This window comes from Pseudomonas sp. NUPR-002 (assembly GCF_056322725.1).
Genome location: NZ_CM150476.1, coordinates 4534934 through 4591432 on the forward strand (window position 1 = coordinate 4534934; position 56499 = coordinate 4591432).

Annotated in this window: 54 protein-coding genes, 5 tRNA genes and 1 riboswitch (1 of these 60 running past the window's edge); of the genes, 13 read left to right on the forward strand and 46 right to left on the reverse strand. The window is 59.7% G+C overall.

What is annotated here, in order from left to right:
- The 27 genes from fliH to ACVWSC_RS20860 all read right to left on the reverse strand — a co-directional run.
- Positions 1-395, reverse strand: the 5' portion of a protein-coding gene (gene fliH / locus ACVWSC_RS20730; RefSeq protein ID WP_442108956.1) for a flagellar assembly protein FliH. 379 nt of this gene lie to the left of the window's left edge; the window shows 395 of its 774 coding nt (coding positions 1-395); the start codon lies at positions 393-395; its stop codon lies off the left edge, out of view.
- A gap of 73 nt (positions 396-468) precedes the next feature.
- A complete protein-coding gene (fliG, locus tag ACVWSC_RS20735; protein ID WP_038613367.1) occupies positions 469-1488 on the reverse strand; it encodes a flagellar motor switch protein FliG in 1020 nt (339 codons plus the stop codon).
- On the reverse strand, positions 1481-3262 hold the full coding sequence (fliF, locus tag ACVWSC_RS20740; protein ID WP_442108957.1) for a flagellar basal-body MS-ring/collar protein FliF: 1782 nt from the start codon (positions 3260-3262) through the stop codon (positions 1481-1483). The genes fliG and fliF overlap by 8 nt, the downstream gene beginning before the upstream one ends.
- A gap of 15 nt (positions 3263-3277) precedes the next feature.
- A complete protein-coding gene (gene fliE, locus ACVWSC_RS20745; RefSeq protein ID WP_442108958.1) occupies positions 3278-3604 on the reverse strand; it encodes a flagellar hook-basal body complex protein FliE in 327 nt (108 codons plus the stop codon).
- A gap of 120 nt (positions 3605-3724) precedes the next feature.
- Complete coding sequence (locus ACVWSC_RS20750; RefSeq protein ID WP_442108959.1) at positions 3725-5101, reverse strand: sigma-54-dependent transcriptional regulator; 1377 nt, start codon at positions 5099-5101, stop codon at positions 3725-3727.
- 14 nt (positions 5102-5115) lie between these two features.
- The gene (locus tag ACVWSC_RS20755; RefSeq protein WP_442108960.1) at positions 5116-6294 is read right to left on the reverse strand and encodes a sensor histidine kinase; all 1179 of its coding nucleotides are present in this window, start codon (positions 6292-6294) and stop codon (positions 5116-5118) included.
- A gap of 204 nt (positions 6295-6498) precedes the next feature.
- Entirely contained in the window at positions 6499-7974 is a 1476-nt protein-coding gene (gene fleQ, locus ACVWSC_RS20760; RefSeq protein ID WP_442108961.1) for a transcriptional regulator FleQ, read from the reverse strand.
- Positions 7975-8144: 170 nt separating this feature from the next.
- Positions 8145-8441, reverse strand: a complete 297-nt coding sequence (locus tag ACVWSC_RS20765; protein WP_442108962.1) for a flagellar protein FliT — start codon at positions 8439-8441, stop codon at positions 8145-8147.
- Between the two features lie 24 nt (positions 8442-8465).
- Entirely contained in the window at positions 8466-8855 is a 390-nt protein-coding gene (gene fliS, locus ACVWSC_RS20770) for a flagellar export chaperone FliS (RefSeq protein WP_133217310.1), read from the reverse strand.
- Between the two features lie 121 nt (positions 8856-8976).
- On the reverse strand, positions 8977-10341 hold the full coding sequence (gene fliD, locus ACVWSC_RS20775) for a flagellar filament capping protein FliD (RefSeq protein ID WP_442108963.1): 1365 nt from the start codon (positions 10339-10341) through the stop codon (positions 8977-8979).
- Between the two features lie 77 nt (positions 10342-10418).
- Positions 10419-10763: a flagellar protein FlaG gene (locus ACVWSC_RS20780; RefSeq protein WP_442108964.1), complete on the reverse strand. Its 345-nt coding sequence runs from the start codon at positions 10761-10763 to the stop codon at positions 10419-10421.
- Between the two features lie 74 nt (positions 10764-10837).
- On the reverse strand, positions 10838-12562 hold the full coding sequence (locus tag ACVWSC_RS20785; protein WP_442108965.1) for a flagellin N-terminal helical domain-containing protein: 1725 nt from the start codon (positions 12560-12562) through the stop codon (positions 10838-10840).
- 327 nt (positions 12563-12889) lie between these two features.
- Complete coding sequence (locus ACVWSC_RS20790; protein ID WP_442108966.1) at positions 12890-13831, reverse strand: ketoacyl-ACP synthase III; 942 nt, start codon at positions 13829-13831, stop codon at positions 12890-12892.
- A gap of 404 nt (positions 13832-14235) precedes the next feature.
- On the reverse strand, positions 14236-15801 hold the full coding sequence (locus tag ACVWSC_RS20795) for a flagellar hook-associated protein 3 (RefSeq protein WP_442108967.1): 1566 nt from the start codon (positions 15799-15801) through the stop codon (positions 14236-14238).
- Positions 15802-15814: 13 nt separating this feature from the next.
- Positions 15815-17857 carry a flagellar hook-associated protein FlgK gene (gene flgK / locus ACVWSC_RS20800; RefSeq protein WP_442108968.1) on the reverse strand — a complete coding sequence of 681 codons (2043 nt, stop codon included), beginning with the start codon at positions 17855-17857 and terminating at the stop codon, positions 15815-15817.
- A gap of 10 nt (positions 17858-17867) precedes the next feature.
- Positions 17868-19058 carry a flagellar assembly peptidoglycan hydrolase FlgJ gene (gene flgJ / locus ACVWSC_RS20805; protein ID WP_442108969.1) on the reverse strand — a complete coding sequence of 397 codons (1191 nt, stop codon included), beginning with the start codon at positions 19056-19058 and terminating at the stop codon, positions 17868-17870.
- 10 nt (positions 19059-19068) lie between these two features.
- Positions 19069-20178, reverse strand: coding sequence for a flagellar basal body P-ring protein FlgI (locus tag ACVWSC_RS20810; RefSeq protein WP_442108970.1), 1110 nt, complete (start codon positions 20176-20178; stop codon positions 19069-19071).
- A gap of 12 nt (positions 20179-20190) precedes the next feature.
- Positions 20191-20886: a flagellar basal body L-ring protein FlgH gene (flgH, locus tag ACVWSC_RS20815; RefSeq protein ID WP_133217319.1), complete on the reverse strand. Its 696-nt coding sequence runs from the start codon at positions 20884-20886 to the stop codon at positions 20191-20193.
- Positions 20887-20940: 54 nt separating this feature from the next.
- Complete coding sequence (flgG, locus tag ACVWSC_RS20820; protein ID WP_442108971.1) at positions 20941-21726, reverse strand: flagellar basal-body rod protein FlgG; 786 nt, start codon at positions 21724-21726, stop codon at positions 20941-20943.
- Between the two features lie 45 nt (positions 21727-21771).
- On the reverse strand, positions 21772-22512 hold the full coding sequence (locus ACVWSC_RS20825; RefSeq protein WP_442108972.1) for a flagellar basal body rod protein FlgF: 741 nt from the start codon (positions 22510-22512) through the stop codon (positions 21772-21774).
- A 166-nt stretch (positions 22513-22678) separates the two neighbouring features.
- Complete coding sequence (locus ACVWSC_RS20830) at positions 22679-22861, reverse strand: hypothetical protein (protein WP_442108973.1); 183 nt, start codon at positions 22859-22861, stop codon at positions 22679-22681.
- A gap of 154 nt (positions 22862-23015) precedes the next feature.
- Positions 23016-24335, reverse strand: a complete 1320-nt coding sequence (gene flgE, locus ACVWSC_RS20835; protein ID WP_442108974.1) for a flagellar hook protein FlgE — start codon at positions 24333-24335, stop codon at positions 23016-23018.
- Between the two features lie 27 nt (positions 24336-24362).
- Positions 24363-25067, reverse strand: coding sequence for a flagellar hook assembly protein FlgD (locus ACVWSC_RS20840; RefSeq protein WP_442108975.1), 705 nt, complete (start codon positions 25065-25067; stop codon positions 24363-24365).
- Positions 25068-25080: 13 nt separating this feature from the next.
- Complete coding sequence (gene flgC / locus ACVWSC_RS20845) at positions 25081-25524, reverse strand: flagellar basal body rod protein FlgC (protein ID WP_045189108.1); 444 nt, start codon at positions 25522-25524, stop codon at positions 25081-25083.
- Between the two features lie 3 nt (positions 25525-25527).
- The gene (gene flgB, locus ACVWSC_RS20850; RefSeq protein ID WP_038996408.1) at positions 25528-25935 is read right to left on the reverse strand and encodes a flagellar basal body rod protein FlgB; all 408 of its coding nucleotides are present in this window, start codon (positions 25933-25935) and stop codon (positions 25528-25530) included.
- A gap of 243 nt (positions 25936-26178) precedes the next feature.
- Complete coding sequence (gene cheR, locus ACVWSC_RS20855; RefSeq protein ID WP_442108976.1) at positions 26179-27006, reverse strand: protein-glutamate O-methyltransferase CheR; 828 nt, start codon at positions 27004-27006, stop codon at positions 26179-26181.
- 50 nt (positions 27007-27056) lie between these two features.
- The gene (locus ACVWSC_RS20860) at positions 27057-27986 is read right to left on the reverse strand and encodes a chemotaxis protein CheV (RefSeq protein WP_038613417.1); all 930 of its coding nucleotides are present in this window, start codon (positions 27984-27986) and stop codon (positions 27057-27059) included.
- Between the two features lie 71 nt (positions 27987-28057).
- Here ACVWSC_RS20860 and flgA point away from each other — a divergent pair, with 71 nt between their 5' ends.
- The 4 genes from flgA (at position 28058) to ACVWSC_RS20880 (ending at position 30628) form a co-directional block, all read left to right on the forward strand.
- Entirely contained in the window at positions 28058-28810 is a 753-nt protein-coding gene (flgA, locus tag ACVWSC_RS20865) for a flagellar basal body P-ring formation chaperone FlgA (RefSeq protein ID WP_442108977.1), read from the forward strand.
- Positions 28811-28976: 166 nt separating this feature from the next.
- Complete coding sequence (gene flgM, locus ACVWSC_RS20870; protein ID WP_442108978.1) at positions 28977-29291, forward strand: flagellar biosynthesis anti-sigma factor FlgM; 315 nt, start codon at positions 28977-28979, stop codon at positions 29289-29291.
- A 45-nt stretch (positions 29292-29336) separates the two neighbouring features.
- Complete coding sequence (locus ACVWSC_RS20875) at positions 29337-29804, forward strand: flagella synthesis protein FlgN (protein WP_442108979.1); 468 nt, start codon at positions 29337-29339, stop codon at positions 29802-29804.
- A gap of 80 nt (positions 29805-29884) precedes the next feature.
- Positions 29885-30628, forward strand: a complete 744-nt coding sequence (locus tag ACVWSC_RS20880; protein ID WP_442108980.1) for a flagellar brake protein — start codon at positions 29885-29887, stop codon at positions 30626-30628.
- A gap of 87 nt (positions 30629-30715) precedes the next feature.
- Here ACVWSC_RS20880 and ACVWSC_RS20885 read toward each other — a convergent pair whose 3' ends face one another.
- From ACVWSC_RS20885 to bkdR, 3 genes are all read right to left on the reverse strand, one after another.
- Positions 30716-32038: an MFS transporter gene (locus ACVWSC_RS20885; protein WP_442108981.1), complete on the reverse strand. Its 1323-nt coding sequence runs from the start codon at positions 32036-32038 to the stop codon at positions 30716-30718.
- A 93-nt stretch (positions 32039-32131) separates the two neighbouring features.
- Positions 32132-33373, reverse strand: a complete 1242-nt coding sequence (locus ACVWSC_RS20890) for a glutamine synthetase family protein (RefSeq protein ID WP_442114346.1) — start codon at positions 33371-33373, stop codon at positions 32132-32134.
- Positions 33374-33578: 205 nt separating this feature from the next.
- On the reverse strand, positions 33579-34067 hold the full coding sequence (gene bkdR / locus ACVWSC_RS20895; protein ID WP_133217334.1) for a Bkd operon transcriptional regulator BkdR: 489 nt from the start codon (positions 34065-34067) through the stop codon (positions 33579-33581).
- A 202-nt stretch (positions 34068-34269) separates the two neighbouring features.
- Here bkdR and ACVWSC_RS20900 point away from each other — a divergent pair, with 202 nt between their 5' ends.
- The 4 genes from ACVWSC_RS20900 to lpdA are packed head-to-tail and all read left to right on the forward strand — an operon-like array spanning position 34270 to position 39231.
- A complete protein-coding gene (locus tag ACVWSC_RS20900) occupies positions 34270-35502 on the forward strand; it encodes a 3-methyl-2-oxobutanoate dehydrogenase (2-methylpropanoyl-transferring) subunit alpha (protein WP_442108982.1) in 1233 nt (410 codons plus the stop codon).
- A 1-nt stretch (position 35503) separates the two neighbouring features.
- Positions 35504-36562 carry an alpha-ketoacid dehydrogenase subunit beta gene (locus ACVWSC_RS20905; RefSeq protein WP_442108983.1) on the forward strand — a complete coding sequence of 353 codons (1059 nt, stop codon included), beginning with the start codon at positions 35504-35506 and terminating at the stop codon, positions 36560-36562.
- A complete protein-coding gene (locus ACVWSC_RS20910) occupies positions 36563-37843 on the forward strand; it encodes a dihydrolipoamide acetyltransferase family protein (RefSeq protein ID WP_442108984.1) in 1281 nt (426 codons plus the stop codon).
- 2 nt (positions 37844-37845) lie between these two features.
- Complete coding sequence (gene lpdA, locus ACVWSC_RS20915; protein ID WP_442108985.1) at positions 37846-39231, forward strand: dihydrolipoyl dehydrogenase; 1386 nt, start codon at positions 37846-37848, stop codon at positions 39229-39231.
- A gap of 108 nt (positions 39232-39339) precedes the next feature.
- Here lpdA and ACVWSC_RS20920 read toward each other — a convergent pair whose 3' ends face one another.
- Entirely contained in the window at positions 39340-40251 is a 912-nt protein-coding gene (locus tag ACVWSC_RS20920) for a LysR substrate-binding domain-containing protein (RefSeq protein ID WP_442108986.1), read from the reverse strand.
- 192 nt (positions 40252-40443) lie between these two features.
- Here ACVWSC_RS20920 and ACVWSC_RS20925 point away from each other — a divergent pair, with 192 nt between their 5' ends.
- Positions 40444-41481 (forward strand): LLM class oxidoreductase, encoded by a 1038-nt coding sequence (locus tag ACVWSC_RS20925; RefSeq protein ID WP_442108987.1) that lies wholly within the window; start codon positions 40444-40446, stop codon positions 41479-41481.
- Positions 41482-41513: 32 nt separating this feature from the next.
- Here the strand turns inward: ACVWSC_RS20925 and ACVWSC_RS20930 are convergent, their stop codons facing one another.
- A complete protein-coding gene (locus tag ACVWSC_RS20930) occupies positions 41514-42527 on the reverse strand; it encodes a sensor domain-containing diguanylate cyclase (protein WP_442108988.1) in 1014 nt (337 codons plus the stop codon).
- Between the two features lie 237 nt (positions 42528-42764).
- Here ACVWSC_RS20930 and ACVWSC_RS20935 point away from each other — a divergent pair, with 237 nt between their 5' ends.
- Entirely contained in the window at positions 42765-43331 is a 567-nt protein-coding gene (locus ACVWSC_RS20935; protein WP_442108989.1) for a hypothetical protein, read from the forward strand.
- 200 nt (positions 43332-43531) lie between these two features.
- The gene (locus tag ACVWSC_RS20940) at positions 43532-44956 is read left to right on the forward strand and encodes a phospholipase effector Tle1 domain-containing protein (RefSeq protein WP_442108990.1); all 1425 of its coding nucleotides are present in this window, start codon (positions 43532-43534) and stop codon (positions 44954-44956) included.
- Between the two features lie 37 nt (positions 44957-44993).
- On the opposite strand, the gene ACVWSC_RS20945 is transcribed toward ACVWSC_RS20940, so the two are convergent.
- The 5 genes from ACVWSC_RS20945 to ACVWSC_RS20965 all read right to left on the reverse strand — a co-directional run bounded on the left by ACVWSC_RS20945 (position 44994) and on the right by ACVWSC_RS20965 (position 47376).
- The gene (locus ACVWSC_RS20945; protein ID WP_442108991.1) at positions 44994-45461 is read right to left on the reverse strand and encodes a hypothetical protein; all 468 of its coding nucleotides are present in this window, start codon (positions 45459-45461) and stop codon (positions 44994-44996) included.
- A gap of 116 nt (positions 45462-45577) precedes the next feature.
- Positions 45578-46279 (reverse strand): arsenical resistance protein ArsH, encoded by a 702-nt coding sequence (arsH, locus tag ACVWSC_RS20950; protein ID WP_442108992.1) that lies wholly within the window; start codon positions 46277-46279, stop codon positions 45578-45580.
- Positions 46280-46291: 12 nt separating this feature from the next.
- Entirely contained in the window at positions 46292-46762 is a 471-nt protein-coding gene (locus tag ACVWSC_RS20955) for an arsenate reductase ArsC (protein WP_442108993.1), read from the reverse strand.
- Positions 46763-46815: 53 nt separating this feature from the next.
- Positions 46816-47160 (reverse strand): metalloregulator ArsR/SmtB family transcription factor, encoded by a 345-nt coding sequence (locus tag ACVWSC_RS20960; protein ID WP_442108994.1) that lies wholly within the window; start codon positions 47158-47160, stop codon positions 46816-46818.
- Between the two features lie 139 nt (positions 47161-47299).
- A tRNA-Arg gene (locus tag ACVWSC_RS20965) sits at positions 47300-47376 on the reverse strand.
- A 42-nt stretch (positions 47377-47418) separates the two neighbouring features.
- On the opposite strand from ACVWSC_RS20965, the gene ACVWSC_RS20970 reads away from it, so the two are divergent.
- Positions 47419-47892 carry a hypothetical protein gene (locus tag ACVWSC_RS20970; protein WP_442108995.1) on the forward strand — a complete coding sequence of 158 codons (474 nt, stop codon included), beginning with the start codon at positions 47419-47421 and terminating at the stop codon, positions 47890-47892.
- 3 nt (positions 47893-47895) lie between these two features.
- On the opposite strand, the gene phnN is transcribed toward ACVWSC_RS20970, so the two are convergent.
- Positions 47896-48492: a phosphonate metabolism protein/1,5-bisphosphokinase (PRPP-forming) PhnN gene (gene phnN, locus ACVWSC_RS20975; protein ID WP_442108996.1), complete on the reverse strand. Its 597-nt coding sequence runs from the start codon at positions 48490-48492 to the stop codon at positions 47896-47898.
- A gap of 342 nt (positions 48493-48834) precedes the next feature.
- On the opposite strand from phnN, the gene ACVWSC_RS20980 reads away from it, so the two are divergent.
- Positions 48835-49161 carry an Arc family DNA-binding protein gene (locus tag ACVWSC_RS20980; RefSeq protein ID WP_038616878.1) on the forward strand — a complete coding sequence of 109 codons (327 nt, stop codon included), beginning with the start codon at positions 48835-48837 and terminating at the stop codon, positions 49159-49161.
- 63 nt (positions 49162-49224) lie between these two features.
- Here ACVWSC_RS20980 and mgtE read toward each other — a convergent pair whose 3' ends face one another.
- The 8 genes from mgtE to alaS all read right to left on the reverse strand — a co-directional run bounded on the left by mgtE (position 49225) and on the right by alaS (position 55970).
- Positions 49225-50667 carry a magnesium transporter gene (gene mgtE, locus ACVWSC_RS20985; RefSeq protein ID WP_442108997.1) on the reverse strand — a complete coding sequence of 481 codons (1443 nt, stop codon included), beginning with the start codon at positions 50665-50667 and terminating at the stop codon, positions 49225-49227.
- 332 nt (positions 50668-50999) lie between these two features.
- Positions 51000-51076, reverse strand: a tRNA-Arg gene (locus ACVWSC_RS20990).
- Between the two features lie 77 nt (positions 51077-51153).
- Positions 51154-51230 (reverse strand) — tRNA-Arg (locus ACVWSC_RS20995).
- A gap of 77 nt (positions 51231-51307) precedes the next feature.
- Positions 51308-51384: transfer RNA gene (locus tag ACVWSC_RS21000), tRNA-Arg, on the reverse strand.
- A gap of 108 nt (positions 51385-51492) precedes the next feature.
- A tRNA-Ser gene (locus ACVWSC_RS21005) sits at positions 51493-51583 on the reverse strand.
- 72 nt (positions 51584-51655) lie between these two features.
- The gene (gene csrA, locus ACVWSC_RS21010; RefSeq protein WP_002554426.1) at positions 51656-51844 is read right to left on the reverse strand and encodes a carbon storage regulator CsrA; all 189 of its coding nucleotides are present in this window, start codon (positions 51842-51844) and stop codon (positions 51656-51658) included.
- A 183-nt stretch (positions 51845-52027) separates the two neighbouring features.
- Positions 52028-53263 (reverse strand): aspartate kinase, encoded by a 1236-nt coding sequence (locus ACVWSC_RS21015; RefSeq protein ID WP_442108998.1) that lies wholly within the window; start codon positions 53261-53263, stop codon positions 52028-52030.
- 88 nt (positions 53264-53351) lie between these two features.
- The gene (alaS, locus tag ACVWSC_RS21020; protein WP_442108999.1) at positions 53352-55970 is read right to left on the reverse strand and encodes an alanine--tRNA ligase; all 2619 of its coding nucleotides are present in this window, start codon (positions 55968-55970) and stop codon (positions 53352-53354) included.
- A 294-nt stretch (positions 55971-56264) separates the two neighbouring features.
- A riboswitch (FMN riboswitch) is annotated at positions 56265-56415 on the forward strand.
- The last annotated feature ends 84 nt before the right edge of the window (positions 56416-56499 follow it).

Below are 56499 nucleotides of genomic sequence, written 5' to 3' on the forward strand. Positions count from 1 at the left end.
CTGACCAGCGCGCGCTCGATCTGGCTGTCCTGCTCGGCTATCGGCTCGAGCAAATGACCCATGAGCCGTTCAAGGCTGGCGAGCTTTGCTTTCAGGGCCGTTTCGGCTTCCTGGCGCACTTTGAGCTGGGTGCTGTGAAAACCTTCGCGCTCACCGGTGGCAAAGCCTTCGTTGTAGGCTTCCTGACGGATGCTTTCGAGCTCTTCGAGGGTCAGTGGCTGGACTTCTTCGAGCGGTACTTCCTCGACTTCTTCCTGCACCACTTCAGGCTCAGGCTCAGGTTCCGGCTCGGGTACGAATTCAGGCTCCGGATCGAAGCTGGGCAGCGCCCAGCGATCGAAAGCCTCGACGTCGTCGGCGCGAATCAGCTCACTGAGGTGCTCGTTGGTTGACATGGCTGTACGCACTCAAAAAATCGCGGGGCAAGCCCGCTCCTACCGTAGGAGCGGGCTTGCCCCGCGATAGACGTTAGATCATCTCTTCGCCGCCCTTGCCACCGAGCACGATCTCTCCGGCTTCGGCCATACGGCGGGCGATGGTGAGGATTTCCTTCTGCGCGGTCTCGACATCGCTGACCCGCACCGGCCCTTTGGCCTCGAGGTCGTCGCGCAGCAGTTCCGAGGCACGTTTGGACATGTTCTTGAAGATCTTGTCTTTGACCTTCTCGTCGGCGCCTTTGAGCGACACCACCAGAACGTCGGAAGACACTTCGCGCAACAGTGCCTGAATACCACGGTCGTCGACATCGGCGAGGTTGTTGAAGACGAACATCAAGTCTTCGATCTGCTCGGACAGGTCGCCGTCGATGTCGCGAATCGCGTCCATCAGCTGACCTTCCACGGAGCTGTCGAGGAAATTCATGATGTCGGCTGCACGCTTGATACCGCCCAGGGTGGTACGGGCCGCGTTGGAGTTACCGGAGAACTGCTTCTCGAGAATCTGGTTGAGCTCCTTGAGCGCCGCCGGTTGTACGGTGTTCAGCGAGGAAACACGCAGGATGATGTCCAGGCGCACCTTGTGGTCGAAGTTACCCAGTACTTCACCAGCCTGGTCAGGGTCCAGGTAAGCGACCACGATGGCCTGGATCTGCGGGTGCTCATAGCGGATAACGTCGGCCACGGCACGCGGCTCCATCCACTTGAGGCTGTCCAGGCCACTGGTGTTGCCACCGAGCAGGATGCGGTCGATCAAGCCGTTGGCTTTGTCCTCACCCAGCGCCTGGGTGAGCATCTTGCGAATGTAGCCATCGGAACCGACACCCAGGCTGGTCTGGTCGCCGACGATCTCGACGAACTCGCTCATCACCTGCTCGACCTGCTCACGATGGACGTTGCCCATCTGCGCCATGGCCACGCCAACGCGCTGCACTTCTTTAGGCCCCATGTGCCGCAGCACTTGAGCAGCGTCGGTTTCACCCAGGGACAAGAGCAGGATCGCAGCCTTGTCGACCCGGGTCAGTTTCGCGGTAAGGGCGCGGTTATCACTCATCGGCGTTGATCCACTCTTTCACGACCTGGGCCACACGACCCGGGTCTTCGGCCACCAGGCTCTTGATTGCATTGAGCTGCGCGTCGTAACCCTCGCTCGGGCTCGGCAGCAGAATGCTTTGCGGACCACCCAGGCTTACGCGGTCGTTGGCCAGATCGCCATCCAGACCGAGCATACCGCCCAGTTCCATGTCGCCATCGGCACCGGCCGGTTGCTTCCCGTGGCCGGTGATGTTGTTGAGTACCGGACGCAGCACGCCGAACACCAGCACGAGGATGAACAGTACGCCCATGACCTGCTTGATGATGTCCCAGAACCACGGCTGCGAGTAGAACGGAATTTCCGCGATCACTTCACCACGGTCGGCGGCGAACGGCACGTTGATCACGCTGACGCTATCGCCACGGCTGGCATCGAAGCCCACCGCGTCCTGCACCAGGCGGGTGAAACGCGCCAGGTCTTCAGCGGCCCACGGTGCACGCGTTGTGTCGCCGGTGGCCGGGTCGATCTTGACCTGGTCATCGACCACCACCGCCACCGACAGACGATTCAGACGACCCTGCTGCTGGCGGGTATGGCTGATCGAGCGATCCAGCTCGAAGTTCTTGGTCGACTGCGAACGCTTGTCGGCAGGGTACGGTGCAAGCATCGGCTGGCCGGTGGCCGGGTCCATGATCTGTTGACCGTTGGCATCGAGCAATGGCTGGCCGGGCTGGATAGCAGCGGCCGCTGGCTGCGCGCCGCCAGTGGTTTGCGGTGCCGACGCCGGGCCTGGTGGCTGATTACTCAAGGCCCCCGGCACCCCTTGCGGGCCGCCACTGCTGGAACGCTGCTCGTTGACCGACTGCTCGCTGCGCAGCGCCGGTTGATCAGGGTTGAACTGCTCGGAGGTCGATTCGACCGCACTGAAATCCACATCCGCCGACACTTCCGCCTTGTAGCGGTCGTTGCCCAGCACCGGCTGCAGAATGTTATGCACACGCTGGGTGAGCATGCCTTCCATGCGACGGCTGTAGTCGAACTGCTTACCGGCCATGGTCAGCTCGGAGTTGCCGACCTGATCGGACAACAGGTTGCCCTTCTGGTCGACCACGGTGACCTGCGACTTGTCCAGCTCCGGCACACTGGTTGCCACCAGATTGACAATGGCCATGACCTGACCGGCTTCCAGGCCACGGCCCGGATACAGCTCAACCAGAACCGAAGCGCTTGGCCGACGCTCGTCACGCACGAATACCGAACTCTTCGGAATCGCCAGGTGGACGCGGGCCGCCTTGACGTTGTTCAGGCTGGAAACGGTGCGCGCCAGCTCACCTTCAAGGCCACGACGATAACGCGTGGCTTCCATGAACTGGCTGGTACCCAGGCCTTGTTCCTTGTCGAGAATTTCAAAGCCGACATTGCCATCGCCAGGTGCTACACCGGCTGCGGCCAGTTTCAGGCGCGCACGGGAAAGGTCTTCGGCCTTGACCAGCAAGGCGCCGGAATTGGGTTCGACGTTGTAAGGAATATCGGCAGCGGCCAGGGTATCCATGACCTGCTTGGTGTCCATGCCGGCCAGGCTGCCATACAGCGGCCGGTAGTCGGGCTGCTGCGACCACAGCACCACAGCAAAACCGATCGCCACGCTGGCCGCCAGACCGACCAACAGGCCAACCTGACGCAGCATGGGCATCTGCGAGATGTTTTCCAGAAACGACATGCCGAACAACGGCGGCTTGGGCGCTGGCGCACCACCCTTGGCGGGCACGTTATCGACGACTGCTTCGGCCATGACTCAATCTCGCCCTTATACCGGCATCTGCATGATGTCTTGATAGGCCTGGACCAGCTTGTTACGCACTTGGGTCAAGGCTTGAAACGATACGGAGGCTTTCTGCGAAGCGATCATCACGTCGGTCAGATCGACACCGCTTTTACCAATTTCGAACGCGTTAGCCAGCTGCGTGGACGCCTGTTGGGTGTCACTGACCTTATTGATGGCCTGCCCCAGCATGTCGGCAAAATTGCTCGAACCCAGCTCAGGTGCGGCTGCCGCCTTGGGCATCGACATAGCGTCCATTTGCATGGACCGCATGTCTAACATCAATCGATTAAACTCAACACCTTGGCTCATGGACTTCTCTCTCCGACGGCCCGCATTTTTTTGACACTCACGCAGCGGATACGCAGGACATAGCAACAAAAGTGCCAGCTCTGCGCACTAGCCGTACAAACCCGCGATTATTCACAGCCTTCAGCTGGCGTACAAGCTCGCCTCAACATCCATGCCGGCATCGCGCATCTGCGCCAGCTTGTAGCGCAGCGTGCGCGGGCTGATACCCAGGCGCTCGGCAGCCTCTTTACGGCGGCCACGCTCGGCGCGCAGGGTGTCGATGATCATCTGGAACTCGTGACGGCGCATATCGTCGCCCAGCGCCGCTGGCGCCTCAGCCTCGAGTTGCACCGGTGCAACCTTGGGCGCCGCCGCGAACATCGGCATGGCCCCGGCCAGACAGAAATCCGCCGCCTCGATCACACCACCTTGCTGCAAGATCAACGCCCGCTGCAGGGCGTTGTCCAGCTCGCGCACGTTACCCGGCCAGGCATAGCCCTGCAGGCACGCCTTGGCAGCGGCTGACAGACGCACCGGCGCATGCTTCATTTTATTGACGTGACGCGCCAGCAATCGTTCAGCCAGCGGCAGAATATCGGCGCTTCGTTCACGCAGCGGCTTCCAGGCCAGCGGAAACACCGACAGGCGATAGAACAGATCCTCACGAAAGCGCCCCGCCGCCACTTCATCGGCCAGGTCACGGTTGGTGGTGGCCACCACGCGGATGTCCAGGGCAATCGGCTTACGCCCACCGACACGCTCCACTTCGCGCTCCTGCAGCACGCGCAGCAGCTTGGCCTGCAAGCCCAGGGGCATTTCGGAAATTTCGTCGAGCAGCAAGGTGCCGCCGTCGGCCTGCTCGAACTTGCCAGCCTGCGCGGCGATGGCGCCGGTGAACGAACCCTTCTCATGGCCGAACAGCGTCGCTTCCAGCATGTTGTCGGGAATCGCCGCGCAGTTGATCGCCACAAACGGCTGATCGGCACGACTCGACTGTTGATGGATAAAACGCGCCAGCACTTCTTTACCCGTGCCCGACTCACCGGAAATCAACACCGTGGAATCACTGCGCGCCACCCGTGCGGCCAGCTCCAGCAATTGCGCACTAGCCGGCTCACAAGCCACCGGCCCTTCATCGGCGGCACCGGCGACCACACCGAGGGCGTGACGCGTCACCAGCTCGAGCAGAGCGCGTGGTTCAAACGGTTTGACCAGGTAATCCACCGCGCCTTGGCGCATGGCTTCGACAGCACGCTCCACCGCAGCATGGGCGGTCATCAACAACACCGGCAACTGCGGCTGGCGCGCTCGCAGCAACGCCAGCAACTGGTGCCCGTCCATTCCCGGCATGTTGACGTCGCTGACCACCAGGCTGAAGGCCTGCTCGGCCACCGCCTGCAGCGCTTCTTCGGCCGAACCGACCGCACAATAGTGAAAACCGCCGAGCTCCAGGGTATCGCCCAAGGCCTGACGCAGTGCCCGATCGTCCTCGACCAGTAGCACCTTGATTGCCTTCATTGCTCTTTCTCCCTTTACAGCGCGCCTATCAACGGCAAAGTAACCAACGCACAGGTGCCACGACCTGGCCGCGAACGTAAGTGCAAGGCGCCCTGATGCGCCCGCGCCACCGCCTTGACCACCGCAAGGCCCAGACCGGTGCCGGTCGCCTTGGTGGTCAGGAACGGCTCACCCAGGCGCGCCAGCAAGGCGCTGTCGATGCCAGCACCGGCGTCACTGACGCACAGGCGCAACATCTGCCCACGGCGGTACAGGTGCACCTTCAGGCGCACCGGCTCACTGCCGGCCTGCAGGGCGTTTTCAATCAGGTTGAGCAAGGCGCCGACCAGGGTGTCGCGATTGCACAGCAACTCCCCCAGATGACTGTCGCACTGCCAGCGCACCGCATGCCCCTGGACATGCACCTGAGCCGCTTGCTGCAGCGCCTGAAACAGCGCCTTGGGGGTAATGCGATCAGTCAGCGGCAGCTCGCCACGGGCGAACACCAGCATGTCGCGCACCTGATGCTCCAGCTCATGCAGGCGCTCCTTGAGGCTGCCGGCAAAACGCTGCTGGGTTTCCAGCGGCAACTGTTGTTCAGCCAGATGACTGGCATAGAGCAAGGCCGCCGACAATGGCGTGCGGATCTGATGCGCCAGCGAAGCAACCATCCGCCCCAATGACGACAAGCGCTCGTGACGGGCCAGCTCACCCTGCAGGTGACGGGTCTCGGTCAAGTCATTGAGCAATACCAACTGACCCGGCTCGGCATCCAGCGAGCGAGTGGCGATCGACAGGCGCCGGCCATCGCGCAGCGACACTTCGTGACCGTCATCGACACGCGGCGCGAAGCTGCGGGCGATCACCTGGCGCCACAACTCTCCCACCAACGGCTCACCCAGCAACTCGCACGCTGCAGGATTGGCTTCACGCACCCGCCCCTGCGCATCGATGACGATAACGCCGCCCGGCAACAGGTCGAGCAGGTTCTGCAAACGATTGGCAAGGCGCTCTTTTTCAGCCAGCTCAGCCATGCGCTGGGCACTGACCACCGCCAGCTCACCCTTGAGCTCGGTGACCCGCGCTTCAAGCAGGTTGAACGACTCGCTGAGCTGACTGGACACCTGATCGAACAGACCCAGGCGAGTTTCCTGCTCGGCGGCGTTCTGCCCCTGAACATTGGGGACACTGCGGATGGGGGCGGCGTGGGGCATCGTGCTCTCTCGCGTGGCTGACCGTCATAAAACGGTGTGTTGCCTGCGATATAGCAATAGACGTGCCGGATAGTTGACTGAAGACGGCGACGGGTTGCCTTGCATGCCGCGTAAGGCCGGTAGGACGGGGATTACAGCCCTGCAAATCATAGGGATATAAAACACAACGGGGCGCCTGAGCGCCCCGTTGTCGTCAATCAAGCGTCAATCCTCCGCCTGATCTTCACCGTCGCGACGGCTCATGCCGTACTTGCGCATTTTCTCCACCAGGGTGGTGCGGCGAATACGCAGACGCTCCGCAGCACGCGCAACGATACCGTTGGCGTCATCCAGCGCCTGCTGGATCAGGCCCTGCTCCAGACCACCGAGGTAGTCCTTCAGGTCCAGGCCTTCCGGCGGCAGCATGGCGTGCGTCGAGAAGGTCGGCATACCGCCATTGATCGCTACGCGCTCTTCCATGTCGGAACGCAGGCTGTCGACCAGATGCTCGTCTTCGTCATCGACGTAGCGGAATTTCTTCGGCAGCTCCGAGACGCCAATCACCCCGTACGGGTGCATGATCGCCATGCGCTCGACCAGGTTGGCCAGCTCACGGACGTTGCCCGGCCAACCATGCCGGCACAGCGACATGATGGCTGCCGAATTGAAACGGATCGAACCGCGCTTCTCGTGCTCCATGCGCGAGATCAGTTCGTTCATCAACAGCGGAATGTCCTCGACGCGCTCACGCAGCGGGGCCATCTCGATGGGGAAAACGTTGAGGCGGTAATACAGGTCTTCGCGGAAGGTGCCCGCTTCGATCATGCTTTCCAGGTTCTTGTGGGTCGCGGCGATGATGCGCACATCGATACCCTGGGTCTTGTTGCTGCCAACCCGCTCGAAGGTCCGCTCTTGCAGCACACGCAACAGCTTGACCTGCATCGGCAACGGCATGTCGCCGATTTCATCGAGGAACAGCGTGCCGCCATTGGCCAGTTCGAAACGTCCGGCGCGGCTGGTGATTGCACCGGTGAAGGCGCCCTTCTCATGGCCGAACAGTTCGCTTTCCAGCAGCTCGGCCGGAATCGCGCCGCAGTTGACCGGCACGAACGGCGCTTCGCGGCGCTTGGAATGGTAGTGCAGGTTGCGCGCCACCACTTCCTTACCGGTGCCCGACTCGCCGAGGATCAGCACGCTGGCATCGGTGTCGGCCACTTGCTGCATCATCTGCCGTACATGTTGGATGGCACGGCTGGTACCCACCAGGCTGCGGAACAGGTTCGGCTCGCGCTGACGACCGCGCTCGCGCGCCTGGTCGTACATCTCGCGGTAAACCTGGGCACGGTGCAGCGAATCGAGCAACTTGCTGTAGCTCGGCGGCATTTCAATGCTCGACAGCACGCGACGGCGCAGCTCTTCTGGCAGCTCGGCAGAAGAAATTTCACCAATTAACAGAACCGGAAGGAACTCATCCCACGCTGCCACTGTCTTAAGCAAGCCCAAAAGACTTGCCGGAGCGTTTACGGTCCCGATCAGGACGCACAGTACTTCACGACTGGATGACAACGACTCAACCGCCTGCTGCCAATCATGGCTTGAGCAGGTTAAATTTTCTTCGCCAAGAAAATTTAGAACCACCGCCAAATCGCGGCGGCGGGCGCTATCGTCATCGATCAGCAGAATTTTGGTTTCACGCCACATGCAATAGCAACTTCCCTAGTCATCTCGGCGCCCTATTGAGGGCAAGCTCGACATCATTCCGACTGAACGGTCAGTGTTCGGACGTCTGAAATTTGAAAACAGCTACTAGTTAAGTCAAAAAACCGCACAGAGTCAAATTTATGGCGCCCTGTTTATGGTTTTGCCCAGCTTCAGCTGAACAAATGGTATACCTTCGCCGCGTTTTTGGCATGCCGGATCTGCGTCATCTCATCCACTATTGATTGACGCTCGTCACTTGCAACCTCAATTAGTTGCCGGTAAACCCCGAGCAACTCCTCCAGACTGCTGCGCAATACCTCTTCATTGACCGATGCCTCGGCCAGCACTTGGTCGACGCACGACCGACAGCTAACGTCGAGCTCGCTGATCGCTTCCCAGTCACGACTGTTCAGCGCACCCAGCAAGGCTTCGCGCGTTTCCTCAATCCTTTGCAGTGCTTGGCTCATGCTATGTACCTCAGGCCAGCGGCCTTATTGGGGAGCGATGGCATCCCAGCCGGATTTGACCGTGATCAGCAGGCGGGCCACTTCGTCGATCATCTCGACGTTGTTGGTGCTGTTGGCTTCCACCAGGCGGTTGGCCATGTAGCCATACAGGGCATCGAGTTGATGCACAGCAGCAGGATCTTCAGCTTTTTCAGCGTCCAGGCCGTCGCGCAGGCCGGTGATGATGTCGATCGCCTTGCCCAGCATCAGGCCCTTCTGCGCAATGTCATCACGGGCAATCGCGCCTTTGGCCTGAGCCATGCGATCCAGGCCGCCTTCCATCAGCATTTGCACCAGGCGGTGCGGGCTGGCTTCAGAGACTTGAGCGTGGGAATTGACCTTCTGGTATTGGCGAAGGGCTCTCATTGGGTTCATGTTGCTACCTCGTTACAGGCCACAGGCGAATAGGTGTGCTCTAACCAAGGTTTCGACTGTGTGACAGAAAACTTTAATCCAGCGCCCGCGCCCCTCGAGAGGAGCGCGGGTGCGGCACCGATCAATCAGACTTCGGATTGTTCAGCGAGTTGAGGGTGGTCATCATGCTCGAAGCACTGGCATTGAGCTGGGCGATCATGGTGTCCATCGCCGTGTACTTCTTGGTCAGCGAGTCGGTCAATGCTTCCATGCGCCGATCCAGATCCGCCTGCTCGGTGGTCAGGTCGGTCAACTTGTTGTTGAGGTCGGTCGCACGGGTGGCCAGGCTGCCGGTGGTACCCACATAACTGGCAGTAGCCTTGTTCATGCGGGTGATCAGGCCGGTGTCACCGGTGAACAGCTTGGCGATATCGCCAGCGCCCTTGACCACTGCCTTGTCCCAGGCCTTGTCATCGAGGCTCAGCAGGCCGGTTTTCTGGTCGGTGGTGATCCCCATCGCCGCCAGGCTGGTGATGCTGCCGGCGCCTTTGCCATTGACCAGCTCGCCACGCAGGCTGGAGACCAATTGACGCATCGAAGCATCACCGGTCAGGGCGCCTGCCGTGGTGGTGGACGCATCGCCAGTGGAAGTCACCTTGGTCTGGGTGTTGATCGACGTCATCAGCGCGTTGTAGGCAGTGATGAACGACTGCACCGAAGTCTTCAAGGTGTCGGTGTTGCTGGCCACGGTGATGGTGATCGGCTTTTTCTCTTCAGCAGCGATCAGATCGAGGGTTACACCACTGATGGCGGAGTCTACCTTGTTGGTTTTCGACTCCATGGCAATGCCGTCGATGGTGTACTTGGCGTTCTGCGCCGGATCGCCAGCAGTAAAGGCGGTGGCCAACTCGGAATTACCGCTCAGGGTAATATCCGTGCCTTCGCCGGTGGTGGTCGAGCCGATCACCAGGCGCGCACCGTTGGCGTCACTGAGGATGTTGGCGGTGATGCCCTGGGCCGAGAGCTGAGTATTGATCTGCTCACGGGTTTCCTGCAGGGTCGCACCGCCAGGAATGATCACGTCATAGCTTTTACCCGACTGGGTAATGGTCAGCGTCTGCGCTTCGTCGGTGCTGTTGGCCTTGCTGGTAGGGCCGTCAGCATAGACCTTACTGGTCAGTTTCGACGAGGTCGCCAGGCTGTCGACGACCACGGTGTATTTACCGCTGGAAGCCCCGTCACCCAGGGTGACCTTGACGTTCTTTTCTTCAGAGGTAGTAGCAGCCAGGCCATTGAAGGCGGCGGCGTTGTTCAACTTGGTGATTGCCGCCTGGAACGCTTCGAGCGCCGTCTTTACCGAGCCGACTGCCGACAGTTTGATGGTCGCGTCTTTTTGCTGAGCGGTGATCTGCGCCTGTTTGGGTGCCTTTTCAGCCCCTACCAGCGCCTTGACGATGCCTTGCGTGTCGTAGCCCGAGCCTGGGCCGGAAATCGTTGAACTAGCCATTTGCTACTCTCCTTGCGGCTGCCGCTTTCTTGGCGCAAAACGCCTAAGCGGCAATCTGAAACAGGTTTCGTGCCAACTCAAGCCTTGGTGTTGAACAACAGGCTGCTGGCATCGCTCAGATTCTGCGCGAGCTTCAGCGCGGTCTCTGATGGAAGCTGGCGAATCACTTCACCACTGTCGGTGGCGATCACTTTGACCACCACAATGCCGGTGGTTTCATCGATGGAAAAGTCCAGGTTACGGTGGGTAGCCTGCACAAATTCACGCATGTCGGTTACCGCTTTTTCCAGCGCCGCGCGCTGCGACTCTTCGGCTGCTGCGGGCTCAGTCTTTTCTGCCGGCTTGGCCTGGGCAGCCGGAGCGCCTTGGGCCTGGGTGACAGCGGCCGGGTACGACGCGTTCAGCTTGATACTCATGTCCATGTCATCACCTCGAAACTGAAAAAAACGAAAGGGCACGTATACGCGCCCTTCCGTTAACTAACCGCTAAAGGCTATTACTGAAGCAGCTTCAGAACAGACGATGGCAGTTGGTTGGCCTGGGACAGGATCGCGGTGGAAGCCTGTTGCAGGGTTTGTTGCTTGGTCAGCTCGGCAGCTTCAGAAGCGAAGTCAGCGTCTTCTACACGGCCTTTGGCAGCCGAGGAGTTCTGCGAAATGCTCTGCAGGTTGGCGACGGTGCTGGCGAAACGGTTTTGCACCGCACCCAGCTGCGAACGCTGGCTGTCGATCTGCTGCATAGCGTCGTCCAGAGCCTGGATAGCCTGCTGCGAAGCAGCGGCAGTCAGGATGTTCAGGTCGGAAACGCTGGTTTCCATGGTGGTGGCTTTCTTGGTGCCAGCCGCAGAAACGGCGGTCAGACCCAGAGCAGCCAGACCGGTACCGGCGGCGCCGTCCTTGACAGTGATGTCTTTGTCAGCGAACAGGTTCAGGGTGCCGTCGGTGTTTTTGCTGGCGATAACGCCGGTGCTGGCGCTGTTGATCGAAGCAACGACGGCATCGATGGTGTCGCCCTTCTTGAACTTGACTTCAACGCCGTTCAGATCGATAGAGGTGTCAGCAGTCAGTTTGGCTTGAGTAGTACCAGCCGACAGACCCAGCTGCGACAGCGAACCGGCAGAAGTGTTAGCCAGTTTGATGTCAGCACCGTTGCCCGAAGTCAGCTTGACACGGCCGTCGACGAGTTCGGCTTTAGCACCATTGGCAGCGGTGCCAGCAGCGTTTTCCATGGCGGTCAGTACAGTGGCCATGGTGCTGGCTGCGGTCCAGCTAACAGCGGTGCCATTGACAGTAATGGAACCTGCAGTATCCATGGTGCTAGCAGTGGTAATAGGTGCGGCTGCAGTAGTACCTGCTGCGCCCAAACCAAGCGAGGTCAGACCGTTGGTTGCTGGACCTGGGTTGGTACCCAGCGTGATGTCACTGCTCGACTTCAGGGTCACGATGCCAGTAGCGTCGGCACTTGCAGTAACGCCGGTTTCAGCGGTCTTTTTGTTGATTTCGGTTACCGCAGCGTTAGCTGCAGCGGTACCAGCGGCAGCAGCGGTCAGCTTGACCGTTACACCGTTGATGACCAGTTCATCAGTAGCCAGGGTGGCACCAGCGGCCGCACCGCCTACCTTTTTAGCGACATCGCCGAATGCCGAACCGGTAGTGGTAGCAGCCAGGCCTTTGGGTGCATCGCCATTAACCGAAGCTTCGCTGTAAGTACCTTTCAGCGCAGTGGCGCTGATGTCGGTCATGCCGAACGAAATGGTTTCGTTGGCGTTGGCGCCGATCTGGAAAGCAACGTTGCTGAACGAGCCGTCCAGCAGGTTACGACCACCGAAGGTGGTGGTGCTGGCGATACGGTTCAGTTCGCCGACTTTAGCGGTGAATTCTTGTTGCAGGGAAACACGGTCAGCGTCGGATTTATCACCGTTCGCTGCTTGCAGGGCGAGTTCACGCAGACGCTGCAGGGTGTTGGTGGATTCCTGCATGGCGCCTTCAGCGGTCTGGGCGATCGAAACACCGTTGTTGGCGTTAGCGATGGCAACGTTCAGGCCTTTGACCTGGTTGTTCAGACGGTTGGCGATCTGCATGCCAGCGGCGTCGTCTTTGGCGCTGTTGATTTTCAGGCCGGAGGACAGACGGTTCATCGACTGGCTCAGGGCGTCGGAAGCTTTGTTCAGGTTCTTCTGGACACCCAGGGAAGTGATGTTGGTGTTTACGGATAATGCCATTACGAAATCCTCGTTGGATGGATACTGCGGCTTCCGGCCCTGGCAACCGCCGGGTGTGGCCTAGAGAACCTTCGTAATGGTTATCGTCGTGAAAACAGGTTGCTTGAGGGTTTTTTTGAAAATTTTTACTAGCACCGTGCCACCCCTTGTATTTCAAGGGCTTTGGCGCCAGTAAAACGGGTGGGAGCGGGCTTGCCCCGCGATGCGATGTGACTGCCAGATCGCGATCGCGGGGCAAGCCCGCTCCCACCGGATAAGTAAGGCACCATAAAAAACGCCCGCCACCTTTCGGTGACGGGCGTTTGCTGTGCAGCTCTAGATCAAGGCTTACGAGCGATAGAGAATCGCCGAACCCCACGACAGGCCCACGCCAAAACCACTGATGGCCACGCGTTTCCAACTGCCGTCGAGCATGTGCTTCTCCAGCAGCAGCGGTACGCTGGACGACACGGTGTTGCCGGTTTCGAGCATGTCCTTGACGAACTTGTCCTTGACCGTCGAGTCCGGATCCTCGTCAAAACGGCGAGCCACCGCATCAACAATCGCCGCACTGCCCTGGTGGATACAGAACGCATCGACATCCGCCGCAGTCAGCCCCGAGGCATCGAGCAGCTCGTTGAGGTGCGCTGGCACCTTGAGCAAGGCGAAGTTGAACACCTGACGGCCGTTCATGAAGAAATTGCCGTCGGTGACTTTCAGGTGCGCGGCACCAGAGCCGTCGGTACCGAAACGCGCCTGCCCCAGCTGCCAGGTGGCGTCTTCGCCCATCCAGGTGGCAGTGGCGGCATCGCCGAACAGCATGGTGGTGTTGCGGTCTTCCGGATCGACGATCTTCGAATACGGGTCGGCAGTGATCAGCAGGCCGTTCTTCAGGCCAGCGGCTTCCATGAAGCCCTTGATCGCATACAAGCCGTAAACGTAGCCAGAGCAGCCCAGCGACACGTCAAACGCTGCCACGCGGGTCGAGAGGCCGAGCTTGTCCTGGACGATGGCAGCGGTGTGCGGCAGGCCTTCTTCGTCACCGTTCTGGGTGACCACGATCAGCGCGTCAATCGACTGCGGGTCCAGGCTTGGATTGCTGGCAAACAACGCCTTGGCGGCCTCTACGCAGAGGTCGGAGGTTTCTTGCTCATCGTCCTTGCGCGGCAGAAAGGTCGAACCGATCTTGCCAAAGATGAAGGTTTCATCCTTGCCGAACTTCGCACCCTGGGCATAGTTGTCCAGGCCAGCGGGGGGCACGTAACTCGCGATACTTTTAATGCCAATCATTCTGGCTTCCCAATCAAAACAGCCAAAGACCGCCGCTCGCTAAACTGAGGGCGCCAAAAACCGGGCCTGCACCGCCCTGAACCTACACACTAAAAATCGGCAACAAATTCTTGCAAATGCCACCAACAGGATACAGGGAAGATGCCCGATCCGACTCATTGGTCACACTCAATTACCATAAGTCGAGGGCTGCGGGCATCCGAACAGACAAAAAACACCTGGATGGGGACGGGCTTGCCCCCGCGATTTCGGTGTGTCTGTTGTATCGCGATCGCGGGGCAAGCCCGCTCCTACACGCAGGCAAAAAAAACCGGTGGGAGCGGGCTTGCTCCGCGATTGCGGTGTGTCAGTCACATTGCAATCGCGGGGCAAGCCCGCTCCCACCGGAGGGGTTTTGGGCTGGCTTAGAGCTTGTTGAACAGGCTCAGCTGCGACAGGCGGGCAAAGGCCAACTGCGAGGCTTCCAGCATTGCCTGCTGCAAGGTCAGGGCAATCGCCGCCGTCGACATATCGGTGTTACCGATTGCCGCCTGGGTGCTCTTGTTGGCCAGGTCCAGGCTGATGTTTTCCTGTTTCTGGATTTCCAGCGAGTTACCCCGCGCACCAATCGAACCACGGGTGATGTCCATGCGTTCACGGGCGCTGGCAATGTTGGAAATCGCCGAATCCACCGCCTGCTTGAGGGCAATCGACGACTCGCCGTCGGTCACCGGCTTGTCCAGCGCGGTTCGCAACTGTGCCAGGGTGTCGAGCACGTTCTGGGTCTTGTGGGTATTGGCGGTCACCCCAAATTGATCACCGGCCTTTGGCGGGCCGTCAAACTGATAGGTGACACCAGCCACGGTCAACGCATTGCCTGCACCAATGGTGCCATTAGCCACTGGTTTGCTGTCAGCGGTGTAGGGCTGGGCATACAGTTCGTAATCGGTATCGCTGGTGAACTTGATCAGCGCCCCACCACTGGGGAAGGTGCTGCGATAGGCATCGGCATCGCTGATGCTGGTACCGGTCACCTGTGCCGTAGACGCATTACCAGCACCGCGCGAAGCGTTGATGGTGTCGGGGCGCGCACCGAAGGTGAACTCATGCCCGGCAATGACCGCATCAGGATCATCGCCATCCTTGAGCGCGATGTTGATCTCCAGATCAACACCACGGAACGAGATCATGTTGCCGCCTTCAGCATTGCGGTCGAAGGTGCCGTTGGTGGCGGTTTCGCTGGTGACGTCGTTACCGTTGACGTCCTTGATGCTGTACTGCGTCGCGCTGGTGAAGGTGATGGTGTACGGCTGACCTTTGCCAAACGAACTGTTGTAGGTGTTGACCGAGGTCATCAGGCCCTGAGACAAGCCAACGCGACCATCATTAGGCAAAGGTGCCTGCAGGCTGGTCTGGGTGCGACTGTTGTTGATGGCCTGGTCGAACACGCTGTAACCGCTGTCGTTGGTGGCCAGGAACAAGGTGTCGGAAACCTGCAGGCTGAGCTGGGTCTGGTCACCCTGATAGCTGTAGGTACCGTCGCTGTTGCGTACGTAGGGCGGCTCGGAGGTCTTGGAGCCGCCGAACAGGTAGTTACCGTTGGCATCGCGGGAATTGAGCAGGCCGAAGACGTTGGCTTCGATCTCCTTGATCTCGGCGCTGATCGAGGCCCGGTCAGAGTTGCTCAGGCCACCGTCACCCGCCTTCAAGGTCAGCTCGGTGGCGCGCTGCAGTGCGTCGTTGATGGTCGAGAGTACGCTCTCTTCCTGCAGCAAAGCGTTGTTTACCGTGGTCATGTTGGCGTCGTACTGGCCAAGCAAGGCGCTTTGCTGTTGCAGCAGCAACAGGCGCGCAGCACCGACCGGATCATCCGCCGCGGTCTGGATACGAATACCGGACGACACTTGCTCCGAGGTTTTGGCCGTGTCGGAGAAGTTCTTCGAGTAGCTGCTGGCGCTGGTCTCATAGAACTGAGCAGTGGAAATACGCACGTTCGGCTACTCCTTACAGGGCGTTGATCAAGGTGCTGAAGGTTTCTTGCGCGGTCTTGATGATCTGCGACGACGCGGTGTAGTAGTGCTGGAACTTGACCAGGCTGGCGGCTTCGTCATCGAGGTTGACCCCGGACACCGCAGCGCGGCCGGCCTTGGCCGAATCCAGCACGGCACCGCTGGCGGTGCTGTCGATCTTGGCCTGGTTGGCCTTGGCACCCACGCGCTCGACCAGCGAGGCGTATGCCGAGGTAAAGCTGGTGCCGCCGCCGGCACCGGTGCCGACGGTGGACTTGGTCTGCAGCTCGAGCAGCGACTTGGCGTTGCGGTTGTCGGATTTGCCGTCGGCGTTGAACGACAGGGTAAAGCTGTCGTTGGCTGACGGACTGCCAGCGACGGTGGTTTCAACGCTGAAGGTGCGTGGATTGCCACTGCCATCGAGGATCGGCGCACCCGAGGCATCACGCATCGGTACGTTGATCGACAGCTTGTTGTCCTGGCCCGGGACGATGGTGCCGGAGCCAATGTCTTTGCCGTTGGCGTCGAACAGTTTGTAGCCCTGAGTGCCACCCGCCGCCTCATCGAACACCACGCGCACCGGCATGGAATGCTTGATGGCTTCCTGCATTTGCGCCTGCCCGGCACCGCCGTAAATATCCAGAGGCACGCCCAGGTTTGGCTGGGCGATGGTGCCGGTACCGCCATTGCCGCCACCGGCCGTGGCGCTGATCGGCCCGGCGAATGCCAGCTTGTTGGCATCGGTCAGTACGGTATTGATGCTGCCTGCGGCGGAACGGGTCGGAATTACCTTGAAGCTGTCACCGGCCGCCAGGGCACCACCATTGAGCGACAGGGTGAAGCCGTCAATCTCTGGCGCCGGGGTCTGATCGAGGGCGAAGGTGCCCATTTCAGTGCCATCGGAGCGGCGCACGGTGTAGTTCTTGTCGCTGGTGAACTTCACCTCATAGTCGTAGGTGCTCAGAGCACCGCTGTCGGTGATGGTTACGTTGAGGTTGCCGGAGCCGGCACTGTTGCCCGAAGACGCCAGACTACGCTGGCTGATCGCCGCCGCGCTGTTGATGCTGGAGAACAAGGCGCTGCCGAACTGCGCATTGGCGTCCAGGCCCTGCCCCAGCTGGCTGTTGATGCTGTCGGAAACCACCAGCGCCACACGCCCCAGCTCGTTCATCGACGGGGTGAGCACCTCGCTGCGATAACGCAGCAAACCACCGATCTGCCCGCCGCTGACCACCGAGGTGACGTCGGAGCTGAAGCCCTGGTAGTTGACGCTCAAGCTGTACTGGCTCTTGTCGGTGGCGCTGGGCCCGACCGACAGGGTGTTGGCCTGGTTGCCGGTCACCAGCGACTGGCCGGTGCCGAGGTAAACATCGAGGTTACCGTCGCGCTCCTGCACGGTGACGCCGACCAGCTCGTTGAGCTGGCGCACCGCTTCGTTACGCGCGTCGATCAGGTTGTTCGGGGTGTTGCCCGAGGCCGACATCTGCACAATTTGCTTGTTGTATTCAGCAATGTTGGCGGTCAGCTTGTTGACCTGGCCGGTCATGGTTTCGAGCTGGGAATTGATGTTGTCGTTCTGCTGGCTCATCTGCGTCGAGATGGCGTTGAAACGATTGCTCAGGGTTTGCGCCTGGGTCAGCAACAACTGACGTGCGGCCGGATCGCTGGGCGATGCCGAGGCAGTCTGCAAGGCCGAGAAAAACGAGGTCAGCACTGAGCTGATGCCGGTGTCGCGGTCGGCCAGCAGCTTGTCGACGCTGGTGATCTGATCCTGGAACGCCAACGCATCGTTATTCAACGAGGTGGCGGTCTGCAACTGGTTATCCAGGTAGCTGTTGTAGATGCGGCGAACGTCCGACAGCGTGGTACCGGTGCCGATAAAGCCGACGCCGATGTTCTGCATACCTCCGGCGACCTGCACGGTCTGCTGGCGCGAATAGCCCGAGGTCGCGGCGTTGGCGATGTTGTTCGAGGTAACCGCTAGCGCTGCCTGGCTGGCATTCAGGCCGCTCAGCCCGATCGAGATCAGATTCGACATACTTCAATCCTTATAGATTCGTGGTACCGCCAGCCATGGCGTATTGCGGGGTTGGCTGCAGTTGCCGGGCAATGCTGATGATCTTGCGGGCGTAATCAGGGTCGGTGGCATAACCGGCCTTTTGCAGCTCTTTGGCAAACTGTTCCGGGTTATCGGCCGAGCTCACCGCATCTTTATAGCGACTGTTGTTCTGCAACAGGCTGACCAGGTCATGGAAGCTGTCCTGGTAGGAATCGTAGGAGCGGAACGCCGCCGTCTCCTTGACGAACTGACCATCACGAAATTCGCTGGTGATCGCGCGCGCCTGGTCACCCTGCCAGTTACCGGTGGCCTTGATGCCGAACAGGTTATGGCTGCTGCTGCCATCGGCCTGGCGCATGACCGACTTGCCCCAACCGGTTTCCAGCGCGGCTTGCGCCACCAGGTAGCGTGGGTCGATACCAATACGCTTGGCGGCCTGCTCGGCCATCGGCAGCATGGTGGCCACAAAGTCATCCGAAGAACTGAAAGCACGCTTGGCCGGGGCCAGCGGCGGCTGCGCCACGGCACGGCCGTAGATGCGCATCTCGCTCGGCGCAGCAAAGGCTTGTGCCGGCTGCCAGTCACCCTTGGCCACGTTATCGACCAGGGCGCGGCCCGGAATCGGCGCCGTGTTGGTGGTAGCGGCAACGCCACCGGCAGACGGCACCAGGCCAGCCAACAGGCGATCGGTGAGTTTGCCCGGCAAGGCCAGACGCCGCGAGTTGAGCGCCGCGACGTCGTTGCGGGTACTCGCGTCGCCAGTACGCTCTGCCACACCCACTGCAGTGGCACCAAGGGCACGCGGCTGCACATCGAAGCGCGGGAACGGGCTGTTGTTGACTGCGGCGGCCTTCTGCTTGGCCAGCTGACGCATCAACACATCCTGCAGGCCGATACCGCCACCTTCACGCGACATGCTCACCGCCAGCTGCTGGTCGTACATCTGCTGGTACTGCTTGGTGGTTTCGGTGTTGAGCGGATTGTCCTTGGCCAGCACATCGCTGGCCGAACGCATCGACTTGAGCATCTCGTTGAGAAACAGCGATTCGAATTCCTGCGCCACCTTGCGCAGGTTGGCTTCGCTGTCGCGATCACCGACCTTCAACGAACTGAGTCGATTGAGGTCGGTGTAAGCACCGCTGTCAGACATCGACGCCATCGGGGTTTTCGGCATTTCCATGTGCCAGTCCTCAGATCACGATCAGGTCGGCTTGCAACGCGCCAGCCTGTTTCAACGCTTCAAGGATCGCCATCAAGTCGCTGGGCGCCGCCCCGACCTGATTCACAGCGCGGACGATTTCATCCAGCGTGGTGCCCGGGCCGAACTTGAACATCGGCTTGGCTTCCTGCTCGGCATTCACCCGCGAACGCGGCACGACCGCCGTCTGGCCATTGGAGAACGGCCCCGGCTGGCTGACGATCGGGTCTTCGGTAATGGTCACGGTCAGACTGCCGTGGGTGACCGCCGCTGGCGAGACTTTGACGTTCTGGCCAATGACGATGGTGCCGGTACGCGAGTTGATGATGACTTTGGCCACCGCCTGCCCCGGATCGATTTCCAGGTTCTCGAGGATCGACAGGTAATCGACACGCTGGCTCGGATCGAGCGGCGCACTGACCCGTACCGAACCACCGTCCACTGCCTGCGCCACACCCGGGCCGAGCAGTTCGTTGACCTTGTCGACAATGCGCTTGGCGGTGGTGAAGTCCGGGCGATTGAGGTTCAGGGTCAGGCTGTTGCCCTGGTTGAAACCGCTCGGTACCGCTCGCTCAACTGACGCGCCACCCGGGATACGTCCGGCCGACGGTACGTTGACGGTGATCTTCGAGCCGTCACGGCCTTCGGCGTCAAAACCGCCGACCACCAGGTTGCCCTGGGCAATCGCGTAGACGTTGCCGTCGATACCTTTCAATGGCGTCATCAACAGGCTGCCACCGCGCAGGCTCTTGGAGTTACCGATCGACGACACGGTGATGTCCACCACCTGCCCCGGCTTGGCGAAGGCCGGCAGGTCAGCATGCACCGACACTGCGGCGACGTTCTTGAGCTGAACGTTACCCGAACCGGCCGGCACCTTGATGCCGAACTGCGACAGCATGTTGTTGAAGGTCTGCAGGGTGAACGGCGTTTGCGTGGTCTGGTCACCAGTACCGTTGAGCCCCACCACCAGGCCATAGCCGATCAACTGGTTGCTACGCACACCGGAAATGCTGGCGATGTCCTTCAGGCGTTCGGCCTGAACGGCAAAGGCAGCAGACATCAGAAGCGCTGCAGTGATCAGCTGCTTGAAGTTGAACATGGTCATCCGAACCTAGAAAGGCCAAAGCGGGCTGATGAAGAAACGGTCGAGCCAACCGGGCTGGCTGGCATCGGCAAAAGAGCCGGTACCCGAATAGGTGATACGCGCATCGGCCACCCGGGTCGAAGGCACGGTGTTGTCGGTGGCAATGTCGTCGGCACGTACCATGCCGGCGATGCGCACCAGCTCGTCGCCGGTGTTGAGGGTCAGCCACTTCTCGCCGCGTACGGCAATGATGCCGTTGGGCAGCACATCGGCAACGGTCACAGTGATCGAACCGGTCAGGCTGTTGCCCTGCCCGGCTTTACTGTCGCCCTTGGTCGCACGGTCGCCGCTGTAGCCGGCACTCAGGCTCAAGTCGCCATCACTGAACGGGTTGTTGGTGGTCATCGACGAGCCGAACAACGAGGTCAGGCCGATGTCGGCCTTACTGTTCTTGGCGATTTGCGAGTTGGCGTTCTTGCTCGCCTGAGTACGTTCATTCAGGGTGATGGTGATGATGTCACCGACCCGGAACGCCTTGCGGTCGCTGTACAGGTTCTGATCGAAACCGGCCTGGTAGATCGAGCCGTTGTTGGCCGCCGCCGGTAATGGCGTGCGTGGCAATACCGGCGCGTAGTACGGATCATTGGGCTTGGGCGTCGGCGCAACGCAACCGGCCAGCACGGCGATCCCACTCAGGGCTAGTACAGAAAACAAACGACTCATGACTCTGACCTCACGGTGTAACAGGCGCCGATCAAGCGACCCTCAAGACTTCACTTACAGGTTCTGGGTAACGAACGAGAGCATCTGGTCGGCGGTGGAAATGACCTTGGAGTTCATTTCGTAGGCACGCTGGGTGGTGATCATGTTGACCAGTTCTTCCACAGTGCTGACGTTGGAGTTTTCCAGGGTCTGCTGTTGCACCACACCAAAACCGTTGAGGCCCGGGGTACCGACCTGGGGCGCGCCACTGGCGGCGGTTTCCAGGAACAGGTTGCCACCCACGGCCTGCAGGCCGGCCGGGTTGATGAAGTCGGCGGTCTGGATGTTGCCGATCACCTGGGCGGCCGGGTTGCCAGCGGTGGTGATCGAAACGGTGCCGTCACGGCCCACGGTGAAGGTTTGCGCTTCTGGCGGAACCACCACGGCAGGCTCCAGGGCAAAGCCACTGGCGGTGACGATCTGGCCGTCGGAGTTCAGGTGGAAGGTACCGTCACGGGTGTAAGAGACGGTGCCATCAGGCTGCAGGATCTGGAAGAAACCACGACCATCAACCGCCATGTCCAGCGGGTTTTCGGTGGTTTGCAGGCTGCCGGCGATAAAGCTCTTCTGGGTGCCGACGATGCGCACACCGGTACCGGTTTGCAGGCCCGAAGGCAGCTCGCTGTCCTGGGTCGATTGCGCGCCCGGCTGACGCTGGGTCTGGTAGAGCAAGTCCTGGAACTCGGCACGATCACGTTTGAAGCCCGTGGTCGAAACGTTGGCCAGGTTGTTGGAAATGACAGTCAGGTTTTTGTCCTGTGCGGACAGACCGGTTTTACTGACATAAAGTGCTGGAAGCATGCCGTTCTCCTCGCGCGCCTGTATTCCGGCGCTACGCCTGTGTGATTAGCCGATCTGCAAAACCCGAGCCATGGCTTCATCGCCTTCTTTGGCCGTGGTCATCATCTTGACGTGCAGTTCGAATTGCCGAGACAGCGCCAGCACCGAGGTCATTTCCTCGACGGCATTGACGTTACTGTTCTCAAGGAAGCCCGACACCAGCTTGACGTTGGCATCGGCCGGCGCCGGTTGGCCGGTGGTGGTATGAATCAGACCGTCCGGGCCTTTGGTCATGGTCTTGAGATCAGGATTGACCATCTTGATCCGGTCAACTTCAGCCATCACCCGCGGGCCTTCGCCCATGGCGCGAATGGAGATGGTGCCGTCTTCACCGACCTCGATCTTCTGCTCTGGCGGTACGGCAATCGGCCCGCCGTTGCCCATCACCGGCATACCGTTGCCGGCACGCAGCACGCCCAAGGCGTCGATGTTCATGCTCGCGGTACGCACGTAGGCTTCGCTGCCGTCGGGTGCTTGCACAGCGATAAAGCCGTCGCCACCGATGGCCACGTCGAGGTCACGGCCGGTTTCCATCAAGGAGCCCGGGGTGAAATCGGTCGCTGGGCGCTCGGTCATGGCATAGGCGCGCGCCGGAAAGCTGTCACCGAACACCGGCATCGAACGCGCCTGCTCCAGGTCACGCTGAAAACCGCTGGTAGAAATGTTCGCCAGGTTGTTGGCATGAGCCTTTTGCGCCAGCGCGTTCTGGCTGGCGCCGGTCATGGCCACGTAAAGCATCTTGTCCACAGGATCTCCTCTGCACGAACCCTTGTCGCGCTGCCACCTTGACAAGCATTAAGCAATTATCGAACCAGAGCGGGCAAAGCCCCGTAATCCGGGGCCTTGAGGAAGGACGCCAGGCATCTGCCGTCAGTTTGTCGGCGAACTGTTGCCGCCAGCGGCAATGGCCGCCTTACCAGGTGCGGCAACCGGCGTTGTTATACGGCCCCGAATGGCGCACCCAGCCCTCGCCGGGATCGATCTGCGAACACATGAAGCGCCCGGTTGCCACGCTTTGCCACTGATACCAGGGCGCAGGCGCCGCGTGCGCGGCGAACACCAGCAATAGCCCCGCCAAAATGACCCAAGCCTTCACCCCAACCTCCCGACATCCTCCCCCGGTAGGAGCGGGCTTGCCCCGCGATGCGATGTGACTGACCGCTCGCTATCGCGGGGCAAGCCCGCTCCTACCAGGGGTGAAGCAAAACAAAAAAGCCCCTGCAGGCAGGGGCTTGGTAGCGTGCAACCTATCAAGTCATCTGAATGATGGTTTGCATGATGGTGCTTTCGGTGGAGATGGTTTTGGCGTTGGCCTGGTAGTTACTCTGCGCCTTGATCAGGTTGACCAGCTCACCGGTCAGATCAACGTTGGAGTCTTCCAGCGCGCCGCCATAGATCTTGCCCATTGTGCCGGTGGCCGGCTCACCAACGATTGGCACACCCGAGGCATACGACTCAGCCCAGGCAGTGCCACCCACAGGCGTCAGGCCCTGAACGTTGGCAAAGTTGGCAATCGCCACCTGACCAATCACTTTGTCCTGGCCGTTGGTGAAGTTGGCAAACAGGTTACCGCTCTGGTCGACGGTCAAGCCGCTGAGCTCACCGGTGGCATAGCCGTCCTGGTTTTTCGCAGTGGTGGCCGAGGCGGCGTTGTACTGAGTGGTCGCCAGCATATCCAGGGTCACGCCGCCCACTTTGGCGGTGGCGCCATTTTCAACCCAGTTGCCTGCCGCGTTTTTCTCGGCCGGCTTCCAGCCCGCGAGCTGGAAGGTCTTGGTATCGGTAATGGTCAGGCCACCGGTAACCGGGCCGGCAGTCATGGCGGCGGTATCGAGGCTGCCATCGGTCTTGAACGGCAGTTTGTTCACCAGCGGCGTGGTCAGCGACGGATCAGCCGGGTTGCGACCGTCAATGGTGGTGTACATGGTCCAGGAGTTGGTACCGGCATCTTTGACGAAATACTGGTTCATCTGGTGGGCATTGCCCTGACTGTCATAGACGTCGGTGTTGAAGGTGTAGTTGTAGCTACCGACTTCACCTGGGTTGAACGGCGAAATCTTTGGCTCGACGGCACTGGAGTTCAGGTTCAGGGTTTCACTGATCCGCCCGGTTGGGTTCGGCGCGAGGTTGGAGGTGTCGATCTGCAGATCGGTGAGCACACCCTTGACGACCTTGCCGTCGCCATCAACACCATAACCCTGCAGCTTGGCTCCTTGAGCGTTAACGATGTTGCCTGCTTTGTCGCTATAGAACGCACCGGCACGGGTGTAGACCTTGGTGCCGTTGTCGCTCATGGCGAAGAAGCCGTTGCCATCGATCGCCAGGTCCAGGCTCTGACCGGTGCCGCTGAAGTTACCCTGGGTGAACATCTGCGACACGGCGGCGGTGGTCACGCCGCTGCCGATAGTCGTGCGACCGCTGGTACCGCGAATCGACGAGGCATACTGGTCGGCAAATTCGGTGCGCGACGATTTGAAGCCAGTGGTGGCAACGTTGGCAATGTTGTTGCCGGTTACGCCCAGGGCTTTGTTTGCTGCGTAAAGTCCGCTCAGACCGATATTGAAAGACATGTGCTCACTCCTGCCGCTGTATCGGCCCTAGATTCCAATGGATTGAATTTTCGACAGCCCGATGCTGCCGAGCCCAGCCAGGTTCAGCATCATCTCCGAACCGTTGCTGCCCATGGTTACGCTGCTGACCGAAGCCGGCAGGTTGGTGGTCATCGTTTTCGCTACACCATCGATGGTGCCCGAGGCCTTGAAGGTGTAGGTGCCGGCCGGTGCTACTTCGCCGTCACTGTCCTTGCCGTCCCAGGTGAAGTCGACCTTGCCGCCCTTCTGGCTACCCAGTTCGAGCGTACGCACCAGGTCGCCGTCACTGTTATAGATACCGACGGTGGTCAGGGTGCTGGACGAAGTCAGGTTCATCGACCCCTTCATCTCTTTGCTGGTATCGACCACTGCTTTGTCGGTTTCTACCACCACATTGCGACCCACCAGCGAAGACGCCTGCAGGGCAATCGACGACAAGAATGCACCACCGATAGTGGCGACCGATTCATTGAGGGTCTGCATGCTTTCCAGGCTGCTGAACTGCGCCAACTGCGCAACGAACTCGCCGTTCTCCTGAGGATCGAGCGGGTTCTGGTTCTTCATCTGCGTTACCAGCAGTTGCAGAAACGCATCTTTACCCAAGGCGCTGCCGGCGTTACCGGTATTGGGGTTATTACCCGTGGTCTCAGGCTTTTGCAGCGACTGCAACACCGCATTGCTGACACCTGCGGTCGTGTTGGTTGTGGTCATACGCCTACTCCTGTTACTGACCCAGGGTCAGGACCTTCTGCATCATGGTCTTGGCCGTGTTCATCAACTCGGCGTTGGTCTGGAACGAGCGGCTGGCCGAGATCATGTCGGCCATTTCTTCGACCACGTTGACGTTCGGGTAGTAGACATAGCCGTCTTTGTTCGCAGCAGGATGGTTAGGCTCGTAGCGCGCCTCAAGGTTGCTTTGATCCTCGACCACACCCAGCACCTGAACGCCCTGCCCGGCTGCGTCCTGATCCTGGAACAACGACTGACTGACACCGCCCTGGGCTTGCTGGAAGGTGGTGGCAAATACCGGGTGACGTGCGCGGTAGGTCTGATCGATGCTCGAGGACACCGTCTCGGCGTTGGCAATGTTCGAAGCGACGGTGTTCAGACGCGTGGTCTGGGCGCTCATGCCGCTACCGGCAATGTTGAAGACACTGGCGAGGGACATGACTTACTCTCCGCGCAGGGCCGATACCAGCCCTTTGAATTTACTGTTGAGCAGCGTAAAGCTGGCCTGGAAACCCACGGCGTTTTCCGCATAGCTCGATTGCTCAAGCTGGGCATCAACGGTGTTCTGGTCGATCGACGGCTGCATCGGCGTGCGGTACTGCAGGGTCTCATCACCCATGCTCAGCCCTTCGGCTTCGATGTGCCGGGCGTTGGTCCGGTCCAGCGCGAAATGGCCCTTGCTGGTCTGCTCGGCCTGGGCGGCCAGCACCGAAGCGAAGTCCATGTCACGCGCCTTGTAGTTCGGCGTGTCGGCGTTAGCGATGTTGTTGGCCAGCACCTCGGCGCGCTGAGCGCGAAAGCCCAGTGCCTTTTCGTGAATGCCAAGCGCTTTGTCGAAGCTGATGCTCATGTCGGGGAAACCTTCGAAGGTTTTTCGTTGACTGAGCTAGAGCAAGAGCCATGCCAAAAAACAAAACCCCGTAAATACGGGGTTTTAAGGGGATTGCCGGTGGCGGCAATGCCAGAAAAGCGGCAAAGGCTTTCCGCCGGGCGCCAGCAAAGCGGCAATTGCCGCCTACTGTGGGAGCGGGCTTGCCCCGCGAAGCGATGTGTCAGGTCAATCGCTATCGCGGGGCAAGCCCGCTCCTACAGGTTATTTGGCTTGGTAGATGATGCCTGGGCTGCACTGAACCATCTGGTAATGATCCGGCAAACCGTTGAGCGCCTCGGAAGCGCCAAGAAACAGATAACCACCCGGTTTCAGCGTGCTATGAATGCGCAGCAAAATGTCTTTCTTGACCTGAGCCGAGAAGTAGATCAGCACGTTGCGGCAGAACACGATGTCGAACTTGCCCAGGCTGGCGTAGCTATCAAGCAGGTTGAACGAGCGAAATTCCACCCGGCTGCGAATCGGCGCCTTGACCGCCCAACGCCCTGGCGCTTTCACATCGAAGTAACGCTGCAGGCGCTCCTGCGATAAGCCACGGGCAATCGCCAGGCTGTCGTACTCACCGGTTTTGCAGTTGGTCAGCATGGCCCCCGACAGGTCGGTGGCAACAATCTGCGCGCCCATCTTCAACTGGCCAATGTTGCTGCGCTCGAACTCGTCGATCGCCATGGAAATCGAATACGGCTCCTGCCCCGACGAACAAGCCGCCGACCAGATGCGCAAGCGCTGGCCAGGGTTGGCTTTGATCTGCTCAGGCAAGACCTTGTTCTTCAGCACTTCAAACGGGTAGGTGTCGCGAAACCATAGGGTTTCGTTGGTGGTCATGGCGTCCACCACCTGCTCGCGCAAACCGCTGCGCGGCTGGCTTTGAATGCGCTGTACCAGTTCGGTCAGGGTTTTGATGCCCTGCTGCTCCATCAGCTTGTTGAGACGGCTGGAGACCAGGTACTGCTTATTTTCGCCCAGCAGGATGCCACAGGCTTTTTCCAGGAAGACCCGGAACTGTTCGAAATCCAAATTACCCGTAGACAATGGTGCCGCCTCTTAAATCATGTGAACCGCCAGGGGTTACCCCCTGGCCGTTAGTGCGTGGCCTTGATGCGATCGACGACGCGCTGAGCGAGGTCGTCGGGCTTGAACTTGGCCAGGAAATCATCCGCCCCGACCTTCTTGACCATCGCCTGGTTGAACACTCCGGAGAGCGAAGTATGCAGGATGATGTGCAATTTTTGCATGCGCGGGTCGCTGCGGATCTCGGCCGTCAGGGTGTAGCCGTCCATCTCCGGCATCTCGATATCGGAGATCATCATCAGGAATTCTTCTTCCGGACGCTTGCCCTCATCGACCAGCTTGCGCAGGTATTCGAGCGCCTGGCGGCCATCGTTGAGCGCCACCACTTCCACCCCGACCGTCTGCAGGCAACGACTGACTTGCTTGCGCGCCACCGACGAATCATCGACCGTCAGCACCCGCAGCAGTACCGCCTTGTCCTGCACTTCGGCATCCACCACACCCGCAGAGATCGACTCGGAGGTTGGCGCGACTTCGGCGAGGATCTTCTCCACGTCGATGATCTCGACCATCTTGTTGTCGACCCGGGTCACGGCGGTCAGGTAGTGATCGCGGCCAGTCCCCTTGGGTGGCGGATGGATCTCTTCCCAGTTCATGTTGACGATGCGTTCCACCGAGTGCACCAGAAAACCCTGGGTCTTGGTGTTGTACTCGGTGATGATCACGAAGCTCTTGCTGACATCTTCACTCAGACCGGGCATACCGGTCGCCATCGCCAGATCGAGGATCGGGATGGTTGCCCCACGAATATTCGCGACACCGCGCACTACCGGGTTGGACTTGGGCATCACCGTCAAGGGTGGGCACTGCAGCACCTCCCGCACCTTGAACACGTTAATCCCGTAGAGCTGCTCGCCATTGAGGCGGAACAACAACAGCTCCAGACGATTCTGTCCAACCAGTTGCGTGCGCTGGTTCACCGAATCCATTACACCCGCCATGCCAGACTCCTTCACCAAACGCTTCAAGCTTTGTACCCAGTGTCGGCACGCGCTTTGCTTTTTTTAATCGTATGAACACGAAAACGACATTTTTCCGACGCCTGACCTGCCCGCTGCCCGGCCTCCTTGCTGCGCTGTGCTTGCTGGTCCCTGGCGTTCGCCCTCTGGCTGACACTTTTACCTTGCCTGAACAGCTTATCGGTGTCACCCAAGGGTTTCTTGAATTCACCGTGGAAGACTACCTGGCCAGCAGCCAGACCGAAGGCCGCTACGAGATTCAGGTCAACACCCTCGACCCGCGCCTGCGCATGCCGCTGTGCGACCGGCAACTGGATGCCTCGCTGGAAAGCCCGGCACAACCGTTGGGCCGTGTGACGGTGCGAGTACGCTGTGAAGGCACGTCGCCCTGGACAGTTTTTGTTCCCGCCCAGGTACGCCTGTTTCGCAATGTCGTTACCGTGGCGCGCCCACTCAAGCGCGAAAGCATTGTTGGTGAGCAAGACGTCATCCTGCGCGAACGCGATGTCGGCCTGCTCAACCAGGGGTTTCTCAGCAGCCTTGATCAGGCCGTCGGACTCAAAGTCGTCCGACCGACGGTCATGGATCAGGTGCTGACCCCGCAACATCTGGAGCAGGCTGAAGTGATCCGCAAGGGCGACCAGGTGGTGATTACCGCGCGCAGCGGCACCCTCAGCGTGCGCATGCCTGGCGAAGCCTTGAGCAAAGGCGGCCAGAGCGAGCAGATCCGGGTACGCAACCTCAATTCCAAACGGGTGGTCAAGGCCAGGGTAACCGGGCCGGGACAGGTCGAAGTGGCCATGTAAACGAGGAAACCGAGAAGAACGCTAGCGGTCAGGAACTGCTTTTCCTAAACTGTGTCCATTGGGTGCCCCGAACGTAGTGCGCAGTTTGTAGATATTTGCGCCTAAAGTTTCTTTCGGTTTGGCCGAAAACAAGGCAAGCGTCCCTATACCCAGAGGTTTTCTGATCATGGTCATCGACTTTAGTCGTTTGAATAACTCTCCGTCGGTTGCCGGCGTGCGCACTGGCAACAGCCAGGAAAGCACCGCCAGCAACACCGCAGCCAAGGCCGACAGCGTCAGCCAGGCCGGCACCAGCGGGGAAACCGTACACCTGAGCCACGAGGCCCAGCAGTTGCAAAAGGTCAGCGATAAGCTGCGCGACCAGCCCGTTGTCAACAGCGCCCGCGTGGCGGAGTTGAAACAAGCTATCGCCGACGGCAGCTACCAGGTCGACAGCAGTCGTGTCGCCAGCAAACTGCTTAATTTCGAAGCCCAGCGCTAGCCCCTGGCGCGCTGACTTCAGGACGCTTGAACCAAAGAGCCAGCTATGCACGACACTACCTTGCTGCAATTGATCGAAGACGATTTTGCGCCAGCGCAACAAATGCTTGAATTGCTGCAGACCGAAGCAATCGCCCTGCTCGGTCGCGACATGCCACTGCTGGAAACCCTGCTGGCACGCAAGCAATCGCTGGTTATTCTTCTCGAACAGCAAGGTCGGCGCCGCAGTCAACTGCTCGCCAGTCTCGGCTTGAGCCAGGACCGCGAAGGCGTACAGCAGTTGGCCAGCCAGTCGCCAGTGGGCGAACGCCTCCTGCAGCAACTCGATGCGCTGAGCAAAATGCTCGCCGATTGCCAGGTGATCAACGAGCGCAACGGCCGCTCGATCCAGCTTCAGCAAAGCAGCACCGCCAACCAGATCAGAATCCTCATGGGCGGCGAATCACCGTCGCTCTACGACGCTCGCGGGTCGACCTCCCCTCTTGCCAAACCTCGGGCGCTCAGCCAGGTTTGATTCCCTGTATCAAGGCACGGAACATACTGGCAAAATGCCGTTACTTGCGTGTGCCGTTTTTGCCTGGAGATTGATTACCCGTGTTCAATGAAGCAGAAGCTCCGCAGCCGCCAAAGGTCCTGACTACTCCTTTGGAAATTGCCGCTAACTTGCGGTCGCTACAAGAGAGCCATGACCCGTTAATCATCACGTTCCACGAGCGCAGCCAGCGCTTCCAGAGCTATGTGGTTGAAGTCGACCGCGAAAACAATCGCCTGGCGTTCGATGAAATGATCCCCCGCGATGGTGAGCGCTACCTGGAAAACGGCGAACCGTTCCGGGTCGAAGGTTTTCATGATGGTGTGCGCATTGCCTGGGAATGCAACACCGCCTTGAGCATCTGCGAGATTGATGGCCATCGCTGCTACCGTGGCGCACTGCCGACCGAAGTGGCTTACCACCAGCGGCGCAATGCCTTCCGTGCAGCATTGAAGCTGTCGCAGCTGGTGGATATCAAGCTCGATGGCGACAAGCTCAAGGGCAATGGCGAACTGCGTGGCAAGTTGCTGGACATCTCCGCCACCGGTTGCAAATTGCGCTTTGAAGGCAATGTCGAAGAGCGCCTGCAGCTGGGTCAGGTCTACGAGAAGTTTGCCGCCGGCACACCGCTGGGCTTGAGCCAGGTTGAAGTGGAGCTGCGTCACCTGCACTTTGAAGAGCGCTTCAACACCACCTTTGCCGGTGTGCGCTTTCACAACCTGAACGGGCAGATGCAACGCAAGATTGAAACCTTTGTGTATCAGCTGCAGCGTGAAGCGCGGCGGTTCGACAAAGACGATTACTGAGTTTTGGCAGATCGCGGGGCAAGCCCGCTCCTACAGGCTGGATGTGATCCACTGTGGGAGCGGGCTTGCCCCGCGATTAATTGAAGCTCACACCGACGCCGGCTTCTCCCCCTCGCCTTCACCCTCTTCCTCTTCTGTATCTTCAGCCGCCACCGGCGTTTGCATCTGATCCTGCACAACCTGCTCATCCACCCGCGGGTCGAGCGCTGCCGACAACGGCGAGCCCGCCGCCGGCATGGCCACGTGGTTGAGCGGTGCATCATCCACCTGATGCATACCGGTAACCGCCTTCGGACGAATCCGCCAGACCAGCACCAAGGCAAAGAACACAAAGAAGGCATAGAGCATCTGAGGGCCCAGCTCCTTCATGAGCACCCCCGACACCAGCGGCCCGATACTGGCGCCAACGCCATAGGTCACCAACAGCATGGCAGTGAGCGAAACACGCCGCTCACTCTCCACATGGTCATTGGAAAACGCCACGGCCAAGGGGTACAGACAGAACTGCAGTAACGACACGACAAAGCCGGCGATGAACAAGATCAGCAAAGGCACGGTTGGCATGATCGCCAGGGGCAAGGCAGCAATCGCCAGGCCCACGGCAACGCTACGGATCAACACCGCACGGTCATAGCGATCCGAGAGCCACCCCAACGGCCATTGCACCAGCAGACCGGCGAAGATACAGCAGCCCATGAACAAGCCGATGTACTCGGTGCTCAACCCCTGCTTGGCCGCATACACCGGTGCCAAACCGTAGAACGAGCCAACGATCAAGCCCGAGCCCAGCACCGTACTCAATGACTGTGGCACCCGCTTGATAAAGAAGCGTGGCTCCATCGGCGCCGGACGCAACGGTGCCGGGTGTATGCGTCGGGTCATTGCCACCGGCACCAGGCACAGGGCAAAACACATGGCCACCAGCATCAACAGCTCCGGCCCCAGTTGCGGGTGGGCCACCAGGATCAGTTGGCCGAGCACCAGCCCCAGGTAAGACGCGATCATGTAGCCGCTGAACACCGCCCCCCGCTGCTTGGCATCGGCCTGCTCGTTGAGCCAGCTTTCAATGACCATGTACTGGCACATCATGCCAAGGCCAACGATCACCCGCAGCACCACCCAGGCCGGCAACCAACTGACCAAGCCATGCCCTAGCACAGCCGCACCCACGATACCGGCACAGGTGGCATAGGCACGAATATGCCCGACCCGGGCAATCAGCCGGTGACCGATCTTGCCGCCCAGGGCCAGGCCGAAATAGTTGGCCGCCATCAGCGCACCGACCCAAAGGCTGTCGACATGATCGGCCGCCAGCCGCAAGGCCAGGTAGGTACTCAACAAGCCGGAGCCAATCAACATCATCAGCGCGGCGAAATACAACGCGCGAAAAGACTTCCAGATCTGTCGCATCAGCGTCCCGTACGGCCCCTTGAGCAGGTGGAAAAACTGCTTGAAAGCATAAGTGAAAATAGCGCCAGTGCAGATCGTGAAGGCAAAAAAAGGCTAGGCCTGAGCGGCCAGCACGCGACGCTCCCACGGGGTGATTTCATCAAAGAAGCTGGTCAGTTCCAGGGTCTTGGTGGCGATGTAACCATCGATGAACTCATTGCCAAACAGCTCCCGTGCAAGTGCGCTGCGCTTCAGACGCTCAAGGGCCGCATGCAGGGTACACGGCAGGCTCAACTGCTCGGGCACTTCGAACTCGCCCTGGATCGCTGGCGTCGGTTCAAGCTGCTGCTCGATCCCGTACAGACCGGCAGCAAGGCTGGCGGCGATGGCCAGGTAGGGGTTGGTATCGGCGCCAGGCAAACGGTTCTCGACGCGCCGTGCCATGGGTGAGCTGGCTGGAATTCGCAGGCCGGCTGCGCGGTTGTCCTGCGACCAGCAGGCGTTGTTCGGCGACGCATAGGGGTGGCACAAGCGTTGGTAAGAGTTGACGTTCGGCGCGAACAGCGCGGTGAAGTCAGCCATGCACGCCTGCAAACCACCGATGAAATGGTAGAAGGTCGGCGTCGGTTGGCCGTCGCCATCGCTGAACACATTGTTCTGGGTATTGATGTCCACCAGGCTCTGGTGAATGTGCATGGAACTGCCCGGGGTATGTGCCAGCGGCTTGGCCATGCACACCACGGTCAGGCCGTGCTTGAGCGCCACCTCCTTGAGCAGGTGTTTGAACAGCAAGGTCTGATCGGCCAGCAGCAACGGGTCACCATGCAACAGGTTGATCTCGAACTGGCTGACACCCATCTCATGCATAAAGGTGTCACGCGGCAAGCCCAAGGCCTCCATGCAGCGATAGACCTCGCTGAAGAACGGCCGCAGGCCATTGTTGGAGCTGACGCTGAACGCCGAGTGCCCGTCTTCACGGCGACCATCTTTGCCCACGGGCGGTAAGAATGGCTGGTGCGGATCGGTGTTGGGGGCGAAGACAAAAAACTCCAGCTCAGTGGCCACCACTGGCGCCAGGCCACGGGCGGCGTAACGCGCAATCACTGCCTTGAGCAGGCCGCGACTGGACAGCCCCGAGCTTGCACCAGAGAGTTCGACTGCATCACAAATCGCCAGCGCGCGTGGTTCGTCGCTCCAGGGCAGGCGGTGGATTTGTTGAGGGTCGGCGACCAGGGCCAGGTCGCCGTCGTCGCTGCCATAGAAGCGGGCTGCCGGGTAGCCGCCCATGATGCACTGCAGCAGCACGCCACGGGCCATCTGCAATCGGCGGCCCTCAAGAAAACCGGCAGCGGTCATTACTTTGCCGCGCGGCACGCCATTGAGGTCTGGCGTTATGCACTCGATTTCATCGATACCGGACAATCGCTCGGCGAGCGCGCACTGGCCACTGGTCGTCATGACACTATCCTTGGAAGTAGGTAGCTACAACATACGCACCGAGTGTTCAGAATTTCAAGCAGTCTCGCGGGGCAAGCCCGCCCCTGCAGGGGTGTTGGGGTAATCAGTCACCGCGCAAGGTCATGCCATTGGCCGGCAACGGCAACGCAGTTTTGTAGCGCACCTGTTTCAGGGCAAAACTGGAGCGGATATTGGCCACCCCCGGCAACCGCGTCAGGTAATCGAGGAAGCGCTCCAGCGCCTGGATGCTGGGCAGCAGTACGCGCAGCAAGTAATCCGGATCGCCGGTCATCAGGTAGCACTCCATGACCTCCGGGCGCTCGGCGATTTCTTCTTCAAAGCGATGCAGTGATTGTTCAACCTGTTTTTCGAGGCTGACATGAATGAACACATTGACATCCAGCCCCAGCACTTCCGGCGCCAGCAAGGTCACCTGCTGGCGAATGACTCCCAGCTCTTCCATGGCCTTGACCCGGTTGAAGCACGGCGTCGGCGACAGGTTGACCGAGCGCGCCAGCTCGGCATTGGTGATCCGGGCATTTTCCTGAAGGCTGTTGAGAATACCGATGTCGGTGCGATCCAGTTTGCGCATGAGATAAATTCACCTGTTTTTTATCTTTATAAGGAATGTTTATCCGCAAGCCTCAACAAAGGCAATGAACTTGAGAGAAATATTCTTCAGGCCGTTGCATATCATGTAGGACAAGACTGACTTCCTGGTCACAAGCCGGGGTGTCAGTAGCGACCGCTTCAAAGCTCAACAAAAACACAAGACAGAGCGAGCGTAAAAAAGCATGAACGAGTACGCCCCCCTGCGTCTGCATGTGCCCGAGCCTACCGGCCGGCCAGGCTGCCAGACTGATTTCTCCTACCTGCGTCTGAACGATGCCGGTTTGGTCCGTAAACCTCCCGTCGATGTAGAAGCCGCCGATACCGCGGATATCGCCTATAGCCTGATCCGCGTGCTGGACGACAAAGGCAATGCCCTGGGCCCGTGGGCCGAGGACATCAGCCCGGAAATCCTGCGCCAAGGCATGCGCACCATGCTCAAGACCCGGTTGTTCGACAGCCGCATGGTGGTTGCCCAGCGTCAGAAGAAAATGTCGTTCTACATGCAGAGCCTGGGTGAAGAAGCCATCGGCAGCGGTCAGGCGATGGCCTTGAACCGCACCGACATGTGCTTCCCCACCTACCGTCAGCAAAGCATCCTGATGGCCCGCGACGTGTCGCTGGTAGAGATGATCTGCCAGTTGCTGTCCAACGAGCGCGATCCACTCAAGGGTCGCCAACTGCCGATCATGTATTCGGTACGCGAAGCCGGCTTCTTCACCATCAGCGGCAACCTGGCGACCCAGTTCGTCCAGGCGGTGGGCTGGGCGATGGCCTCGGCGATCAAGGGCGATACCAAGATCGCATCGGCCTGGATCGGCGATGGTGCAACCGCTGAATCCGACTTCCACACTGCCCTGACCTTCGCCCACGTCTACCGTGCGCCGGTGATCCTCAACGTGGTCAACAACCAGTGGGCGATTTCCACCTTCCAGGCCATTGCCGGTGGTGAGTCGACCACCTTCGCCGGTCGCGGTGTCGGCTGCGGTATCGCTTCGCTGCGGGTCGACGGCAACGACTTCATCGCCGTGTATGCCGCCTCGCGCTGGGCCGCCGAACGCGCCCGCCGTGGCCTTGGCCCGAGCCTGATCGAGTGGGTCACCTACCGCGCTGGCCCGCACTCGACGTCGGACGATCCGTCCAAGTACCGCCCGGCCGACGACTGGAATCACTTCCCCCTGGGCGATCCGATTGCCCGCCTCAAACAGCACCTGATTGCCATCGGCCACTGGTCCGAAGAAGAGCACCAGGCGGTCACTGCCGAGCTTGAGGCCGAGATCATCGCCGCGCAGAAAGAAGCCGAGCAGTACGGCACCCTGGCCGGCGGCCAGATGCCAAGCCCCGCGTCCATGTTTGAGGATGTCTACAAGGAAATGCCGGAGCACCTGCGCCGGCAGCGCCAGGAACTGGGGATCTGACATGAACGATCACAACAACTCTATTCAGTTGGAAACCGCCATGGCGACTATCACCATGACCATGATCCAGGCCCTGCGCTCGGCCATGGACATCATGCTTGAGCGCGATGACAACGTGGTCGTCTATGGCCAGGACGTGGGCTACTTCGGCGGTGTCTTCCGTTGCACCGAAGGCTTGCAGGCCAAGTACGGCAAGTCGCGGGTGTTCGATGCGCCGATCTCGGAAAGCGGCATCGTCGGCACGGCCGTGGGCATGGGCGCCTATGGCTTGCGCCCGGTGGTCGAGATTCAGTTCGCCGACTACTTCTACCCGGCTTCCGACCAGATCGTTTCGGAAATGGCACGCCTGCGCTATCGCTCGGCGGGCGAATTCGTTGCCCCGCTGACCCTGCGCATGCCCTGCGGTGGCGGCATCTACGGTGGCCAGACCCACAGCCAGAGCCCCGAGGCGATGTTCACCCAAGTCTGCGGCCTGCGCACGGTGATGCCGTCCAACCCGTATGACGCCAAAGGCCTGCTGATTGCCTCGATCGAAAATGACGACCCGGTGATCTTCCTCGAGCCCAAGCGCCTGTACAACGGCCCGTTCGACGGCCACCACGACCGCCCGGTTACGCCGTGGTCGAAACACCCGGCCAGCGCTGTGCCGGATGGCTACTACACCGTGCCGTTGGACAAAGCTGCCATCACCCGCCCCGGCAATGACGTCACCGTTCTGACCTACGGCACCACCGTGTACGTGTCGCAAGTGGCTGCCGAAGAAACCGGCGTCGATGCCGAAGTCATCGACCTGCGCAGCCTATGGCCACTGGACCTGGAAACCATCGTCGCCTCGGTGAAAAAGACCGGGCGCTGCGTGGTCGTCCACGAAGCCACACGCACCTGCGGTTTCGGTGCCGAGCTGATCTCGCTGGTTCAGGAACACTGCTTCCATCACCTCGAAGCGCCGATCGAACGCGTTACGGGTTGGGACACCCCCTACCCGCACGCGCAAGAGTGGGCGTATTTCCCCGGCCCTTCACGCGTGGGCGCGGCATTGAAACGGGTTATGGAGGTCTGAATGGGCACGCACGTCATCAAGATGCCAGACATTGGCGAAGGCATCGCACAAGTAGAGCTGGTGGAATGGTTCGTCAAAGTTGGCGACACCGTCACTGAAGACCAGGTAGTGGCCGATGTCATGACCGACAAAGCCACGGTAGAAATCCCCTCGCCGGTCAGCGGCAAAGTCCTCGCCCTGGGTGGCCAGCCCGGCGAAGTCATGGCCGTGGGCAGCGAACTGATCCGCATTGAAGTCGAAGGCGCCGGCAACCTCCAGGAAAGCCCGAGCAAACCCGCTGAACTCACCACCCCAGCCCCTGCTGTTGCCCCGGTGGGAGCGGGCTTGCCCCGCGAAGAGGCCAGCAAACCTGTCACCCCAACGCCAACCACCCACCAACCCGCCGCCATCGTCCCCCGCGATGCCAACGAACGCCCCCTGGCCTCCCCAGCCGTGCGCAAACGCGCCCTGGACGCCGGCATCGAACTGCGGTACGTCCACGGCAGCGGCCCGGCCGGGCGTATCCTCCACGAAGACCTCGACGCCTTCCTCACCCAGCCGACCCGCGCCACGTCAGGCGCGCCGACGGGTTACAGCAAGCGCAGCGACAGCGAACAGATCCCGGTCATCGGCCTGCGCCGCAAAATCGCCCAGCGCATGCAGGATGCCAAACGCCGCGTCGCGCACTTCAGCTATGTCGAAGAAATCGACGTAACCGCCGTAGAAGAACTGCGCCAGCACCTGAACAAAAAGTGGGGCGACAGCCGCGGCAAGCTGACCCTGCTGCCGTTCCTGGTGCGTGCCATGGTTCTGGCCCTGCGCGAGTTCCCGCAAATCAACGCCACCTACGACGATGAAGCCCAGGTCATTACCCGCCATGGCGCGGTGCATGTCGGCATCGCCACCCAGGGCGACAACGGCTTGATGGTTCCGGTGCTGCGCCACGCCGAAGCCGGCAGCCTGTGGAGCAACGCTGGCGAGATCGTGCGCCTGGCCAATGCGGCGCGTGGCAACAAGGCCAGCCGTGAAGAACTGTCGGGCTCGACCATTACCCTGACCAGCCTCGGCGCGTTGGGCGGCATTGTCTCCACCCCGGTGGTGAACACTCCGGAAGTGGCGATTGTCGGCGTCAACCGCATGGTTGAACGGCCCATGGTGATCAATGGCCAGATCGTCATCCGCAAGATGATGAACCTGTCCAGCTCGTTCGATCACCGGGTGGTTGACGGCATGGACGCGGCACTCTTCATCCAGGCCATTCGCGGCCTGCTCGAACAACCTGCCAGCCTGTTTGTGGAGTGACCATGCAAGCGACCCTCAACACCACCCTGCTGATCATCGGTGGCGGCCCTGGCGGTTACGTGGCGGCCATCCGTGCTGGTCAACTGGGCATCCCCACCATTCTGGTCGAAGGCCAGGCTTTGGGCGGCACCTGCCTGAACATCGGCTGCATTCCGTCCAAAGCGCTGATTCATGTCGCTGAGCAGTTCCACCAGACTCAGCTGCACAGCCAGCAGTCGAACCTCGGCATCAAGGTCTCACCGCCCAGTCTGGACATCGGCCAGAGCGTGGCCTGGAAAGACGGCATCGTTGACCGCCTGACCAGTGGCGTCGCCGCCCTGCTGAAAAAGCACGGGGTAAAAGTGATTCATGGCTGGGCGAAGATCCTCGACGGCAAAAGTGTTGACGTCGATGGCCAACGCATCCAGTGCGAGCACTTGTTGCTGGCCACCGGCTCCAGCAGCGTCGAGCTGCCGATGTTGCCGCTAGGCGGCGCGGTAATCTCCTCCACCGAAGCCCTGGCACCGAAAGCCCTGCCCAAGCACCTGACGGTGGTCGGCGGTGGTTACATTGGCTTGGAGCTGGGCATTGCCTACCGCAAACTCGGCGTTGAGGTGAGCGTGGTTGAAGCGCGCGAGCGCATCTTGCCAACCTACGACAGCGAACTGACGGCACCGGTGGCCGAGTCGATCAAAAAGCTCGGCATCACCCTGTACCTCAAGCACAGTGTTGAAGGCTTCGATGCCGCCAGCCAGCGCCTGCAAGTCCGTGACCCGGCGGGTGAGCTGCTGCAGCTGTCGACCGATCAGGTACTGGTCGCCGTCGGCCGCAAACCGCGCACCCAGGGTTTCAACCTGGAAAGCCTGGCACTGAAAATGAACGGCGCGGCCATCGCCATCGACGAACGTTGCCAGACCAGCATGCGCAACGTCTGGGCGATCGGCGACCTCAGCGGTGAACCAATGCTCGCCCACCGGGCCATGGCCCAGGGCGAGATGGTTGCGGAAATCATCGCCGGCAAAACGCGTCGCTTTGAACCCAGCGCCATTGCTGCCGTGTGCTTCACCGACCCGGAACTGGTGGTCGTCGGCAAGACCCCGGAGCACGCTGAACAGGAAGGCCTGGACTGCATCGTTGCGCAGTTCCCGTTCGCCGCCAATGGCCGGGCCATGACCCTGGAATCGAAAAGCGGATTTGTCCGCGTGGTCGCGCGTCGTGACAACCACCTGATCCTCGGCTGGCAAGCCGTCGGCGTGGGTGTCTCGGAATTGTCGACGGCGTTTGCCCAGTCACTGGAAATGGGCGCGCGCCTGGAGGACGTGGCGGGCACCATTCATGCACATCCGACCCTTGGCGAGGCCGTTCAGGAAGCGGCTTTGCGCGCCTTAGGTCACGCCCTGCACCTGTAACACACTGAAGCGGCTGCGGCCGATTTGACCCGCTGCGCGCAAGCGCCGCGGGTCTTTTTTTTTGAGGCACGGTAGGAACGGGCTTGCCCCGCGATAGTGGTTTGCCTGTTACAACGCATCGCGGGGCAAGCCCGCTCCTACTGTTGCTTCCGTTTTTATCCAATCGACGAACGCGCGCACTTCCGGACGCTGCAGAGTGTCGGCACGGCTGACCAGGTAGTAGGCAAATCGCGACGGCCAGGGCTTGTCCAAGGCGACGACCAGCTTTCCGGCATCAATGTCCTCTTGCGCATGGGTGTCCTGCACCAGGGCAATACCCTGCCCCGCTGCCGCGGCACGCAACAACAGAAGGTCCTCTTCAAAGCTCATTCCAGGCCGCGCCTCATCCCCCACTTGAACACCGTGGGCCTGTAGCCAGAGTGCCCAGTCCGCGCGGTCGCCATCCTGCAACAACGGGTACTTGAGACAGTCGGCCGGCTCGGCAACCGCTGCCCCCTGGGCGAGCAGCTGTGGACTGGCTACCGGCAACAACACCGGCGCCATCAACCGGATCGACTCCAGCCCCGGGTAATGACCCAAACCGTGGCGCAGGGCGACATCAATGCGGTCATGCTTGAAATCCACCAGCGTCGCCGCGGCTTCAATCCGCACTTCGATCTCTGGGTGCAAGGCACTGAAGCGTCCAATTCTCGGCACCAACCATGCCGCGGCAAACGAAGGCACCGTGCTGATGGTGAGGCTTTTTTCGCCGCTCAGATTTTCCAGTGTCGCATAGGATTTTTCGATCAGCTCAAATCCACGCATCAGGTTGAGGTGTACCCGCGCGCCCGCGTCCGTCAGATGCACCCCATGGTGAACACGGACAAACAGCGCAACCCCCAGGCGCTCTTCCAGCAAGCGGATCTGTTGGCTGATGGCGCCCGGCGTCACTCCCAACCGATCTGCCGCGGCCTTCAAGCTACCCAGACGTCCTGTCTCGGTAAAAGCACGCAATGCCAGCAACGGTAAAACTGCTCCCACGGGCAACAACCTCAGATTAGAGAATCTAAACACACAGGCGAGAAATCATCGTTTCTCACGCGTGCAGCGGTTTCCTAGGATAGCCAAGCAAAAACATCACAGGAAGTGGCAGATGAGCAGCCCTGAACAGCCCCATAACAGCGATAGCTCACCTAATGCTTTCATGAACGCCCTCATGCTTAGAGAATCGGCATGCACCAGACAATAAACCTCACTGCTAGCCGTGGCGCCAGCGCACCCGTCTTCATCAACCACCCGGGCTACAACCGGATGTTTGCAGCAGAGCAACTGACGCTGGGCATTTTCCTGCCGCTGCGTTTCTATGCTGGCGACATGAGCGTCCTGGCCGGGCAAACCGATCGCGTGATCGACATCGAGCGCCTCGGATTCGCGGCAGTCTGGGTACGCGACATTCCTCTGTTTGATCCGGGCTTCGGCGATGCCGGGCAGGTCTTCGATCCGTTTACCTACCTGGCTTACCTGGCCGCCAGAACCCGCCACATTGCCCTGGCCACCGGCAGCGCGGTCTTCTCCCTGCGTCACCCGATTGATCTGGCCAAGGCCTCTTCAACCATCGATCAATTGTCCGGCGGGCGCTTGGTGATGGGTATCGCTTCGGGTGACCGCCCGCTCGAATTCCCGGCCTATGGCTTGCAACACAGTGAACGTGGTGAGCGCTTCGCCGATACGGTGGATTACTTTCGCCAACTGCTGCAGGGCCCCGAGCGGGCCATCAGCTCAACCCTCGGACAGCTCAGTGAGGCGCGGCTACTGCCCAGACCTGCCACTGGCAAAATTCCCTTGCTGGTTACCGGCTCGTCACGGCAATCAATGCCGTGGCTCGGCGAGCATGCCGATGGTTGGCTGACATTTCCGCAATCGACGCACACCAGCGCTGGCCCAGCTCAGCTTGCCGAGAAGATCCGCGCCTGGCGCCAGCATATTCCGGATCAGGGCTTTCGCCCGCATGTCACCAACGAGTGGATCGACCTCGACGAAAACCCGAACTACCCTCGCACCCCGCTGCGCGGCGGCTACGTACTCAAGACGGGTCGCAAGGGCTTGATCGAGCTACTGGGGGAATGGCGCGATGCTGGAGTCAATCACGCCGCACTCGGCATCCATCTGGCTCAACGCCCGGCGCGCGAGATCATCGAAGAACTCGGCGAAGAGGTCCTGCCCTTGTTCCCCACTCACCATGGCCCACAAGCGCTGGCACAACACTGGTGATCAGCACGCCCACGGCCTATCGCAGTGAGCATTCACTCGGCGATACAGTTTTTGCCTGCCGACTTGGCCCGGTACAACGCCTGATCCGCCCGCGACAGCAGCTGTTGCTGGCCCTCCCCTTCATGGCGCTCTACCACGCCGTAGCTCATGGTGAGTTGATAGTCACCCATAGCAGGCGCCTGCTCCAGTGCCTGGCGGATCGTGCTTGCCATCTGGTGTGCATGAGCCAGTGACGCGTCGACCAGCACCACAACAAACTCATCGCCACCCCAACGGGCAAGCAGCTCGGTTCCATGCAAGCAACCTTTGATCCGCGCCACCAGATCGATCAGTACGCTGTCACCCCGTGCATGACCGTAACGATCATTGATCGGCTTGAAATCATCCAGATCCATCACGATCAACGACAGCGGATGGCGATATCGCCGGGCGCGCTCGCACTCTTGCTGCAGGACTTTTTCCAGACGATAGCGGTTGGCAATCAAGGTCAGCGCATCGCGTTCGGCCAGGTCGCGGTTCTCGTCCAGTTGGCGCTGCAGTTGTTGATTGACCCACGACAGCTCTTGCGTACGCTCGGCCACCAGCGCTTCGAGTGACGAATTCTGTTGTTCCAGTTGCTGCAGCAGACGTTTGCTGGCGTCGATATTACGGTGCGCCCCCAGCATCCGCGCCACCGCCCCATCCGGATTGCGCGCGATGATATGGCCGCTGTCTTCAATCCACAGGTAGCTGCCATCCTGACACTTGCAGCGGTACTGCACCCGATACGCTTCAGCCTGCCCGGTGATATAGGCTTCAAAATGCGCCATCACCCGCGGGTAATCCTCGGGGTGAATAACGCTTTCCCAGGTAAACACCGAATTGTCCAGCGAGTGACTGGCGTAACCGAGCATCCTGTACCAGCCAGGGTTGCGGTAGACATAACCACTGTTGGCATTCCAGTCCCAGATGCCGTCGCTGATCAGCTCCAACAGGGTTTGCAATTGCGCGTCCTCGAACGCAATGAATGGCGCCTTCGGCGCTGCCGATTCAGGTGCTTGACTCATGGGCTCTCTCCCTTGTCCCGGACGACTACGTCCCACCTTGTAGTGGCGCTGGCGTGAGAGTGGCGTTGCCGTCGACGGCAAACTTTTTCCCCTTGCAGGCAAAAAGGTACCGAGCAGACGTTGCCAGACACTCGCGTGCGCCCTTACATACTAGAACCTTGAGCGCTTTTAACCAGCTGGCACAGCGATTGCTGTCGCTCAACTGCACGCTGGTTTTTGATCAAGGAGAACGATCCAGTGAACACCATCAACAGCGCTGGCTGGCAACAGCTGGCAACCAACCCGGTACGCACCGCCGCTGAGGCAGCGACAGAACAACAAGCGCTCTTTCGTACGCTGGTTGCCAGCAGCGGCGCTGCAGCGCAACAGCAAAGCCACAACAGCACTACCGGGCAGAACAACGGTAGCGCACATGACGAAGCCATGGCCAAACTCAAGGTGCAACTGCAAACACTCAAGCAGTCCACCAGCACTGAGCCGGACGCCCCGACCAGCAGTGCCGTGCAGGAGTTTCGCGATTACATGGCGCTGTCGCCGGCCGAGAAGATCAAAGAAAAGCTACTGAACGAACTCGGCATCACCAAGGAAGAATTCGACGCTTTGCCGCCTGAAGAAAAAGACAAGATCGAGCGCAAAATCGCCGAGCAGATGAAGAAGGAGACGGAGCTGGACAGCCTGGCGACCTTGAATGCTCACCTGCAGGGACCTGCGCAGTCTGCACGGTTGACCGCCGAACTGACACCCGCTGCCACATCACCATCAACGGCGGCCGAGCAAGAGCAGAAGCAACACGCTCTGATCTGAACTGATCACACGGGCAGAAGTGGCATTTGGCCTGCTGGCGATCTACCTTGAGGAAAGGACTCAAGGGGCCAGCAAGCCGCACTCACGTCGGGCTACCCCTGGCTACAGGCTTACCTGGGGGATGCTCGAACATGCATCGCAATATTTTGCTGCTGGCTGTTTGTATCCTTACCGGGTGTTCAGGCCCGACGCAGTACCTCATGCCAATACCTGCGCACATGACGGCAGCCAAGGCTGAGTCGCAGGACGACCTCGACCAGGTATTGGTACGCCAGGCCACAAGCTGCCCCAACAGCACCCGCTTTCCGTTTGACGAAGCCAAGGATTCTTATGAAAGAGTCCGTGCACGCTGGAAACTGCTGAACTGCATTCACCAGAATGCGAAAAATCGCAAGCTGGTGGTACTGCTCGATGGCACCGCCAACGATTGGGAAGACAGCACCAACATCTGGCGGCTATACAACCTCGCCCTGCTGCGGTCCCTGTCACCTGCCGATAAAAAAGCCGCAAGCCCCGACAGCCACGCGGTGATCGCCTTCTACGACAAAGGCGTGGGTACTGGCCCGACCATGCCCATCAGCGGCGCCGCGCTTGGCAGCGGCGTCAGCATGAACATCCGTCAGGCCTATCGCTTTCTGGTGGAAGCCTACAAACCAGGCGACAAAATCTACCTGTTTGGGTTCAGCCGCGGTGCATTCACCGCACGCTCCCTCAACGGCTTTATCGAATACGCCGGCCTGGCCAAGTTCGACACCATCACCCCCGACACCCTGGACGATACCTTCATGCTGTGGTGGGCCGGCAACTTCCATAGCAAGGTCAACAAGCTGTACGACCGTTATCACGTCAGTAACAACGGCAGCGCAACCTTTGAACAAACACTGCGCGACAACCTGCGTGACTACCGGGAATCTCTTGGGATTAAAGCTTACGGGGACAAGAACCCTGCAAACAAAGTCGTTGTCCAGGCCATTGGCGTGTTCGACACCGTGCCTGCCATCGGCTTCGGACTGGATGAAGACCCGGACGGCCATCGTCTGGAGCTGTATGCGCGCAAGGGCTATCACGCCATGTCGCTGGATGAGCAACGCGACAGCTTCCGCCTGCAACGATTCGCCACACCGCAATACGAAACCCAAACGCTGGAGGAGATGTGGTTTGCCGGCGCGCACGCCGATATTGGCGGCGGCTACGCGAACGGCTTCAAGGGTGACTATTGCGGCCTACAGACACAACAGAACACTGGCGCACCGGTTGGGCTCGAAGCCACGCCTTTGCGCTGGATGCTGGAAAAGGTGCAAGCAGAGCAAATCTTCGCCGATTCACCCTGGCCTCAGGAGTGCCTGAGTGCGCCGCTGCATGACGAATACTTTGATGCAGCCTGGTACTTGTCGGCGATCTACCGAAACGCTGGCTTGTTGCGCCGGAAACCGGTGCAGCACGACCAGGTTCACCCCAGCGTACTGGCTCGGATGGCGTTGTGCGATTTGCCTGAGTTCCACCCGGAACGCGAACCGGATCACCGCTACCGCCCGGTCAACCTTGGCCATAACCCTGCAGCGATGTTCACCATTGCCGAGCACTACCCTGAGTTCACCGGGCCATGCCCTGCGCCGCAGCAATAGCCTTTCGGTAGGAGCGGGCGTGAAGCTCTCCAAAAATCTATTCGCGAAAGGCGTACAGGCGGTGGACGAACACGGTCAGTGCGCCAAGCAACATTGATGCGGTGAAGATCCCCACACGAATCCAGTTCATCAGCGGAAAGCTGCCATCCTTGGGGAACAAGGTCAGCTGAAAAAACACTTCAGCCTTGGACAACAGATAACCGGCGACAAATGCCGATATGACCTTGGCAATCCCTTGGAATTGCTCCTTCTCGGCGGCCGAGAACGGCGCAAACAGTATGCCCAGCGCCCACCCCAACAATCCACCAAGTAAGGCAATCAGGCGATTGAGCGCGGCGCCACTGGACGGCGAATTGTCCGTACTAAGCGTACTGGTCAGATCCCAGATGACGTAGGCAAATACCAGAAAAAACAACGTGGCAAGAATGACCGTGCCTGGGTTGCTGCCCAAATGGCGCTGCAGCTTCTGATGCCAGGTGGGTTGAGTACCATAGGGCTGTTGCATCACGGCCTCCGGCAATCGGGTGTTAGCGCTGTTTTACCTGAGCCTAGCCAAGCGATTGCCGAAGTAAAGTGACGAGTCGATGCGCGCCCTGCGCCCCCCAAACCACACCGCTGGCATCAAATTGAGCGCTGATTTACCCGAGCCATCAACTGCTCGGCAGTTTCCTTGCGCTCCGAATAGCGATCGACCAACGTTGATTGATGATCGCGCAGCAGCACGGTGAATTTCACCAATTCCTCCATCACATCGACGACACGGTCGTAGTACGCCGAGGGCTTCATTCGACCTGCCTCGTCAAACTCCATGTACGCCTTGGGTACCGATGATTGGTTAGGGATGGTAAACATCCGCATCCAGCGGCCCAACACCCGCAGCTGGTTGACCACATTGAATGATTGCGAGCCGCCGCAGACCTGCATCACAGCCAACGTTTTGCCTTGGGTCGGGCGGATAGCACCGAGCGCCAGCGGAATCCAGTCGATCTGTGCCTTGAACACTGCCGACATCGCGCCATGCCGCTCAGGCGAACACCAGACCTGACCTTCCGACCACAACACCAGCTCACGCAACTCCTGCACCTTTGGATGATCGACTGGCGCATCGTCTGGCAAAGGCATTGAGGAAGGGGAAAACATCCGGGTTTCGGCACCAAAGTGCTCCAGCAGGCGAGCTGCCTCTTCGATCAATAAACGGCTGAAGGAACGTTCGCGGGTTGATCCATACAACAACAGAATTCGCGGTTTATGAGCTCCGGGCCGGGCTGTGACTGGCACACCGTCGAACAGCGAAAGATCCAGATTGGGTAATTGCTCTGACATGTTTTTTCCTGCTTAGAGAAGACCGATCCGATCCAACTCGTGCTTGAGCTCGTCGCGGTCAAGTCGGGTAAACGGCAGTTTCAGGAAGGCGTTGCAACGCCGTTCGATGCACGCCAGCGTGAAGCGGAAGGCCGCATCAACCGTAGCGTCATCGCCTGCCACTTCGGAAGGGTCCTGCAATCCCCAATGGGCTTTGAGCGCCGGGCCAAAATAAGCCGGGCAACTTTCGTTCGAAGCGTTGTCACACACGGTAATGACAATGTCCGGAGGGTTTTCCTGAAAGGCGTCATTACCCTTGCTGCACAAGCCTTCGGTAGCGATACCAGCCTGCTGCAGTGTGCTAAGCGTACGCGGCAGCACCTGCCGTTTGGGAAAACTCCCGGCACTTACCGCCTCGAAGCCCTCCGGCGCCAAGTGATTGAACACGGCTTCTGAAAGAATGCTACGGCAGCTATTGGCCGTACACATGAAGAGGACGCGCATACATTGCTCCTGCCGCTACGGGCAAAGGTGAAAACTGGGATTGATGCAGGCACTCAGCAGCAGGCAGCACGAACAGGGCGCCCTTCCATACTTTGCAGACGCGCCGCATTGCTGTGCAGCCAATCGACATTAGCCTGCAGCGTCACCTGCAACATCGCGGTCACCCAGCCGGGCAGATCCGGATTGAGGCGGTAGTAGACCCACTGGCCTTGTCGGCGATCCAACAGCACCCCGCTGCTGCGCAATTGAGCAAGATGTCGGCTGATTTTCGGCTGACTGTCATCCAGGGCACACATCAACTCACACACACAGAGCTCGCCCTGATCGGCGATCAGCAATGTAGCGCGGGCGCGAGTCTCGTCAGCCAGGCTTTTGAAAATCTCGGGGGGAGTAAACATGTGGCACACCAACACATATGGAAATACGAATATACGATTTTGCATATGTTTTGTGCAAGCCATGACCAATGAAAGATGCATAGGCGGGCGGCGCATCGGACGCGTGTGCGAACTTGAGTGTTGGAGAACTTCAAATGAATGGTGTCCCAGGGCAGGTTCGAACTGCCAACCTTCCCCTTAGGAGGGGGATGCTCTATCCAATTGAGCTACTGAGACATTGAGCCGGCAACGAGCGCTGCGCGACAGAGGACGGCGTGCATGTTAACCAGCACGCTGGCATTTGTCATGTCATCCATGGGGCTTTTTGCCTGTAGCCTTTGTGCATCCAGCAGAGCAGATCGTGCATTTTGCAACAAGGCAGTGGGCCATTATTGCAGAATGCCCGACAAAGCCCTCATCAAAACGGCCTATTTATTTGAATTTAAAGGACTAATTTCAAATTTTCGGCTGGCATGCGGCGTGCAATATTCACTCACAAGTGCCCGGCAACCGCCCCTGCTCTGTGGAGTATGCCTGATGAACCGCACACTACTTTTGCTCAACGCGTTGGCATTGGCCGTATTGGCCGGTTTGCTTCTTCAGCCAGAGGGGCCGGAAGCATCTGCCCAAGCCCTGGCACCCTCTGCGATGCGCCCACACCTGGTGGAGTTCGGTAGCATGCCCCGGGCGCCTACGGCATCGGCGCTGACACCTGCAGAGCAACCCAGAACCGAACAGCGGCTGATCTTCTGAGGCTTAGTCGCGCGCCAGCAAGCCGTGTTCGCGCAGCAGCCCGAGCAACCGCGCTACGGCGTCGTCAAGGCGTGTGGAGTTATCCAGCAGATAGACGCCTTGATCTGCCACGGTCAGTTGCTGGCTACGCGCCAGACGCCGCTCAATGTCCTCCAGGCTCTCTCGACCACGGGCCAGCAAGCGTTGGCGCAATACCTGCGGGTCGACGCTTAGCAATACCGCCAACAGATCCGGGTAACGTTGTCGGGCGATTGGCAGATACGCGCGCGAGCCGTTGATCAGCACGGTACGCCCCTGCTTCAGCCACTCATCAATCTGCACCGGGATGCCATAGGACAGGCCGTTGGCCTGCCAATGCAGGGCAAATTCGCCAGCGGCACACATCTGTTCGAAGCGCTCGGGAGAAACGCCCTGCGCATCTTCGCCCTTGGCCTCGGCCGAGCGAGTGATCACCCGCCGGGCGATGGCCACGTTGTGCATCGCCAATACGGGCCGGGCAGCATCGATCAGCGAGTCCTTGCCCGCACCGGAAGGCCCCATCAAGTAAACCAGGCGCCCAGGCAAAGCTGTACGGCGCGCGGTTCTTGCGTCATGCTGCATAGCCACTATGCTCATCAATAAGGAAGCTTGCGCATTCTAGGCGCTTTCCCGGCTGTTTTCGCCTGCTGCTTACAGGTGGCGGTAAATCAGCTGATGGGACGCTGAATGAAAAAATGAAAAAATTTGAAACCAGTGCTCATTTCTGACAATTGGTACTGGCAAAACGCCTTCACACGACTCAATATTTGTCACAGAATTGACGCCAAGGAACCGGCGACAATGAGGCATGATGCACACCTCATTCACAATTCAGGTTGAACATTTTGTTGCCGTGATGGTCGTACTGAGATCGTGCGGCCAATTTCGAAAACCGCTTCCCCTGAACTACAATCGGTCAATTATATGCGCCCAATGAAACAGGCTGTTTACTCAAGCCGCACCGCTGACAAATTCGTCGTCCGCCTCCCCGACGGAATGCGTGAGCGCATTGCCGAGGTAGCGCGCCACCATCACCGCAGCATGAACTCGGAAATCATCGCCCGCCTGGAACAGAGCCTGATCCAGGAAGGAGCTCTGGGTGACGAGCTGAGCATGCGCCTGGACAGCCCGGAGCTGTCGCTGCACGAGCGTGAACTGTTGCAACGCTTCCGCCAGCTGTCACACCGACAGCAGAACGCACTGGTGGCCCTGATTGCTCACGATGTCGAGATGGCCGCAGACGCTTCCTGAGCCCTGCCCGCCTCAACAAAAAAGCCAGCTTACGCTGGCTTTTTTGTATGTGGACGCTGGCATTTACAACAGGAAGATCGTTGCCAGGCCGAGGAAGATGAAGAATCCGCCACTGTCGGTCATGGCCGTGATCATCACACTGGCGCCCATGGCCGGATCACGTCCCAGGCGCGCCAGGGTCATGGGGATCAACACCCCCATCAACGCCGCCAACAGCAGGTTAAGGGTCATTGCCGCTGTCATCACCACACCCAACGACCAACTGCCGTACAACAGGAACGCCACCACACCGATCACACCGCCCCACACCAGGCCATTGATCAGGGCTACCGCCAGCTCCTTGCGCATCAGCCGCGACGTATTGCCAGGGCTGACCTGATCGAGCGCCATGGCGCGGACGATCATGGTGATGGTCTGGTTACCGGAGTTACCGCCAATACCCGCCACGATCGGCATCAGCGCTGCCAGCGCCACCAGCTTCTCGATCGAGCCCTCGAACAGGCCAATCACTCGGGATGCCACGAAGGCGGTGATCAGGTTGATCGCCAACCACGCCCAACGGTTGCGCAATGAACGCCAGACCGAGGCGAAGATGTCTTCCTCTTCACGCAGACCGGCCATGTTCAGCACTTCGGTCTCGCTTTCTTCACGAATCAGGTCGACCATTTCGTCGATGGTCAGACGGCCGATCAAGCGACCGTTCTTGTCTACCACCGGCGCCGATACCAGGTCATAACGCTCAAAGGCCTGGGCGGCGTCGTAGGCGTCTTCTTCCGGGTGGAACACCACCGGGTCGTCCGCCATGACTTCGGCGACTTTCTTGTCTGGGTCATTGACCAGCAAACGCTTGATCGGCAACACGCCCTTGAGCAAGCCGTCGTAATCGACCACGAACAATTTGTCGGTATGCCCTGGCAGCTCTTTGAGGCGACGCAGGTAACGCAGTACCACTTCCAGGCTGACATCTTCGCGGATGGTCACCATCTCGAAGTCCATCAGCGCACCGACCTGCTCCTCGTCATAGCTCAACGCGGAGCGAACGCGCTCACGCTGCTGGGCATCGAGGGTTTCCATCAGCTCATGAACAACGTCACGGGGCAGCTCAGGCGCCAGGTCGGCCAGTTCGTCGGCGTCCATCTCCTTGGCTGCAGCGAGCAACTCGTGATCGTCCATGTCGGCGATCAGGGTTTCCCGAACCGAGTCGGATACTTCCAGGAGAATGTCGCCGTCGCGCTCGGCTTTGACCAGCTGCCAGACCGTCAGACGGTCGTCCAGCGGCAAGGCTTCGAGAATGTAAGCAACGTCGGCAGAGTGCAGGTCATCGAGCTTGCGCTGCAGCTCGACGAGGTTCTGGCGGTGAACGAGGTTTTCCACCAGGTCGTGGTGATGACCTTCCTGACGGTGGGTCAGGTCTTCGACCACGCGTTGACGCTGCAGCAGTTCGACCACCTGAGCCAGGCGATCCTGCAAGCTCTCTTGCGTCTTTTTTGCTTCGATTTCAGTCATAGGCGAACTCCACTCCCAGCAGCGGAGCACGCCGGGAGAATCAATCAGTCAGATCTTGATTGGCAAAACTTGCTATTGAGTAACTACTGGGTAAGTCCATGGTGGTTTTCCACAAGCCCCGGCGGGACTGACGGGCGCAATCATACACCGCTTGGGCCGTCAGGGTGCTGAAAAAATCGTGGCTAGAACAATCGTTTGCGCGGCATTGTTATGACAACCTCTGCAGCTATCAGTGCGACGGCTACCACGGTAAAAAAAACACATGTCACAACGAAAAAGATAGAACGCCGGAAAGCAAAAAGCCCGCCTTATTAGGCGGGCTTTCTGTTGTATGGTGCACTCAGGAGGATTCGAACCTCCGACCGCTCGGTTCGTAGCCGAGTACTCTATCCAGCTGAGCTATGAGTGCAGGGTTGGCGCTTGATAGACCAGGTCACCTCTGGTTGAAGCTGAAACAACTTTCAAGAAGAAAACTGCTTCGTCGTATGGTGCACTCAGGAGGATTCGAACCTCCGACCGCTCGGTTCGTAGCCGAGTACTCTATCCAGCTGAGCTATGAGTGCAGGGTTGGCGCTTGATGGACCAGATCACCTCTGGTTGAAGCTGAAGCGACTTTCAAGAAGAAAACCGCTTCGTCGTATGGTGCACTCAGGAGGATTCGAACCTCCGACCGCTCGGTTCGTAGCCGAGTACTCTATCCAGCTGAGCTATGAGTGCATTTGTTACCGCGCATTATAGGCCGCTAAATCTTTTTGCCAACCACTTTTTCGTTTAATTTCAACGACTTACGCGATTCAGGCAGATTACAGCGTCCTACATGAATAATGGCGGAGAAGGGGGGATTCGAACCCCCGATACCCTTGTGAGGTATACTCCCTTAGCAGGGGAGCGCCTTCGGCCACTCGGCCACCTCTCCGCAACACGGGGCGTATAATAACCAGAGCTTTCCCCGTTTGCAAACTCTTTTTTGAAAAAAAATCGATAAAAATTAATGGCTTGGTTCTTCGTCCTTCTCTTTCTTGATTCGCAGGTAGATTTCCTCACGGTGAACAGCCACTTCTTTAGGGGCATTCACACCGATTCGCACCTGGTTTCCTTTGACGCCAAGCACGGTCACGGTGATTTCGCCGTCGCCAATGATCAGGCTCTCGGCGCACCGACGAGTCAGAATCAACATATCTTTGTCCTCACGAAATTCAGTTCAGGGATAACAGTCTGCAAAATTAAGGGCTTGAGCCTTTAGCCCGTGACGGCCACCGACCTACGCCTAAGTATTGACTAGCGCGAGCAAAACGACAGTTTTCTCCCACCCGCCAGAAACGCGAAGGGCGCGGCTAAGCCGCGCCCTTGAGGCAACGCCTTACTCACCCTGTCGGGAAGGGGCGTCCAGTTCGAAGGCGGTGTGCAGGGCGCGCACCGCAAGTTCCAGGTACTTCTCTTCGATTACCACCGAAACCTTGATTTCGGAGGTAGAGATCATCTGGATGTTGATGCTTTCTTTAGCCAGTGCTTCGAACATGCGGCTGGCCACGCCGGCGTGAGAGCGCATACCAACGCCAACGATCGACACCTTGGCAATGTTGGTATCACCCACCACTTCGCGAGCATTGAGCTCTTCAGCGGTTTTGTCCAGGACCTTGTGGGCCTTGTCGTAGTCGTTGCGATGTACCGTGAAGGTGAAGTCGGTGGTGTTATCGTGCGAAACGTTCTGCACGATCATGTCGACTTCAATGTTCGCGGCGCTGATCGGGCCGAGGATCTTGAAAGCAACGCCCGGGGTATCCGGCACGCCGCGAATGGTCAGCTTGGCTTCATCGCGATTGAAGGCGATGCCGGAAATGATCGGCTGTTCCATGGATTCCTCTTCATCAATAGTAATGAGGGTACCCGGACCCTCCTGGAAGCTGTGCAGCACGCGCAGCGGAACGTTGTACTTGCCGGCGAACTCGACGGCACGGATCTGCAACACCTTGGACCCGAGGCTGGCCATCTCCAGCATCTCTTCGAAGGTGATCTTGTCCAGACGCTGTGCCTGGGACACCACGCGCGGGTCGGTGGTGTAGACACCATCGACGTCGGTGTAGATCTGGCATTCATCGGCCTTCAATGCTGCCGCCAAGGCAACACCGGTGGTGTCAGAACCGCCACGACCGAGCGTGGTGATATTGCCGTGCTCGTCAACGCCCTGGAAGCCCGCCACGACAACCACGCGACCGGCCTTGATGTCGGCACGGATCTTCTGGTCGTCGATCTGCAGGATGCGCGCCTTGTTGTGCGCGCTATCGGTGAGGATACGGACCTGGTTACCGGTGTAGGACACCGCAGGAATCCCCCGCTTCATCAGCGCCATGGCCAGCAAGGCGATGGTCACCTGCTCACCGGTGGAGACAATCACATCCAGTTCACGCGGAACCGGCTGATCGCTGATCTGCTTGGCCAGATCGATCAGGCGATTGGTTTCACCACTCATCGCCGACAGCACAACCACCAGGTCATCGCCGGCCTCGCGGAATTTCTTGACCTTGTCGGCAACCTGTTCGATTCGCTCGACCGTGCCGACTGAAGTGCCGCCAAATTTCTGTACGATCAACGCCATTTCAAAGCCGCCTCAGCCCATGAAGGGCACCCAATAAACATTCAAACGACACCAAGGCCCGTCACTAGACGACGGGCCGGATGGCGCCTTAAACGCCCTGCTCCACGAATGGCACGGTCAGGGCCAGTGCGTTGTCCAGCGCAGCGGTGTCAACGCCACCGCCTTGCGCCATGTCTGGACGACCACCGCCCTTACCACCCACCGCGGCAGCGGCTTGCTTCATCAAATCACCGGCTTTGAGTTGGCCAGTCAGGTCTTTGGTCACACCGGCAACCAGCACGACCTTTTCCTCATGGACACTGCCGAGCAGGATCACTGCGCGGCCGAGTTTGTTCTTCAGCTGATCGACCAGCGCCAGCAGCGCCTTGCCATCCTGGCCGTCCAGGCGTGCAGCCAGGACCTTGACGCCCTTGACGTCAACAGCCGAGTTGGACAAGTCGTCACCGGCAGCACTGGCGGCCTTGGCCTGCAATTGCTCCAGCTGTTTTTCCAGCTGGCGGTTGCGCTCCAGCACGGCCGACAGTTTGTCGATCAGGTTGTCGCGACTGCCCTTGACCAGCTGCGCCGCCTCTTTGAGCTGCTCTTCGGCAGCATTGAGGTAGGCCAGTGCCGCTTCACCGGTGACCGCTTCGATACGGCGCACACCAGAAGCCACACCACCTTCGCTGATGATCTTGAGCAGGCCGATATCACCGGTACGCTTGGCGTGGATACCACCGCACAGCTCGACGGAGAAGTCACCGCCCATGCTCAGTACGCGCACGCTGTCGCCGTATTTCTCGCCGAACAGCGCCATTGCGCCCTTCTGCTTGGCGGTTTCGATATCGGTCTCTTCGGTTTGCACCTCGGAGTTCTTGCGCACTTCGCGGTTGACGATGTCTTCCAGAGCCTTGAGCTGCTCCGGCTTGACCGCCTCGAAGTGACTGAAGTCAAAACGCAGGCGCTGGCTATCAACCAGCGAGCCTTTCTGTTGTACGTGCTCGCCCAGCACTTGACGCAAGGCGGCGTGCAGCAGGTGAGTCGCAGAGTGGTTCAGCGAGGTGGCGTGCTGCACATCAGCATCGACCTTGGCGTGCACCTTGGAACCCACGACCAGGGTACCGCTGGCGACCAGACCGTGGTGCAGGAACGCGCCACCGGTTTTGGTGGTGTCACGCACGTCGAAGCGCACGTTGGCCGCTTGCAGGTAGCCGGTGTCACCGACCTGGCCACCGGACTCGGCGTAGAACGGCGTGCGATCGAGGATCACGACGCCCTGCTCGCCTTCAGTCAGTTGCTCAACGACCTTGCCGTCTTTATACAGCGCAACGATATTCGCCTCGCCTTCGGTGCTGGTGTAGCCAGTGAACTCGGTGGCGACATCGACCTTGACCAGGGTGTTGTAGTCCAGGCCAAAGGCGCTGGCGGAACGGGCGCGCTCACGCTGCGCTTCCATTTCCCGCTCGAAACCTGCTTCGTCGATGGTCAGTTCACGCTCACGGGCGATGTCGGCAGTCAGGTCCATCGGGAAACCGTAGGTGTCATACAGTTTGAACACCACGTCACCCGGCACCACGCTGCCTTTGAGTTCGGCCAGGTCTTGCTCGAGGATCTTCAGGCCCTGCTCCAGGGTTTTAGCGAACTGCTCTTCTTCAGCCTTGAGCACGCGCTCGATGTTGGCCTGCTGCTGGGTCAGTTCCGGGAAGGCTTCGCCCATCTCGGCAACCAGCGCGGCAACAATCTTGTAGAAGAAGCTGCCGGTAGCGCCCAGCTTGTTGCCATGACGGCAGGCACGGCGAATGATGCGGCGCAGTACGTAACCGCGGCCTTCGTTGGACGGCAGGACACCGTCGGCAATCAGGAAGCCGCAGGAACGGATGTGGTCCGATACCACTTTGAGCGACGACTGCTCTTCGTTCTTGCAACCGATGGCGGCGGCAGCAGCGTCGAGCAGGCTGCGGAAAAGGTCGATCTCGTAGTTCGAGTGTACGTGCTGCATGACCGCACTGATACGCTCAAGACCCATGCCGGTGTCTACCGATGGTGCTGGCAGCGGGTGCAGCACACCGTCAGCGGTACGGTTGAACTGCATGAAAACGTTGTTCCAGATCTCGATGTAACGGTCACCGTCTTCTTCCGGCGAGCCGGGTGGGCCGCCCCAGATGTCCGGGCCGTGGTCGTAGAAGATCTCGGTGCAAGGACCGCACGGGCCGGTATCGCCCATGGTCCAGAAGTTGTCGGAGGCGTAAGGCGCGCCCTTGTTGTCACCGATACGCACCATACGCTCGGCGGGTACGCCGATTTCCTGGGTCCAGATATCGTATGCCTCGTCATCGCTAGCATAGACAGTGACCCAGAGCTTTTCTTCCGGCAGGTTCAGTACCTTGGTCAGGAAGGTCCAGGCGTAGGTGATGGCGTCTTTCTTGAAGTAGTCACCGAAGCTGAAGTTACCCAGCATTTCGAAGAACGTATGGTGACGGGCGGTGTAGCCGACGTTTTCCAGGTCGCTGTTCTTGCCACCGGCGCGCACGCACTTCTGGCTGCTGGTCGCGCGGGTGTAGGCGCGCTTTTCCTGGCCAAGGAAGCAGTCTTTGAACTGGTTCATCCCCGCGTTGGTGAACAGCAGGGTCGGGTCGTTGCCCGGAATCAAAGAGCTGGAGGCAACTCGGGTGTGTCCCTGCTCTTCGAAGAAGCGAAGGAAGGCTTCACGGATTTCTGCGCTTTTCATAGGTTCTTCCACGGAAACGGCGGCCTGAAGGCAAATGCTTGCGTCAAATTGACGAAACGACGGCAAAGGGCCGCATTATATCGGGCCTTAGGCTTGGATGCAGTGTGTTTATGCTATAGAAACCGTCAATTGGACGGTCTTCGACATTTGGCCGATGCACTATTACTGCGGCTCGAAGGTAAAATTGGCAAGGCCTGCCGGATGAAATGCCATTCATCCGCAGAAAAATCGTTAGCAACCTATACGTTTGCGCCACATATGTGCTAATAATTCTCCGCCGCCGACCATCGGTGGCAACGTTCTCAGGGCGGGGTGCAATTCCCCACCGGCGGTAATTGCGCACTGCGCATAGCCCGCGAGCGCTTGCAAGCTTGCCTTGCAAGGTCAGCAGACCCGGTGTGATTCCGGGGCCGACGGTCATAGTCCGGATAAAGAGAGAACGGGATAGGCACACCTGTGCCTGTCGCTGTGCACCTGCGTGGCGAAATCCCCTTCGATCCAGATGCCCTGTTTCTCATACAAACAGGAG

Excerpts from the sequence above, each read along its gene's own strand:
- fliG (WP_038613367.1), bottom strand. The coding sequence starts at position 1,488 with ATGAGTGATAACCGCGCCCTTACCGCGAAACTGACCCGGGTCGACAAG.
- fliF (WP_442108957.1), bottom strand. The coding sequence starts at position 3,262 with ATGGCCGAAGCAGTCGTCGATAACGTGCCCGCCAAGGGTGGTGCGCCA.
- fliE (WP_442108958.1), bottom strand. The coding sequence starts at position 3,604 with ATGAGCCAAGGTGTTGAGTTTAATCGATTGATGTTAGACATGCGGTCC.
- ACVWSC_RS20750 (WP_442108959.1), bottom strand. The coding sequence starts at position 5,101 with ATGAAGGCAATCAAGGTGCTACTGGTCGAGGACGATCGGGCACTGCGT.
- ACVWSC_RS20755 (WP_442108960.1), bottom strand. The coding sequence starts at position 6,294 with ATGCCCCACGCCGCCCCCATCCGCAGTGTCCCCAATGTTCAGGGGCAG.
- fleQ (WP_442108961.1), bottom strand. The coding sequence starts at position 7,974 with ATGTGGCGTGAAACCAAAATTCTGCTGATCGATGACGATAGCGCCCGC.
- ACVWSC_RS20765 (WP_442108962.1), bottom strand. The coding sequence starts at position 8,441 with ATGAGCCAAGCACTGCAAAGGATTGAGGAAACGCGCGAAGCCTTGCTG.
- fliS (WP_133217310.1), bottom strand. The coding sequence starts at position 8,855 with ATGAACCCAATGAGAGCCCTTCGCCAATACCAGAAGGTCAATTCCCAC.
- fliD (WP_442108963.1), bottom strand. The coding sequence starts at position 10,341 with ATGGCTAGTTCAACGATTTCCGGCCCAGGCTCGGGCTACGACACGCAA.
- ACVWSC_RS20780 (WP_442108964.1), bottom strand. The coding sequence starts at position 10,763 with ATGGACATGAGTATCAAGCTGAACGCGTCGTACCCGGCCGCTGTCACC.
- ACVWSC_RS20785 (WP_442108965.1), bottom strand. The coding sequence starts at position 12,562 with ATGGCATTATCCGTAAACACCAACATCACTTCCCTGGGTGTCCAGAAG.
- ACVWSC_RS20790 (WP_442108966.1), bottom strand. The coding sequence starts at position 13,831 with ATGATTGGCATTAAAAGTATCGCGAGTTACGTGCCCCCCGCTGGCCTG.
- flgK (WP_442108968.1), bottom strand. The coding sequence starts at position 17,857 with ATGTCGAATCTGATCTCGATCGGGCTGAGCGGCCTGAATGCCAGCCAG.
- flgJ (WP_442108969.1), bottom strand. The coding sequence starts at position 19,058 with ATGGAAATGCCGAAAACCCCGATGGCGTCGATGTCTGACAGCGGTGCT.
- ACVWSC_RS20810 (WP_442108970.1), bottom strand. The coding sequence starts at position 20,178 with ATGTTCAACTTCAAGCAGCTGATCACTGCAGCGCTTCTGATGTCTGCT.
- flgH (WP_133217319.1), bottom strand. The coding sequence starts at position 20,886 with ATGAGTCGTTTGTTTTCTGTACTAGCCCTGAGTGGGATCGCCGTGCTG.
- flgG (WP_442108971.1), bottom strand. The coding sequence starts at position 21,726 with ATGCTTCCAGCACTTTATGTCAGTAAAACCGGTCTGTCCGCACAGGAC.
- flgE (WP_442108974.1), bottom strand. The coding sequence starts at position 24,335 with ATGTCTTTCAATATCGGTCTGAGCGGACTTTACGCAGCAAACAAAGCC.
- ACVWSC_RS20840 (WP_442108975.1), bottom strand. The coding sequence starts at position 25,067 with ATGACCACAACCAACACGACCGCAGGTGTCAGCAATGCGGTGTTGCAG.
- flgC (WP_045189108.1), bottom strand. The coding sequence starts at position 25,524 with ATGTCCCTCGCCAGTGTCTTCAACATTGCCGGTAGCGGCATGAGCGCC.
- flgB (WP_038996408.1), bottom strand. The coding sequence starts at position 25,935 with ATGAGCATCAGCTTCGACAAAGCGCTTGGCATTCACGAAAAGGCACTG.
- ACVWSC_RS20860 (WP_038613417.1), bottom strand. The coding sequence starts at position 27,986 with ATGGCGGGTGTAATGGATTCGGTGAACCAGCGCACGCAACTGGTTGGA.
- flgA (WP_442108977.1), top strand. The coding sequence starts at position 28,058 with ATGAACACGAAAACGACATTTTTCCGACGCCTGACCTGCCCGCTGCCC.
- flgM (WP_442108978.1), top strand. The coding sequence starts at position 28,977 with ATGGTCATCGACTTTAGTCGTTTGAATAACTCTCCGTCGGTTGCCGGC.
- ACVWSC_RS20875 (WP_442108979.1), top strand. The coding sequence starts at position 29,337 with ATGCACGACACTACCTTGCTGCAATTGATCGAAGACGATTTTGCGCCA.
- ACVWSC_RS20885 (WP_442108981.1), bottom strand. The coding sequence starts at position 32,038 with ATGCGACAGATCTGGAAGTCTTTTCGCGCGTTGTATTTCGCCGCGCTG.
- ACVWSC_RS20890 (WP_442114346.1), bottom strand. The coding sequence starts at position 33,373 with ATGACCGCTGCCGGTTTTCTTGAGGGCCGCCGATTGCAGATGGCCCGT.
- bkdR (WP_133217334.1), bottom strand. The coding sequence starts at position 34,067 with ATGCGCAAACTGGATCGCACCGACATCGGTATTCTCAACAGCCTTCAG.
- ACVWSC_RS20900 (WP_442108982.1), top strand. The coding sequence starts at position 34,270 with ATGAACGAGTACGCCCCCCTGCGTCTGCATGTGCCCGAGCCTACCGGC.
- ACVWSC_RS20905 (WP_442108983.1), top strand. The coding sequence starts at position 35,504 with ATGAACGATCACAACAACTCTATTCAGTTGGAAACCGCCATGGCGACT.
- ACVWSC_RS20910 (WP_442108984.1), top strand. The coding sequence starts at position 36,563 with ATGGGCACGCACGTCATCAAGATGCCAGACATTGGCGAAGGCATCGCA.
- lpdA (WP_442108985.1), top strand. The coding sequence starts at position 37,846 with ATGCAAGCGACCCTCAACACCACCCTGCTGATCATCGGTGGCGGCCCT.
- ACVWSC_RS20925 (WP_442108987.1), top strand. The coding sequence starts at position 40,444 with ATGCACCAGACAATAAACCTCACTGCTAGCCGTGGCGCCAGCGCACCC.
- ACVWSC_RS20930 (WP_442108988.1), bottom strand. The coding sequence starts at position 42,527 with ATGAGTCAAGCACCTGAATCGGCAGCGCCGAAGGCGCCATTCATTGCG.
- ACVWSC_RS20940 (WP_442108990.1), top strand. The coding sequence starts at position 43,532 with ATGCCAATACCTGCGCACATGACGGCAGCCAAGGCTGAGTCGCAGGAC.
- ACVWSC_RS20945 (WP_442108991.1), bottom strand. The coding sequence starts at position 45,461 with ATGCAACAGCCCTATGGTACTCAACCCACCTGGCATCAGAAGCTGCAG.
- arsH (WP_442108992.1), bottom strand. The coding sequence starts at position 46,279 with ATGTCAGAGCAATTACCCAATCTGGATCTTTCGCTGTTCGACGGTGTG.
- ACVWSC_RS20955 (WP_442108993.1), bottom strand. The coding sequence starts at position 46,762 with ATGCGCGTCCTCTTCATGTGTACGGCCAATAGCTGCCGTAGCATTCTT.
- ACVWSC_RS20960 (WP_442108994.1), bottom strand. The coding sequence starts at position 47,160 with ATGTTTACTCCCCCCGAGATTTTCAAAAGCCTGGCTGACGAGACTCGC.
- ACVWSC_RS20970 (WP_442108995.1), top strand. The coding sequence starts at position 47,419 with ATGTTAACCAGCACGCTGGCATTTGTCATGTCATCCATGGGGCTTTTT.
- phnN (WP_442108996.1), bottom strand. The coding sequence starts at position 48,492 with ATGCAGCATGACGCAAGAACCGCGCGCCGTACAGCTTTGCCTGGGCGC.
- ACVWSC_RS20980 (WP_038616878.1), top strand. The coding sequence starts at position 48,835 with ATGCGCCCAATGAAACAGGCTGTTTACTCAAGCCGCACCGCTGACAAA.
- mgtE (WP_442108997.1), bottom strand. The coding sequence starts at position 50,667 with ATGACTGAAATCGAAGCAAAAAAGACGCAAGAGAGCTTGCAGGATCGC.
- csrA (WP_002554426.1), bottom strand. The coding sequence starts at position 51,844 with ATGTTGATTCTGACTCGTCGGTGCGCCGAGAGCCTGATCATTGGCGAC.
- ACVWSC_RS21015 (WP_442108998.1), bottom strand. The coding sequence starts at position 53,263 with ATGGCGTTGATCGTACAGAAATTTGGCGGCACTTCAGTCGGCACGGTC.
- alaS (WP_442108999.1), bottom strand. The coding sequence starts at position 55,970 with ATGAAAAGCGCAGAAATCCGTGAAGCCTTCCTTCGCTTCTTCGAAGAG.